Source organism: Streptomyces sp. NPDC088915, from assembly GCF_044749825.1.
In the GTDB taxonomy this organism is placed as follows: Bacteria; Actinomycetota; Actinomycetes; order Streptomycetales; family Streptomycetaceae; genus Streptomyces.
In genome coordinates this window covers 1-57,671 of the sequence record NZ_JBIVIR010000013.1, presented here as the reverse complement: position 1 = coordinate 57,671, position 57,671 = coordinate 1, and the positions used below count along the sequence as shown (strand labels likewise).

Sequence of the window (57,671 nt, the reverse complement as noted above, 5' to 3'; positions counted from 1 at the left end):
CCAGCCTGGCCCTGGACACCATGTGCTCCTCGTCCCTGACCGCGCTGCACCTCGCCTGCGAGAGCCTGCGGTCCGGGGACAGCGAGCTGGCTCTGGCGGGCGGGGTGAACCTGATCGTCCACCCGTACAAGTACCTGCACCTGAGCCAGGTCGGCTTCGTCTCCTCCGACGGCCGGTGCCGCGCCTTCGGCGCCGGCGGGGACGGTTACGTACCCGGCGAGGGCGTCGGCGTCGTCGTGCTCAAGCCGCTCGCCCGCGCGCTGGCGGACGGCGACCGGGTCCTCGCGGTGATCAAGGGCAGCGCCGTCAACCACGGGGGGCGCGCCGGGGGCTTCTTCGTACCGAACCCCGCGGCGCAGGCCGACGTGGTGCGCCGGGCCCTGGACAAGGCGGGCGTGGACCCCGCCTCCGTCGGCTACATCGAGGCGCACGGCACGGGCACCTCCCTCGGCGACCCCATCGAGATCACGGCCCTCTCCCAGGCTTACGGCGACGCGCGAAGCCGGCTCGGCTCGGTGAAGTCCGGCATCGGACACCTGGAGTCGGCCGCGGGCATCGCCGGGCTGACCAAGGTCCTCCTCCAGCTGCGCCACCGCACCCTGGTCCCCTCCCTGCACGCCGACCCGGCCAACACGAGCATCGACTGGGACTCCGCGGGCCTGCGCGTCCAGCGCGAGAGCGAGCCGTGGCCCGCCGGAGCCGCCGGTGGCCCGCGCCGCGCCGGGATCAGCGCGTTCGGCGCGGGCGGGTCCAACGCCCACGTCGTCGTCGAGGAGTTCCCGCAGCAGACACCGGCCACCGGGGGATCCTCCACCGCCGGACCGCAGGTGGTGCTGCTCTCCGCCCGCACCCCACAGGCGCTGCGCGAGCTCGCCGAGCGGTACGTGGAGCCCACCGCGGGCGACCCGCTCGACGCGGTGGCCGACGTGGCCGAAGCAGCCGGTCTCGCCGGCGCCGACCCGGAGGCCGAGCTCGACGAACTCGGCCTGGACGTGGCCGACCTGCGCAGGCTCGCGCGGGTCCTCGCCGACCGGTTCCCCGGCCGGGCCCCGCACGTCGACGCCCGTTCCACCCTCGCCGGTCTCGCCGAGGCCGTCTCGGCGGGCGCGGGACCGGAGGCCGCGCTGGTCGACATCGCGTACACGACGCAGATCGGCCGGGAACCGCTGGAGGAGCGGCTCGCCGTGGTCGCCTCCGACACGGCCGGACTCCGTACCGCCCTCCACGCCTTCCTCGCCGGCTCGCCGACGCCCGCCCTCCACCGGGGCACCGTCACCGGGCAGCGCCCCGCGGGCGACCCGCTCCCGGCGGGCCCTTTCCCGGCCGACCCGCACGCGTGGGCGCGCAGCTGGGCGGAGGGCGCCGCACCCGACTGGCGCGCCCTGCACCGCGACCGGCGGCCGCGCAAGGTGGAGCTGCCGCAGTACCCGTTCGCCCGCGTGCGGTGCTGGGTCGACGTACCGGCCCCGCGGCAGGCCGCCCTTCCGTCCGCCGGGGCCGCTGCCGAGCCCGGCGTCGAGACCCTCCCGCTGGACGTCCCCACCTGGGAGGCCGTCCCGACGCCCGGCGCTCAGCCGACTCCGGACGGTCCGGTCGTGGTGCTCCACGCCCCCGCCCACGCGGGCCTGGCCCGCGAGCTTGCCGCCCGTCACGAGGGCGCCGTCCCGGCCGAACTGGGCACACCGCTCCGGGTGACGCCCCGTCTGGTCTACGTCCTGACCGGGCCCACCGACACCACCGACCACACCGTGGACGAGGTGTCGCGTGTCGCGCGCGCCGAGGACGCGGGCGTCAAGGCCCTCGCCCCGTACGTCCGGGCCTGGTCCCGCGAGCACACCCTCGACTGGGTGATCGTCACCACCGGCGCCGCCGCCCCGCCCGGCCGTCCCGTCACCGACCCCTACGCCGCCGGGATCACCGGCTTCGCCCGGGTCATGGAGAACGAGCACCGCGGCTGGTCCGTCGCCTGCGTCGACCTCGACCCCGCCCACGCGTCCGCCGCCCTCCTGGCGCCCGCGCCCCGGGGAACGCGCGTCGCGTACAGCGGCACCGTCCGCCACGCCCAGGTCCTGCGGCCCGCTCCGGCCGCCGACGGGCCCGTCCCGCTGCGCCGGGGCGGCACCTACGTGATCGTCGGAGGCGCCCGGGGCATCGGCCTCGCCCTCGCCCGCCGCCTCGTCGAGGACTGGGACGCCCACGTGCTGCTCGTCGGCCGCAGCGAGCTCGCCGACCCCGACCTGGGGGACCGGATCCGCTACGTCCGCGCCGACGCCACCGACACCGGCCGGCTGGCGGCCGTCCTCGACGAGGCGGGCCCGGTGCACGGCGTCGTCCACGCGGCGCTGGTGCGGCGGGACAGGCTGGTACGCGACCTCACGGACACGGACCTCGCCCAGAGCCTGGCGGCCAAGTCCGGCGTCGCCGCGGCCCTCGTCGACGCCCTGCGCGGACGGAACCCGGACTTCCTGGTGTTCTTCTCCTCCGCCCAGTCCTTCCTCGGCGACCCCGGCCTGGCCAACTACGCCGCCGGCTCCACCTTCCTCGACGCCTACGCCCACGCGCTCGACGCGCGCCTGCCCTACCCGGTGCGCGCCGTCGACTGGGGATTCTGGGGCACCGTCGGGGCAGTGGCCGACGACGCCCAGCGGGACCGCCTGACCGCGGCCGGCTTCCGGTCCATCACACCCCGGGCGGGCTTCGCCGCGCTCGTCGAGACGCTCCGGCGGCCGGCGCCCCAGAGCGTCGTCGTGCCCGGCACCGAGGCCCTGCGCGAGCGCATGGCGGCGAACAGGACAACGGAGAGCACCGACGTGACGCCCACCGGCGGGCGGCCGAACGCCGCCGATCTGCGCGTGGTGGAGGACTTCCACGCGCTCGACCGACAGATGACGCGCCTCGCGGGCGGGGCACTGCTCGCCCTGCTCGACGACCTGGGAACCTGGCACGGACCCGACCCCGACGCGGACGAGGTCCTGCGCCGGGTGGGCGTCACCCCTCGGTACGAACGCCTGCTGCGCACCCTGCTCGACGCGCTCGTGGACGACGGCCTGCTCACGGCCACCGCCGGACGCCTGCGCCCGGTCCCGGAGGCTCTGGCCGGCGCCCGTGCGGGCGGGCACCTCGGGCAGCTCGCCGCCCTCGCCGACGCGCAGCCCGAATCCGCCGTCTTCGTACGGCTGCTGGCCCTGTGCCTGGAGCGCTACCCGGAGCTGCTCCGGGGCGAACTCCTCGCCACCGACCTGCTGTTCCCCTCGTCCGGTACCTCGCTCATGGAGCGCGTGTACCGCGGCAACCCCATCAGCGACCTCTACAACGACCTGCTCACCCGCCACCTCGTCGAGTACGTGGAGAAACGTTTGGCCGCCCTGCCCGCCGACGCCACCCTCCGCATCCTGGAAGTCGGATCGGGCACCGGTGGCACTTCCGCCGGACTCCTGCGCGCCCTCGCACCGTACGGCGGCCGACTGGAGTACTGGTACACCGACCTGTCGGCGACCTTCCTCGCCCACGGCAGGCAGGAGTTCGGCGCCCGGTACCCCTTCCTGCGGTTCAAGCGCCTCGACCTGGACACCGACCCCGTCGGCCAGGGTTTCGACGAGGGCGGCTTCGACCTCGTGGTCGGCGCCAACGTCCTGCACGCCACCTCGGACGTCGGCCGCGCCCTGAGCCACCTGCGACGGGTCCTGCGCACCGGAGGCGAACTGCTCCTCAACGAGCTGACGACGGTGACCCTGTCCGGCACGCTCACCTACGGGCTGTTCGACGGCTGGTGGGCCCACGGCGACACCGGCCTGCGCCTGCCCGGCTCCCCGCTGCTGGACGTTCCCGGCTGGACCGGGGTGCTCGGCGCGGCCGGGTACGAGGCGGTGACGGCCTCACCGGACTCCGCTCGGACCACCCGCAACTTCCAGCACGTCCTGGTGGCCCGCGCGGCGGCCGGCGCCACCACGCCCGCCGACGCGCGGACGACGGGGACCGCACAGGTCACGGGAACGACCCGGGCCACCGGGGCCGCCCCGGCCGCCTTCACCCACACGCTGCTGGACCTGACCTCGGACGCCTCCGGCATCCCCGTCGGCGAACTCGACCTCGACCGCCCGATCGGGGACTACGGCTTCGACTCGGTCAGTTACAACCTCCTCGCGAGCCGGCTCAACGAGGCCCTCGGCCTGGACGTGACGCCCGCGCTCTTCTACGAGACCCCCACCCTGCGGGCCCTCGCCGACCGCCTCGCACGCGACCACCGCGAGGCGCTGCCCACCCCCGCGCCGCCCACCGCCCCCGCCCCGGAGGACCGGCGCGCCACGACTTCCGCCGCGCGCCCCGCCGACCCGGAGGCGATCGCCGTCATCGGCATGAGCGGACGGATGCCCGGCAGCGCCGACCTCGGCGAGTTCTGGCACCACCTGGTGGCCGGGGACGACCTGGTCACCGACGTCCCCGAGGACCGCTGGGACCACCACGCGCTCCCGGAGGGCGTACACGCGAGCCGCGGCGGCTTCATCCACGACGTCGACCGCTTCGACCCCCTCTTCTTCGGTATCTCCCCGCACGAGGCCGAGGGCATGGACCCCCAGCAGCGGCTGGTGCTGGAAGGGGTCTGGACGGCGCTGGAGGACGCCGGCCTGGCGCCGGGCAGCCTCGCGGGAGCAGACGTCGGACTGTTCGTCGGGGCGGGATCGAGCGACTACGACGAGATCCGCGAGGCCGCCGGCCTGCCGGTCGACGCGCACGCCGCCACCGCCACCGCGCACTCCATCCTGGTCAACCGGGTCTCCTACCAGCTCGACCTGCACGGCCCGAGCGAACCGGTCAACACCGGCTGCTCCAGCTCCCTGGTCGCCCTCCACCGGGCCGCCGAGTCCATCCGCTCGGGCGAGTGCGACATCGCCGTGGCCGGTGGGATAAACCTGGTGCTCTCCCCGCACAACCACGTCCTCCTCAGCGGCACGGGCATGCTGAGCCCGACCGGACGCTGCCGGACCTTCGACGCCCGCGCGGACGGCTTCGTACGCGGCGAGGGCTACGGCTTCGTGGTGCTGGCCCGCGCCGAGAAGGCACGGGCCCGTCAAGTCAGGGCCTGGCTGCGCGGCAGCGCCGTCAACCACGGGGGCCGGGCCCGGTCCCTGACCGCGCCCAACCCGGCCGCCCAGGCGGCGATGATCGTACGGGCCCACGAGCGTGCCGGAACCGACCCGGCCACCCTGGGCTACCTGGAGACGCACGGCACCGGCACGGAGCTCGGCGACCCGGTGGAGATCAACGGCCTGCGGCTGGCCTTCGACGAACTGCTGAGCCGCCGGGGCACGCCCCCGCCGGCCGAGCCGTACTGCGCCATCGGAGCGGTCAAGGCCAACATCGGCCACCTGGAATCCGCCGCCGGCGCCGCCGGAGTGATCAAGGTGCTCCTCGCGATGGAGCACGGCGTGCAGCCGCCGCTGGCCGGTCTGCGGGAACAGAACCCGCACCTGCGCCTCGACGGGAGCCCCTTCCAGCTGCTCCGTTCGGCGCGGACCTGGCCGCTCCCGGCCGCCGGGCCGCGCCGCGCGGGCGTCAGTTCCTTCGGCTACGGAGGAGTCAACGCCCACGTCGTCCTGGAGGAGGCCGGAGCCGCGCCCGAGGTGCGGCGGCCGCACGGCCCCTGGGTCTTCCCGCTGTCCGCCCGCACCCCGCAGGCGCTGCGCCGTTACGCGACCGCGCTGCTCGCGGCCGTCGAACGGGAGGACCGGACATCGGAACTGGCCGACGTGGCGCACACCCTCCAGCACGGCCGCGACGCCATGGGCGAGCGGCTCGCCGTGACCGCCGCCGACCGGTCCACGCTCGTCGCCGCCCTGAAGGCCGCCGCCGACGGCGCCGACCATCCCGCGCTGGCCCGGCCCGCGGGCGGGACGGACGCCGACCGCTGGGTGGCCGGAGACACGGTCGACTGGCCGGAGGGCGGGGTCTCGATCCCGCTGCCCACCTACCCGTTCGAACGCCGGCGGTGCTGGGTCGCCTCCGCGGTGTCCCCCGGTGCCGAGGCGGCTGCCGTCCCGGCGAACGTCGCCCCGGCGCCCGCGTCCCCGGTCCGGGCCGGTGCCTACGTCCCGCGTCGGCACCCCGTCACCGACGTGGCTCCGCGCGGACCGGTCACCGGCCCGGTCTGGGTGCTCGGCCCCGCCGAGTTCCCGGGGGCCGAGGTCCACCGGATCGGCGCGGCGCCGCTGGAGTCCCTGCCGACCCCCGTCGCGGTCCACGCCGTGGTCGAGGGCGAGCGCGGGGTCCTCGACCTCTTCCGCATCGTCCACCACCTCCAGGCGCGCCCCGGAGCGGGCGGCGAACTCGCGCTGACGGTCGTGACCCGCGCCGCGACCGACCCCGCGTCGGCCGCGGCACTGGGCCTCGCCCGGTCGGTGCGGAGCGAGTGCGAGCGCTGGCGGGTGACCACCGTCGACACGGGCCCCGAGGACCCGACGGCGGTTTCCGTCGCCGCCCCGGGCGACTACGCCCTGCACGCCGGACGCTGGTACCGGGAGGTGCTCCGGCCCGTCGACGCGACGGCCGGGGCCGCGCCCGTCCTGCGGGAGGGCGGTACGTACGTGATCGTCGGCGGGACCGGCGACGTCGGCCTGGACATCGCCGAGCAGCTCGTACGGCGTCACCGCGCCCGGGTCGTCCTCGTCGGGCGCTCCGCGCCGGACGAGGACCGGGCGGCCCGGATCAAGGCCTTCGACCCCTCGGGCACCCGGGTGGAGGTCCACCGGGCGGACGCCTCGGAACCGGGCCGACTGCGCGCCGTGCTCGACCGCGTGGGCGTCGTCCACGGGGTCCTGCATGCGGTGACCGTGCCGAGCGACCGGTCGCTGGCGGCCATGGACGAGAAGTGGTTCCTGCGCGGCATGGCGGCCAAGAGCCGCACCACCGAGGCGCTCGCCGAGGCGCTGGGCGACCGGCGGCTGGACTTCCTGGCGCTGTTCTCCTCGGTGCAGTCCTTCCTCGGCAACCCCGGCCAGGCGGCCTACGCGGCCGGGTGCACCGCCCAGGACGCCATCGGCCGCGCGCTTTCCGCGCGGCTGCCCTACCCCGTCCGGGTCGTGAACTGGGGGGCCTGGGCCGGCTCCGCCCTCACCGAGCGGCACATCGGCCGACTGGCCGAGGCAGGGATCCACCCCCTCTCGCCGGAGGCGGGATTCGAAGCGCTGAGCCGGGTGCTCGGCCGACAGGAGGTTCAGGTGGCAGTGGTCTCGGGCACGGACGAGTTCCTCGGCCGGATCGGTGTCCGGGCGGCCGGTGCGGACGTACGGCAGCAGCCCGCGGGCGCGCCCGCGGCCGGGTCGTCCTGGCGCGCGGCCGCCGCCGACGAGATCCTTGCCGTCCTGCGCGAGGTGGCCGGCGTCCGGCCCGCGGAACTCGCGCCGGACGCCCCGCTCAGCCGGTTCGGCTTCGACTCGATCACGTACACGAGGCTGAGCTCCCGGATGAACGCGCGCTGGGACCTCGACCTGACCCCGGCCACGTTCTTCGGCGTGGCCACCGCCGACGACCTGATCGGCAAGGTCCTCCAGCACCACGGAGCCGCTCTCGCGGCGCACTGGAGCGCGGACGCACCGCCCGGTGCCGCGGCATCCGAAGGGACTCCGGCACCCGAGGGGCCTCCGGCATCCGAAGGGACTCCGGCACCCGAACCGGCTCCGGCACCCGAACCGGCCCGCGCGCAGGCCGTGGCCGCCGAGGCCGCCACGGCCGCACCCGCTCGGACCGCCGCCCCGGCGCCCGTCCCCGGCGAGCCCGTCGCCGTCGCCGTCGTCGGCATGGCCGGAATGCTTCCCGGATCGGACGACCTGGACGAGTTCTGGAAGCACCTGACGGCGGGCGACGACCTCGTCGACGAGATCCCGGCCGACCGCTGGGACTGGCGCCGCCTGCACGGGGAGCCGACGCCCGGCGAGTTCCGCACGACGGCGAAGTGGGGAGGGTTCCTGCGCCGGGTCGACCTTTTCGACCCGCAGTTCTTCGGCATCTCCCCCCACGAGGCCGTGGCGATGGACCCGCAGCACCGGCTCGTGCTGGAGGCCGCCTGGAGCGCGATCGAGAACGCCGGCATCCGGCCGTCCGCGCTCGCCGGCACCGACGCGGGCGTCTTCATCGGCAGCAGCACCTACGACTACTTCGAACTCCAGCACGCCCTCGGCGTCCCGCTCGACGGCTACAGCACGGTGGGCAGGGCCCACGCGATCATGTCCAACCGGGTCTCGTACCTGCTGGACCTGCACGGCCCCAGCGAGACCATCGACACCGCCTGCTCCTCCTCGCTCGTCGCCGTCCACCGGGCGGCCGAGGCGATCCGCGGCGGCGACTGCGAGGTCGCGCTGGCGGGCGGTGTGAACGTCATCGCCTCCCCGACGCTGTTCGTGGACATGAGCCAGGCCGACATGCTGAGCCCGGACGGCCGCTGCCGCACCTTCGACGCGCGCGCCAACGGCATCGTCCGCGCCGAGGGCGTCGGCGTGGTGGTGCTCAAGCGCCTCGACGCGGCGATCGCCGACGGCGACGTCATCCACGCCGTCCTGCGGGGCAGCGCCGTCAACCACGGCGGCCGCACCAACTCGCTGACCGCACCGAATCCGGACGCGCAGGCCGCCTGCATCGTCAAGGCCCACCGGCGCGCCGGCGTGGACCCGCGGACCGTCGGCTACGTCGAGACCCACGGCACCGGCACCGAACTCGGCGACCCCGTCGAGGTCGAGGGCCTCAAGTCGGCCTTCGCGGAGCTGTACGCCGACCACGGCGCGGCGCCCGGGCAGCCGCACGTGGTGCTGGGGGCGGTGAAGACCAACACCGGCCACCTGGAGGCGGCCGCCGGCGTCACGGGCCTGATCAAGTCGCTGCTCGCGATGCGCCACGGGTCGATCCCCGGCAACGTCCACCTGGAGGAGCTCAACCCGCACCTGCGTCTCGAGGGCGGTCCGCTGCGCCTGCCGTCGGGGAACGAGCCCTGGAACCGGGTCCGCACGGCCGACGGGGCCGAGGCGCCGCTGAGGGCGGGAGTCAGCTCCTTCGGCCTCGGCGGGGTCAACGCGCACCTGGTGGTGGAGGAGTACCGGGAGACACCGGCCCTCCCGACGGCGGGGGAGCGGCTGTTCGTCCTGTCGGCGAAGACCCCGGAGCGGCTGCGCGACTACGCGGCGCGCCTGGCCCGTTGGGCCGTGGACCACGAGGACGTGGACCCGGCCGCCCTGGCGCACACCCTGAGCACCGGCCGGGAGGCCTTCTCCGAGCGTCTCGCGGTCGTCGCCGACTCGCCGCGTGCGCTGGCGGCCGCGCTGGAGGCGTGGCAGGCCGGCGGACCGGTCCCGGGTGTCTTCGCGGGGGACGGCGGGGACGCCACCACCGCCCTGCTGCTGGACGGCCCCGAGGGCGGCCGGTACCTGCGGGCCGTGGTGGACGCGGGCCGCCTGGACAAGGTCGCCCGGCTGTGGGTCGGGGGCGCCCCGATCGACTGGGCGCAGCTGTGGCCGGGAACGGCGCCCCGGCGGGTGCCCGCACCGACCTACCCCTTCGCCCGGGAGAGCTACTGGCTCACGCCCGGAGCCCGCTTCGACGCCTTCCAGGCGGCCGAGTCGGGCCTGGTCGCCGACACCGCGGCCGAGCCGGACGCGGACACCCCGGCCGGGGCCCGGCCGCAGACCCGTGCCGGATCGCAGGCCGAGACCGACGTGGTGTCCGCGGCGCGAACTCCTGCCGCCGCGGAGGCGCCCGCCTCCGCGCAGCCGGCCGGGACCGGGGCTCCGGTCGCTGACGACGCCGAGGGCGCCGTCCGTACGCACGTGCGCGGGCTCCTCGCGGCCCACCTGGGCATGCGGCCCGAGCGCCTGCCCCTGGACCGGGCGCTGTCCGACGCGGGAGTGGACTCGCTGGGTCTGCGCCGGCTGAGCCGCCGCCTCGGCGCGGACTACCGGGTGGAGGTGCCGGCCCGGATGTTCGGGGTGGCCCAGACGGTACGGGCGGTGGCCCGAGCCGTGTTCGAGGCGTACGGGCCCCTGCCCGCACCCCAGGAGCAGGAGCAGGCGCAGACACAGACACAGAAGCGGGACCAGGAGTCGGCCCCCGCCGCCGCGCCGGTGGACCGGGTCGCCGCTCTGCTGGCCGGTCTGCGGGACGGGACCGTCCGCGTGGACGACGCGCTGGCCGTACTCGAGGGAGGGACGGGCCGATGAGCACCGACCTGCGTGAACTGCTGGCGGCGATCGCCGCCGGCAAGCTGTCCGACGAAGTGGCCGAGCCGCTGGTACGGGGCCTGGTCGACGCGTCCTCCCCGGCCGCCTCGTCCTCCCCGGCCGCCTCGTCCTCCCCGGCCGCCTCACCCGCCCCGGCCGCGCCGGCCGCCACCGCCCCGGCGGCGCCCACCGGGCCGTACCCGCTCAGCCGCGGGCAGGCCGCGCTGTGGGCCCTGCACGCCGACGACCCCCAGACCGTCTCCTACAACCTGCCGCTGGGCCTGTGGCTCGGGCACGACGTGGAGGAGGACCGGCTCGTCGACGCGCTGACCGCGATGGTCCGCAGGCACCCGGAACTGGACATCTCCGTACGCCTGGACGCGTCGGGGCCCGTCCAGGAGGTCACCGGCCGTGCCCCGGAGGTGACCCGCCTGGACCTCGGCCACGTGACCGACGGGGAGTTCTCGGCCCGCGTGCGCAACCTCGTGCGCCGCCCGTTCGACCTGGAGCAGGACCCGCTCCACCGGATGTGGCTCGTCACCGCCCCCGGCGGCGCCACCCTGCTGCTCCTGGTGTTCCACCACCTGATCACCGACGGGGTCTCCAGCCACCTCCTGCTGCGCGACGTCGTCGCCTGCCACGACGCGCTCGCCCGGGGCCGCGAGCTGCCGCCGGTCGAACCCGCCGCCCCCTACGCCGAGTTCGTGGAGTGGCAGCGGACCATGCTCGCCGCCCCGGAGACGGAGGAGCATCGGCGCTGGTGGCTCGACCGGCTGACCGGTGCCTCCACGGAGCCGGTCCTGGACGCGCTCGCCGACCGCCGGCGCACCGGATCCGCCTCGCGCACCCGCGGCGAGATGGTCCAGCTGCGGCTCCCCCGGGCCACCTGGGCGGCCGTCCAGGACACCGCCCGTGCCGACGGGCTGACGCCCTTCAGCGTGGTGCTCGGGGCCTTCCTCGCGCTGCTGCACCGCCACTCGGGACACCGCGACCTCAGCGTGATGGTGCCGACCGACGGCCGTCCCGCGCAGCGCTTCGACCGCACGGTCGGCTACCTGATCAACCCGGTGGTCCTGCGCGTGGACTGCGACCCGGAGCACAGCTTCGGCGAACTCACGGCGGCCGTCGGCGCCCGGATGGCGGAGGCCGAGGAGCACAGCGCGTACCCCTTCGCCTCCGTCGTCGACGACCTGCGCCGCACGACCGGCACCGAGGCCGGTTTCGACATCGGCTTCTACATGCAGCAGGGAGTCGGCGGCGACCAGGACATGGCGGCGGGGCAGACCGTCTTCCGCGACGCGCTCGACCTGACCCAGGAGGGCGAGAACGACCTCGTCGTCGAGGTGGTCGTGCGCGACACCGGCGTGCTCCTCTACCTCAAGTACGACCCGGAGCGCTTCGACCGCCCCACCGTCGAGCGGCTGGCCGAGCACTACCGGCTGCTGCTGGACACGGTGACGGCCGATCCCTCCGTACGCCTCGGCGACCTCGACCCCGCCACCCCCGCCGAACGGCGCACGGTCGAGCGGGCCAACGCCACCCGCGCCGAACGGCCGCGCGACGTCACCGCCGCCGACCTGGTGCTCGCCCGCGCCCGGCGCGACCCCGGTCGCACCGCCGTCGTCGACACGACGGGCCCGCTGACCTACGGCGAACTCGCAGGGCAGGTGCACGCCCTCACCCGCGTCCTCACCGAGCACGGCGTACGCCCGGGCGACGTCGTGGGCGTCCTCGTCGCCCGCAGGGCCGCCCTGATCGTGGCCCTCCTCGCCGTCCAGGGCGCGGGAGCCGCCTACGTCCCCCTCGACCCGGACTTCCCGGCGGCCCGGCTCGCCCACATCACCGCCGACGCGGCACCCACCGCCGTGATCGTCGATCCGCACCTGGCCGACCGGCTGCCCGCGGACGCACCCGGTGTGCGCGTCCCCCTGACCGGCCTGGAGTCCGAGGCGCGGACCGTCGCCCCGGTCGCCCGCCGCGACGACGACCTCGCGTACGTCCTCTACACCTCCGGATCCACGGGGGAGCCCAAGGGCGTCGAGGTCTGCCACGGCAACCTCGTCAACCTGCTGACCGCGACCGCCGAGCGGCCCGGCTGCTCCGAGGACGACACCCTGCTCGCGGTGACCACCGCCGGATTCGACATCTCGGGTCTGGAACTGCTGCTCCCGCTGACCCGGGGCGCCACCGTCCACATCGCGCCCGAGGACGTGGTCCGGGACGGGTTCGCGCTGGCCGACCTCATCGACGAGGCCGGCGCGACCGTCGTCCAGGCCACACCGGCCACCTGGGAGATGCTGCTCCACGCCGGCTGGACCGGACGCGTGCGCAGGCTGCTGTGCGGCGGCGAGGCCCTCACCGCCGAACTCGCGGACCGGCTGCTGGACCGGTGCGACGAGCTGTGGAACATGTACGGGCCGACCGAGACGACCATCTGGTCCTCCGCCCGGCGGATCCGGCGGGGCGGCCCCGTCACCGTGGGCACGCCCCTCGCCAACACCACCTTCCGCACCGCAGGCCCCGACGGCGTCGCCCCCGTGCCCTACGGCGCGGTCGGCGAACTGCTCATCGGCGGCGACGGCGTGGCCCGCGGCTACCGCGGCAAGCCGGAGCTGACCGCCGAGCGCTTCGTGCACGACCCGGCGACCGGGGAACGGCTCTACCGCACGGGCGATCTCGCCCGCTGGTCGGCCGACGGGGACATGGTGCTGCTCGGACGCGCCGACCGGCAGGTCAAGCTGCGCGGCCACCGCGTCGAACTCGGCGAGATCGAGGCCGCCGTCCGGCGCGCCGGAGCGGCGGGATCCGACGACGGCATCGGCGACGTCCGGGTGGCCGTTCGCGAGGACCTGCCCGGGCAGCCGCGTCTGGTGGCCTTCGTCCAGGCCGCCCCGGAGGCCGCGGAGGCCGCGGTCGGGCGGATCAGGGCCTGGCTGCCCGCGTACATGGTCCCCTCCCGTACGGTCGCGCTGGCGCGCTTCCCCCTGACCCCCAACGCCAAAGTGGACACCGGTCCGCTGACGCGCCTGCCCGTCGAGGAACTCGTACGCCGCTTCGGACACGAGGACCGCCCCGCCGCACCGCACGGGGAAGCCGGCCCCCGGCCCCGGCCGGCCGGCGACGCGGACCTGGCGGAGCGGCTGCGCCTGAGCGCGGCGGCCGTCGCCGGACGGCCCGTGGAGGAGATTCCCCTCGACCGGCCGCTCGGCGAGGTGGGCTTCGACTCGATCGGCTTCACCCGCCTCGCGGTGGCGCTGCGCGAGCGGTTCGGCGTCACGGTGCGCCCGACCGTCTTCTACGCCCGCCCGGACCTCACCTCGCTGGCCGCCCACCTGAGCGCGGCCCACCCCGGCGCGTTCGACGCCACGGACCGCCGGCCCGTGACCCGGACCGTCTCCGGGCCGGTGGCCGGGGCACCCGCCGCGCCGCGCGGATTCGCCCCGGTGGCGATCGTGGGCATCGGCGGACGGCTGCCCTCCTCCTCCGGCCTGGAGGAGTTCTGGCAGCACCTCGCCGCCGGACGCGACCTCACCCGGCCGTACCCCATGGAACGCGGCTTCTCCGCAAGGGTGTTCCCGCAGGGTCTGCGCGGCTCCTTCGTCGAGGACGTCGACGCCTTCGACGCGCCGCTCTTCCGCATCTCACCCCGGGAAGCGGCGCAGATGGACCCCCAGCAGCGCCTGCTGCTGCACGCCGCGCACGAGGCCGTGCTCGACTCCGGCCAGGTCCCGGGCGCGCTCGCCGGAAGCCGCACGGGGGTGTTCGTCGGACTCAGCGGCACGGACTACCTGAGCCTGCTCGGACCGGGCTCGCCGGACATGGGCGACCACTTCCTGATCGGCAACGTCCCCTCGATCGCGGCCAACCGCATCTCCTACGTGTTCGACCTGCACGGCCCCAGCGCCGTCTTCGACACGGCCTGCTCCAGCTCGCTCGTCGCCGTGCACCGCGCGACCCGTGCCCTCCAGCAGGGGGACTGCGACATGGCCCTGGCCGGCGGGGCCAACCTCCTGCTGTCCCCGCACGGGTTCACCGGCCTGCGGCGCGCCGGGATGCTCAGCCCCGACGGCCGCTGCAAGACCTTCGACGAGCGCGCCGACGGCTACGGCAGGGGCGAGGGCGTGGTGCTCCTCGCCCTCAAACTGCTCGACCGGGCCCTGGCCGACGGAGACCCGGTGCACGGCGTGCTGATCGGCTCGGCGGAGAACCACGGCGGGCACACCCACTCGCTCACGGTCCCCAACCCGCAGGCCCAGCGCGACGTCGTGCTCGCCGCACACCGGTCGGCCGGGGTCGCGCCCGACACGATCGACTACATCGAGGCGCACGGCACGGGGACCCCGCTCGGCGACCCGATCGAGATCGACGCCCTCAAGGAGGCGTTCGGCCGCCTGTACGCCGACTGGGGGATCCCGGTGGTCGCGGGACGCACCGGCCTCGGGTCGGTCAAGACGAACATCGGCCACCTGGAGGCCGCGGCGGGCGTCGCGGGCGTCGTGAAGGTCCTGCTGGCGATGCGTCACCGCACGCTCCCCGGCCTGGTGGACCTGCGGACGCCGAATCCGATGCTCGACCTGGACGGCAGTCCGTTCCGGATCCAGGCCGCGGCACAGACATGGGAAACACGCGAGGGGACGCCGGCCCGGGTCGGCGTCAGCTCGTTCGGCATGGGAGGCAGCAACGTGCACGTGGTAGTCGAAGAGGCGGGACAGCGTTGATGAGCGGCACCACCGAGGACAGGACCGCCCGACTGGTCCTCCTGTCCGCCGACGGCCCCGAACAGCTCGACCGCTACCGGGCCGAGCTGTGCACCTGGCTGGACGAGCACCCCTCCGCCTCCCTGGACGCCGTCGCGCACACCCTGCGCGTCGGCCGGGAGCCCCTGCGCGAGCGCGTCGCCCTGGTCGTCGGGAGCGTCGCCGAACTGGCCGCGCGCCTGCGCGACGGCGAAGGCGTCGTGACCGGCACCGCGACGGCCGACGCCGCCGCGGCCTCCGGCGGCGCCGGGCCCGTGGCCACCGACGATCCGGCCGAGGCCGCCCGCCTGTGGGTGACCGGCCGGGACGTCGTCCTGCCCGGGCCCGCCGGCGACCGGCCGGCCCGGCTCTCCCTGCCCCTGCCGCCCCGGCCGACCCGCCGCTACTGGATCAAGCCGCCGGCCGGCCTGGCCGACGGCCCCGGCGAGCGGCTGCTGACCGGCGAGGAGTTCTACCTGCGCGACCACGCGCTGGGCCGGATCCGGATCCTGCCCGCCGTGGCGGCCCTGGAGTTCGCGGTGGCCGCGGCCGACCAGGCGGGCCACGGCCGCGCCACCGGCATCGTCAACGTGCTGTGGGCCCGCCCCGTGCTCGTCGAGGACGAGCCCGCCCGCGTGCGCCTGCACCTCGCGCCCGTCGCCGACGGGGTCTCCTACGAGGTCCGGCTCACCGACGGCAGCGCCGAAGGCGCGCTCTGCTCCGCCGGAACCCTCCGCTTCGGCGCCCGTCCCGAGGCACCGCGTCTCGACCTGGACGCGATCCGCGCCCGGCTGCCCCGTACGGCCACGGCCGAGGAGTGCTACGAGGTCTTCACCGCGCTCGGCGGCGGCTACGGGCCCAGCCTCCGGGGGCTGCGCTCGCTGCGGTCCGCGCCCGGCGAGGTCCTCGCGCACGTCGCCGTGCCCGCGGCGGCGGACTTCCCCTTCTCCGACTTCGCCCTCCACCCCTCCCTGCTCGACGCGATGCTCCAGGCCTGCCTGTGGACCGACGAGGACCCCTCGGCCCCGCGCGCCCGGGAACTGCCCTTCTCCCTGGACGCGGTCGAGATCTTCGGACCCCTGCCCGAACAGGGCCACGTGCACGCCGTGCGGACCCCGGCCGGCCACGACATCGCCCTCGCCGACGACGAGGGCCGGGTCCGTGTGCGGCTGCGCGCCGTCGTCACCCGGCCCGTCGACGGCGCGGCCCGCCTGGACGGCACCGTCGGCGCCCACCTGCTCGTACAGCGCTGGCGGGACGCCCCCGCGCCCGCCGCCGGCCGGACCGTACGCACCCTCCTGCTCGGCGAGGAGGGCTTCACCGGAGCCGAACGCACCACCCGGGACGCCGTCTTCCCCCGCGACGAGGAACTCCTCCTCGTCCACACCGCGGACGGCGACCCGCTGCCCGCCCTCACCGGGCTGTACCGGTCCTGGGCGGCCCAGCCGACCCGCCACCCGGTGCGCGTCCTGCACGTCTTCCGCACGTCCGGCGGGGTCGAGGACGCGCGGGCCGAGGCCCTCGACGGCTTCGCCCGGGCCCTCGCCAACGAGGACCCGCAGTTCCTCGTCTCCGCGGTCGACGCGGGCACGGCGGGCCTCGCCGCCACCGTCGGGTCCGAGGCGCGCGCCGCCCACGCCTTCCGGGTCCGGTACACCGCCGCCGGCCGGCAGGTGCCGTGCTGGGAGCCCGTCACCCCCGACCCGGCACCGCTCGCCCCGCGCGGCACCGTGCTCGTCACCGGCGGCGCGGGCGCCCTCGGCCGCCGGCTCGTCGCCCACCTGGGAGGCGACGCCCGTTACGTCCTGACGGGCCGTTCGGCGCAGGCCGACCTCACGGAGCTGCGCTCCGCCGGTCTCGACGTCCACTACATGCCCGCCGACCTGGGGGCTCCCGGCGCCGCCGGGGACCTGGTCGAGCGGATCCACGGCTCCTTCGGGCCGCTCCACGGGGTCCTGCACCTCGCCGGAACCACCCGGGACGCCCTGCTGATCGGCAAGACCGACCAGCAGAGCGCGGCCGTGCTCGGCCCCAAGGTCCGCGGCACCGTGGAGCTCGACCGGGCCACGGCCGGGGACCCGCTGGACTTCTTCATCGCCTTCTCCTCCATGTCGGGGGCCGCGGGCAGTCCCGGCCAGACCGATTACGCCTACGCGAACCGCTTCCTGGACGCCTTCACGGCCTGGCGCCGGGGCAGCGGACGACCGGGCCGCAGCCTCTCCGTGCTGTGGTCGCTGTGGGCCGACGGGGGCATACGCGTCGACACCGACGAGGCCGCGGCGGCCCGGACGGCCCGCCGGGTCGGGCTGGTGGCCATGCCCACCGACGCCGGACTGGAGGCCTTCGACCGGGCCCTGGGCCACGACGGCGACCACGTCCTGGTCGCGCACGGCAACCTGGCGCGCCTGCGCGAGGTACTGGACGCGCCGGCGCCCTCGGCGGCCCCGGCCCCGGCGGCCCTCCCCGCCTCCGCCCCGGGGCCCGTTCCGTCCGCCGCGCCGATCCCTGCCGCGGAGCCGGCGGCCCCGGCCCCGGACGCGGCCGAGGAGTTCCTGCGCGGGGTGCTCGCCGAGGTCTTCGAGTTCCCGGCCGAGGAGATGGAGGCCGACGCGCCGTTCGAGCGGTTCGGCATCGACTCGCTGCTGATCATGGACCTGACCCGCCGCCTGGAGGACCACTTCGGATCCCTGCCGAAGACCCTGTTCTTCGAGTACCAGGACCTGCGCTCCCTCGCCGGCTGGTTCACCGAGCACCACGGCTCCCGCCTCGCCGAACTGGCGCCCGCGCCCGAACTGGCGCCCGCGCCCGAGCCGGTGGCCGAGTCCGAGCCGGCACCCCGGGCGACAGGGCCCGCAGAGCCGGTGGCCGCCATTCCGGCCGTGCTCCCGGCCCCCGCCGCGGCCCCCGCCCCCTCGGGTCCCATGCCCGTCGCCATCGTCGGCGTCGCCGCCCGCTTCGCCGAGTCGGACACCCTCGACCAGTTCTGGGACCACCTCCAGGCGGGCCGGGACCTGATCACCGAGATCCCGGCGGACCGTTGGGACTGGCGCGACTACGACCGGGCCACCCCCGCCGACCGGGCGGCCCGCTACAGCCGCTGGGGCAGCTTCCTGCGCGGCGTCGACATGTTCGACCCGCTCTTCTTCGGCGTCTCGCCCCGCGAGGCGGAGATCGTCGACCCCCAGGAACGGCTCTTCCTCCAGACCGCCTGGCACGCCATGGAGAACGCCGGACGCACCCGCGCGGACCTGCGCACCCACCGCGTCGGCGTGTACGTCGGCGCGATGTACGGGCTCTACCAGCTGCACGAGGCCGAGGACGGCCGGATCGGCGCCTCCTCGCACGCCTCCATCGCCAACCGCGTCTCCTACACCCTCGGCCTCACCGGCCCCAGCCTGGGCGTGGACACGATGTGCTCCTCCTCGCTGACGGCCCTCCACCTGGCCGTGCGCGACCTGCGCGCCGGGGACACCGACATGGCCGTCGCGGGCGGGGTCAACCTGCACGTCCACCCGTACAAGTACCGCTTCCTCGGCCAGGGCGGCTTCACCTCCAGCGACGGCCGCTGCCGCAGCTTCGGCGCGGACGGCGACGGCTACGTACCCGGCGAGGGCGTCGGCGCGGTGCTGCTCCGGCCGCTCGCGGACGCCGTCCGGGACGGCGACCACATCCACGGCGTCATCCTCGGGACCAGCGTCAACCACGGCGGCCGCACCAACGGCTTCACCGTGCCCAACCCCGTCGCCCAGGGCGACCTCGTCGCACAGGCGCTCGGCGAGGCGGGCGTGGACCCCGCCACCCTCGGCTACCTGGAGGCGCACGGCACCGGCACCGCCCTCGGCGACCCCGTCGAGATCCGCGGACTCGCCCGCGCCCTGGCCGAGGCCGGACTGCCCCCGCGCAGCCTTCCGATCGGCTCGGTCAAGTCCAACGTCGGCCACCTCGAATCGGCCTCCGGCATGGCCGGGCTGTGCAAGGTGCTGCTCCAGATGCGGCACGGCCGGCTCGTGCCCTCGCTGCACGCGGACCCCCTCAACCCGAACATCGACTTCGACTCGACCCCGCTGCACGTGCAGCGCGACCTCGCCCCGTGGCCCCGGCCCGACGGGACCCCCCGGCGCGCGGGCCTCAGCTCCTTCGGCGCGGGCGGGGCCAACGCCCACGTCGTCGTGGAGGAGTACGTCGCCCCGCCGGCCGCCGGGCAGGAGCCCGGCCCGTACCTGTTCCCGCTCTCCACCCGGGTGCCCGAACGGCTCCCCGTGCTCGCGGCCGAACTGGCGGACGCCCTGGAGCGCGGCCTGGCGGACGGATCGTCACCCCGCCTCGCGGACGTGGCGTTCACCCTCCAGCAGGGCCGCGAGGAATGGGCGGACCGCATGGTCGTCCTGGCCTCCGGCCTCACCGAGCTGGTGGCCCGGCTGCGCGGGGAGGACCCGACGGGAGTCTGGACCGGCAGCGCCCGAGGGCGCGCCGCCTCCCGCGCCGCCGCCCCCACGAGCAGCGACCCGGCGTCGATCGGCGCCGCCTGGGCCGCCGGAGCCCCGGTCACGTGGCCGACGGGGAACGGCAGCCGCGTGCCGCTGCCGGGCTACCCCTTCGAGGAACTCCGCTGCTGGCTCACCGACACCATCTGGTCGCCGCCCGTACCGGCCGCGCCGGCCGGCGAGCCGGCCGCGGCCGGGCCGGTGCACCCGCTGCTCGACGCGATCGACCCGGCCGAGAGCCTGGACGGCCTGACCTACCGGACCGCCTTCGACCCCGAACACCCGTACATCGGAGGCCACCGCCTCGGCGAGACCCGCCTGCTGCCCGCCGCCGCCGTCCTGGAGATGGCACGCGCCGCCGCCGCGGCGGCCGGGGCGGGGGAGCGGCTGCGGCTGTCGAACGTCCGCTGGCTGCGGCCCTTCGTCGTGGCCGGCGCCGAGCGCACGGCCAGGACACGGCTGCGCCGCGGCGGGACCGGCACGCGCTTCGACCTGCGCGACGACACCGGCGAACTCCTCGCCGAGGGCCGGGTGGAGCCCCTGCCCGCCTCCATCGGGGAGAGCCTGGACATCGACGCCGTACGGGCCCGCCTCGACAGCCACCACGAGGGCGACGCGCTCTACGCCGACCTCACGGCGGCGGGACTCTTCTACGGGCCCGCCCTGCGGGCCGTCGAATGGATCGCCGCGGGCGACGGCGAGGCGCTCGTGCGCCTGCGGATCCCCGCCGGAGCCGCCCGCTTCGCCGGCTCTGCCCTCCACCCCTCGGTGGTCGACGGCGCCCTGCACGCCTTCGCCGTCCTGCGGGACCGCGACGACGGCCCCGCGATGGTGCCGTACGCCCTCACCGCGGCGGAGGTCCACGCCCCGGTGACGGACCTCGGGTACGCCCACGTCCGCACCGTCGGCACCGACCGCTACGACCTCGCCCTGACCGACTCCGAGGGGAACATCCGCGTGCGACTGCGCGACCTGTCGCTGAGGCCCGCACCCGGCGTCGCCCGGGCCCGGCCGGCCGGCTCCCCCGCCGCGGCGGCCGTCCCCGCCGCGGCGGCGGCGGCCGCGGACGACCTGATGTTCGTACCGCGTTGGACCGAGCTGTCCGGCCCGGCCCCGGAACCGCTCCCCGGCGGGGCCACCACCTGGCTCGTGCACGGAGGAGACGCGGCACCGTCGGTGGCCGCCCTGCGCGCCCGCCTCGGCGGCGCCGTCGTCGAACTGGACCACGACCGCGTCGCCACCGCGACCGGCCGGCCCGACCACGTGATCCTCCTCGCCCCCCGCGCCGGGGGCGCGACCGACGACACCGCCGCGCTCGAAGCGGCCCAGGAACGCGGCGTCCTCGCCCTGTTCCGGCTCGCCAAGGTCCTCCAGCGCACCCGCTCGGCCGTCCGCCTCACCGTGGTCACCGAGGACGCCCTCACCATCGCGGGCGAACCCGTCACCAACCCGTACGCGGCCGGCCTGCACGGCCTCGCCCTGTCACTGGCCCAGGAACACCCCCGCTGGCGGGTCGCCGTCGTCGACCGCTCCTCCGCCGACGCGCCCTCCGCGGACGTGCTCGACGCCCCCGCCGGCGGCCCCTACGCGCTGCGCGGCGGCGTGCTCCACCACCGCCGGCTCGTCCCGGTCGCCGTCACGCCCCCGCAGGAGCGGATCCGCCGGGACGGCACCTACCTGATCCTCGGCGGGGCCGGTGGCATCGGCCTGGAACTCACCGAATGGCTGGTGCGCGGCTACCGGGCGAAGGTGGTCCTCCTCGGCCGCGGCGAACTCGGCGCCGAGCGCCGCGCACGGCTGCGCACCATCGACCCGGACGGCACCCTCGTCTCCTACCGCAGGGCCGACGCGACCGACCCCGCCGCGCTGCGGGAGGCCGTTGCGTGGACCCGGAGCACCCACGGCGCCCTGCACGGTGTCTTCCACGCCACGATCGTCCTGCGCGACCAGACCGTCGCCACGATGACGGAGGAGACCTTCCGCTCCGTCCTCGACGCCAAGGCCCACACCTCGGTCGCCCTGCACGCCGCCCTGCGCGACGTGGGCGGCCTGGACTTCGTCCTTTTCTTCTCCTCGGCGGTCGCCCTCTCCGGCAGCGCCGGCCAGGGCAACTACGCGGCGGGATCCACCTTCGAGGACTCCTTCGCCCACCACCTCGACCGGATGCTGGAAGCCCGGGTGGCCGTCATCAACTGGGGCTACTGGGGGACCGTCGGCATCGTCGCCGACGAGCGCTACCGCGAGCGGCTCGCCGCCACCGGCATCCACTCGATCACCCCGGAGGAGGGGATGGCCGCCGTGCACGCCGTGCTCGGGCGCGAGGACCGCCAGGTCGTCGTGGTCAAGGCCGACCCGGCGGCACTCGCCGCGGTCGGCGCCGAGCCGCGCCGGGCCGCCGGGCAACCGGCCCGCGCGGGGACGACGCCGTCCGACCCGGGGGCGCCCTCCGACGACGTGTCCCTGGTGCCGTCGCTGGCCCAGCTCCCCCCGGTCGCCCGACTGCTCACCGAGGCCGACGACGCCCGCCTGACCGAGGTCATGTGCGACTGGCTGTGGTCGCTCTTCCGTCGCGAAGGGGTGTTCCTCGACGACGCCGAGAGCTGGCGGCCCGCCGCCCTCGCGGAGCGGCTGGCCGTCGTCCCCGCGCAGCGCAGGCTCTTCGCCGAGCTCCTGCGCCAGCTGACCGAGGGCGGCTTCCTCGACGACCGGGACGGAGCCCTCGTCCCCGCCGGACGCCGGGCCGCCGAGGACCCCGAGGGAGACCTGGTCGAGCTGTGCGAGCGCAAGCCCGCGCTCAACCGCTTCGACCGGCTGCTGCGCCCCTGCATGCGGAACCTCTTCGGCGTGCTGCGCGGCACCGTCCGCGCCACCGACGTGATGTTCCCGGGCGGCTCCAGCGCCCTCGTCGAGGGCGCCTACCGGGGCAGCCCGGTCGTCGACCGCGCCAACGAACTCGTCGTCGGCGCCGTCCAGGACCTGCTGTCCCGCCACGAGGGTCCGCTCACCGTCATCGAGATCGGCGCGGGCACCGGCGGCACCACCGCGAGCGTCCTGCCCGCCCTCGCCGCCTCGGGCACGGAGGTGACGTACGTCTACACGGACATCTCCCGCGCCTTCCTGCGGCACGGGGAGCAGCGGTTCGCCGCGGAGCACCCGTACGTCCGCTTCCAGCGGCTCGACATCTCCGCGGACCCCGAGACCCAGGGCTTCGCCCCGGCCGGCGCCGACCTGGTCGTCGCGGCCAACGTGCTGCACGCGACCTCCGACCTGCTCGCCACCCTGCGCGCCGTCACCCGGCTGCTCAAGCCCGGCGGACGCCTGGTCCTCAACGAGGCCAGCAGCAACGTCCTCACCGCCACCCTCACCTTCGGCCTGCTCGACGGCTGGTGGCTGCACGAGGACGCCGAACTGCGCCTGCCCGGATCCCCGCTGCTCTCCGCGCCCGGATGGCGCAGGGCCCTCGCCCTCGCCGGCTTCACCCGCAGCCGGGCCGTGCCGGCCGACGAGGGGCTGAGCCAGCACGTGGTCGTCGCGGAGACGGCACCGGACGGCACGGCTCCCGCCGCCGCCACGGCGGTGGCCGCGCCGACGCGCGCCGCCGAGCCCGAGCTCCCCCCGGCCGGGTCGTCCGGCACGGAGGACGACGCCCTGCTGGAGGCCGCGCAGGAGTACGTGAAGGACGCCTTCGCGCAGATCCTCCAGGTGCCGCGGGAACGGCTCTGGCTGGACGAGACGTACGAGAACTTCGGCGTCGACTCACTGACGGTGCCCCTCATCGTGGACGTTCTCGCCGAGGGCATGGGCGAGCTGCCCGTGTCCCTGCTGTTCGAGTACCCGACCATCCGCGAGGTCGCCGACCACCTGGCCGAGCGGCACGCCGAGCGGGTGCGCGCGCTCCTTCCCGAGCCCGCCGCGGCGCCCGCCCCGGCGGCCGCCCCCGCCCCCGCACGGGACACCGTCCCGGCCGTCCACGAGCCCGCCGCCGGCGTACGTCCGGCCGCGCTCCCGGAGCGGTCCGCACCGGCGGCCGACCACCGCGTCGCGATCGTCGGCGTCGCGGGCCGCTACCCCCGGGCCGAGGACCTCGACGCCTTCTGGGAGAACCTGCGGTCCGGCCGTGACTGCGTGGGCCCGGTGCCCGCCGACCGCTGGGACCACCGGGCTCCCGCCGACGCGGACGGCCGGCCGGTGAGCCGCTGGGGCGGATTCCTGGACGGGATCGACGAGTTCGACCCGCGCTTCTTCCAGATGTCCCTGCGGGAAGCCGAACTGACCGACCCCCAGGAACGCCTCTTCCTCCAGACCTCCTGGCACGCCCTGGAGGACGCCGGCTACACCCGGGCCCGCCTCCGGGACAGCCGCGTGGGCGTGTACGTCGGCGTGATGTACGGCCACTACCAGCTCTTCGAGGACGAACGGGGCCTCGCCGGCGGCATGGGCTACGCGTCCATCGCCAACCGGGTCTCGTACTTCTTCGACTTCCACGGGCCGAGCCTGGCCGTCGACACCATGTGCTCCTCCTCCCTGACCGCCGTCCACCTCGCCTGCGAGGCCCTGGCGGCCGGCCGGGCGGACTACGCGCTCGCCGGCGGCGTCAACCTCGCCCCGCACCCGCGCAAGTACCGCCAGCTGGCGGCCGGCGGGTTCACCGGCGAGAGCGGGCGGTGCCGCAGCTTCGCGGCGGACGGCGACGGCATGGTGCCCGGCGAGGGCGTCGGCGCCGTCCTGCTGAAGCCGCTGGCGGCGGCCGAGCGCGACGGGGACCGCATCCTCGGCGTGATCCTCGGCAGCTCCGTCAACCACGGCGGGAAGACGGGCGGGTTCGCCGTGCCCAGCCCCGGCGCCCAGGGCGAGGTCATCACCCGGGCCCTGCACGCGGCCGGAGTGCCGGCCGACGGCATCTCGTACGTCGAGGCGCACGGCACCGGGACCCAGCTGGGCGATCCGGCCGAAGTCGCCGGACTCGTACGGGCCTTCGGCGACCTGCCGGCCGGCTCGGTCGCGCTCGGCTCGGTCAAGTCCTCCGTCGGCCACCTGGAGTCGGCCGCGGGCATCGCGGCCCTCACGAAGGTCCTGCTCCAGATGAAGGCCCGTGAACTGGCGCCCTCCCTGCACGCGGACGCCCTCAACCCGGCCGTCGACTGGAACGCCGTGCCCTTCCGGGTACAGCGCGAACTCGCCCCCTGGAAGGGCACCGGGCCCCTGCGCGCGGGCATCAGCGCCTTCGGCGCGGGCGGCTCCAACGCCCACCTCGTGGTCGAGGAGCACGGGACACCGGCTGTGCGGCCCGACGCCGCGACGGGACCGGACGTCTTCCCGTTCTCCGCGCGGGACGCGGAGGGACTGCACCGCGTCGTCGCGGGCATGCGGACCTGGCTGGGTTCGACGGGCACCGGCGCCGACCCCCGGGACATCGCGGCCGCGGCCGGCGTCCCCCTCACGGCGATCGACGAACCCCTCGACGAACTGGGCCTGGACCCGGCCACGATGGTGCGCGTGATCGGCCTCGGCGATTCGGTCGGGGCGGGCTCCGTGCACGGCGGCACGACCCTGCGCGAACTCGCGGGCCGCGCCGCGGGCGGCGCCGGCGTCGACCTCGTCCGGCTCGCCCGCACCCTGCAGACCGGCCGCGAGGCCATGGCCCACCGGTTCGCCGTCGTCGCACGGTCGGCGGGGGAGCTCGCCGAGGCACTCGACGCGTTCCTCGCCGGGCGGCCCGGCGGCCACACCGGCGTCGTGACGGCCGAGCCGGGCGTCGCGGTCGTGCCGTCCGCGACCGATCCGCACGACACGGCCCGCCGCTGGGCCGCGGGAGAGGTCTTCGACTGGGAGGCCGGCCGACCCGGTCCGGTACCGGCCCTGTCCCTGCCCGGATACCCCTTCGCGCGGACCCGCTGCTGGATCGACGCCGTCACCCCGGCCGCCCTCCCCGCACCGGCGGCCCCCGCGGCCCCGACGGCACCCGCGACCGCGGACGCCCCCGCCCGGGGCGCCCGGATCCGGGACGCCGTACTGGCCCTGCTGGGCACGGTCAGCGGATACGCCCCCGCCGACCTCGACCCGGCGGACTCCTTCCACGAGCACGGCCTGGACTCCCTCGGCCTCATCCGGCTCGCCGACGAGGTCTCCAACGCCTTCGGCGTGCCCGTCGGCCCCGACCAGCTGCTCGCCACCCCCACCCCCGCCGCGCTCGCCGCGTGGCTGGAGGACGAGCACCCGGACGCCGCCGCGCCCCTGCCGGCCGGCCCGGCGACGCCGGAACCGCCGGCCGGGGACGACCCCGTCGTGATCGTCGGGATGGCGGGCACCCTGCCCGGCGCACGGAACCTCGACGAGTTCTGGGCGGCCCTCCAGAAGGGCGGCGACCTCTTCTCCGAAGTGCCCGCCGACCGCTGGGACACCGGCGCCCACTACGGGGACCCGGCCCTGCACCCCGACCGGACCCGGATCACCCGCGGCGGCTTCGTGCCCGACATCGACCGCTTCGACCCGCTGTTCTTCGGCATCTCGCCCCGCGAAGCCCGCTGGATGGACCCCCGCCAGCGGCTGCTGCTGCGCACGGTGTGGTCGGCGCTGGAGGACGCGGGCATCGACCCGACCCGCCTCGCCGGCACCGACACCGGCCTGTTCGTCGGCGTCGGCTCGTCCGAGTACGCCGAGCTCGTGCAGCGCTCGGACACGGCCGCCGACGCCTACTCCTCGACGGGCCTGACGCCCTCCATGCTGGCCAACCGCATTTCGTACCACCTCGACCTGCGGGGCCCCAGCGAACCCGTGGACACCGCCTGCTCCAGCTCGCTCGTGGCCCTGCACCGTGCGGCGGAGGCACTGCGGCTCGGACACTGCGACACGGTCGTCGCAGGCGGCGTCAGCCTCATGCTGTCCCCGGTCACCTTCGCCTCTCTCGAACGGGCGGGCATGCTCAGCCCCGACGGGGTGGGCCGGGCCTTCGACAAGGACGCCGCGGGGTACGTGCGCGGCGAGGGCGTCGGAGCCGTCGTGCTCAAGCGGCTGAGCCGCGCACGCGCCGACGGCAACCCGGTGCTCGCCGTCCTGCGCGGCACCGCCGTCAACCACGGCGGCCGCTCCAACTCGCTGACCGCGCCCAACCCGCGCGGTCAGGCCGAGGTGATCGTGAAGGCCCACCGCGAGGCGGGCGTCGACCCGGCGACCATCGGGTACATCGAGACCCACGGCACCGGCACGGTCATCGGCGATCCCGCCGAGACCAACGGCCTGCGCCAGGCCTTCGCCGAGCTCTACCGCGACTGGGGCCACCCGGCTCCGGCCGCCCCGCACTGCGCTCTGGGGGCCCTGAAGAACACCATCGGCCACCTGGAGCCGGCGGCCGGCATCGCCGCCGTGCTGCGCGTCCTGCTGTCGATGCGGCACGGACGGATCACCGGGGACCCGCACGGCCCGGAACTCAACCCCCACCTGGCGCTGGAGGGCACGGCCTGCGAGATCGCGGTGGAGGCACGTGACTGGACGCCCGTGGCGCCCGGTGTCCCGCGCCGCGCCGGGATCAGCTCCTTCGGCTACGGCGGCGTCAACGCCCATGTCGTGCTGGAGGAGTACCCGGCCGACGCGCCGGCGCCGTCCGGCCACCCGGCCGTGTTCGTCCTCTCCGCCCGCGACCCGGAGCGGCTGCGGGCCACCGCCCGCTCCCTCGTCGACACCCGGGACGGCTGGCAGCACGACCTCGCCGGCACCGCCCGCACCCTCCAGTCCGGCCGCACCGAACACGCCGAACGCCTGGCGTTCGTCGCGGACTCGGGCGAGCACGCGGTGGACACCCTGCGCCGCTTCCTCGCCGGGGACTTCGCCGGCGTCCACCAGGGGCGCGTGGAACGGCACGCCGACCGTGCGCCGTTCGACGGGCGGAGCGACGAGGAGACCGCCGCCGCGTGGGTCCGCGGCGCGACCGTCGACTGGTCCGCCCGGTGGGAGCGGACGCCGAAGCTGCGTTCGCTGCCGCCGTACCCCTTCGCCTCCGAGCGGTACTGGTTCACCGACGGAGCCCCCGCGCCGGCTGCCGCGCCGGCGACCGTCCCGGCGACGGCCACCGCGACCGTCCCGGCGACCGAGCCGAGGGCCTCCGTCGGGTCCGTCGCCCGGACCGACGCCGGGGCCGCTTCCGAGTCCGGCTCCGGGGCGGCCGACGGCCCGGCCGGCCGGGCACCCGTCAGCCTCTTCACCGCCGAATGGATGGCCGAGCCCGTGCCGCCCGCCGCCCCGCACCCGGGCCGCACCCTGGTGTTCGGCGACCTTCCGGTCCCCGGTGCCGTCACCGTACGGGCCGGATCCACGTACGCCGACGAGGGCTCCACCGTCACGATCCGCCCCGGCGAGGCCGAGGACTACGCCCGGCTGCTCGCCGCCGGCGCGGACCGGATCGTGCAAGGGTGGCCGCTGCTCCACCCCGAGCGCCCGGACCTGGGCATCGAGTCGGTCTTCCTGCTCGTGCGCGCCATGACGGCCTCCCGGGCCGCCGCCGCGCGGATCCAGGTCCTGGTGCCGGAGGGCGCCACGGCGGAGGCCTGGGGAGGGTTCGACACCTCGCTGCGCGCCGCCCTGCCCGGCACCGCCTTCGGCGTCGTACGCCTCACCGGCCCGGTCGAACCGGCGGCCCTGCTCGCCGAGGTGGCCGCGGAGCGGCTCTCCTCGGCAGCCGTGCGCCTCTCCGCGACCGGCCGTACCGTGCGCGTGCTCACGGAGACCGACCCGAGCCCCGTCACGGAGTCCCCGCTGCGCCCGGGAACCGTCCACCTGGTGACCGGCGGCGCCGGCGGCCTCGGGCTCCTGCTCGCCCGCACCCTGCTGGCACGCGGCGCCCGCGTGGCCCTCACCGGCCGTTCCTCCGCGGCGGACCGGGCCGGGGAACTCTCCGGCCTGCGTGCCCTCGGTGACGTCGCCTACTTCCAGGCGTCCGTGGAGGACGAGGCCGCCATGGCCCGCGTCGTGGCGGACGTCAAGCAGAAGTGGGGCGCGCTGCACGGGGTCTTCCACCTGGCGGCGACCGCCTCGCGCACACCGCTGCCCGGCAAGGACCTCGCGGAGTTCCGCTCCCACCTGCGGGCCCGTTTCGAGGGCACCCGTGTCCTCGACGAGGTGACCCGTGACGAACCGCTGGACCTGTTCGTCCTGTACTCCTCGCTGGCCGGGCAGCTCGGCGACTACGGCCTGGTCGACTACGCCGTCGGCGCCCGCTACCTCGACGGTTTCGCCGAGGAGCGCGCGGCCCTGCGTGCAGCGGGCCGCCGCAGCGGGCACACGGTCTCGGTCGACTGGCCCATGTGGCGTGCCGGAGGCATGCACGTGGCGGCCGAGGACGAGCGCCGCTACCTCGCCGACACGGGCTTCCGCCACCTCGAGGCCGAGGAGGGCGAACGGCTGCTCGACCTCGTCCTGCGGCTGGGACGCCCTCAGGTCGCCGTACTGCCCGGAGCGCCCGGGCGGATGCGCGAGCAGGTCGAGGCGATGCGGATCCGGGAGCACGGGCACCGCGCCCGTCCGGCCGCCCCGGCGCCGGCCGCCGCCCCCGCCGCTCCCGCGCACGCGGGCGAGCTGACCGAACGGCTGCGGGAGCTCGTCGCCGAACTGCTGGGCCTGGCACCGAAGGCGCTCGACCCGGAGGCCGGCTTCGGGGAGTACGGACTGGACTCCTTCGGGCTCCAGTCCCTCTCCGTGGCACTGGAGGAGCGCTACGGCGTCTCGGTGCCGACGACGACCCTGTTCGGCGAGAACACCGTCGAGCGGCTCGCCCGGCACCTGCTCGCGGAGCACCCCTCCCTGGCGGAACGGAACCGGACGCCCGCCACCGCGAGCGCGGAACCGGCCGCCCCGCCCGCCACCGTCACCGCCCCCGCCGCCGCTCCTTCCGCCGTTCCGTCCACCGCGCCCGCCCGGGAGGACGCCGTCGCCGTCGTCGGCATGTCCGGAGCCTTCCCGGGCTCGGCGGATCTGGCGGAGTTCTGGCAGCACCTCAGGGCGGGTGAGGACCTGATCACCGAGACCCCCGCCGACCGCTGGGACTGGCGGGAGGTGTCCCGACGCTTCGGCGGCACCGCCCGCTGGGGCGGCTTCCTGAGCGACGTCGACCGGTTCGACGCGCGGTTCTTCAAGATCTCGCCCGCCGAGGCGGAGGTCATGGACCCGCAGCACCGGCTGTTCCTCGAACACACCTGGGCCGCCCTGGAGGACGCGGGCTGCCGGGCCGACCTGCTCGCCGGCCGCCGCGTCTCCGTCTTCGCCGGCGTCCAGTTCAACGACTACGAGTCGATGGTCCTGCGCGGCGAGCAGGTCAACCCCCACGCGGGCACCGGCCTCGCGCGGACCGTCCTGGCCAACCGCATCTCGTACCTGCTGGACCTCAGGGGCCAGAGCGAGAGCATCGACACCGCCTGCTCCAGCTCCCTGGTGGCGCTGCACCGCGCCGTCCGCGCCCTGCGCGCGGGGGAGAGCGAACTCGCCGTCGCCGGCGGCGTGAGCCTGGTGCTCTCGCCGCAGACCGTGGTGGCCGGCAACCAGCTCGGGGTGCTCTCCCCGGACGGCCGCTGCAAGGCCCTGGACGCCACGGCCGACGGCTACGTCAAGGGGGAGGGCGTGGGCGTACTCGTCCTCAAGCCGCTCTCCCGCGCCCTCGCCGACGGCGACCGCGTGCACGCGGTGATCCGCGGCAGTGCGGTCGGCCACGGCGGGCACGCCTCCTCGCTGACCGCCCCCAACCCGCTGGCCCAGGCCGCCCTGCTGGTCGAGGCCTACCGGGACGCGGGGGTGCCGGTCGGGACGGTGTCCTACACCGAACTCCACGGCACCGGCACCTCCCTCGGCGACCCGGTGGAGATCGACGGGCTCGTCCGGGCCCACCGGACCCTGGCCGACGGCCCCGCCACGCCCTGCGGCATCGGCACCGTGAAGAGCAACATCGGACACCTGGAGCCCGCCGCGGGCGTCGCCGGAGTCATCAAGGTGGTGCTGGCGATGCGGCACCGCACCCTGCCGAAGACGCTGCACCTCCAGACGCTCAACCCGCTGATCGACTTCACCGGCACGCCGTTCCGGCCCGTACGGGAGACGACCCCGTGGGCGCCCGCGGACGCCGACGGCGCGCCCGTGCCGCTGCGCGCGGGCGTCAGCTCCTTCGGCTTCGGCGGCGTCAACGCGCACGTCGTCCTGGAGGAGGCGCCCGCCGCGCCCCCGGCCCCGCCGCGGGACGACGCGGAAGAGGTGTTCCTGCTGTCGGCCAGGGACGAGGCCGCCCTGCGCCGGTACGCCGCCGCGATGGTGGAGTTCCTCGACGCGGACGCGGACGCGGACGCGGACCGCGGCATCGACGGCAGCGGTACGGACGTGCCCGCGGCGTCGCTCGCCTCCCTCGCGTACACCTCCCAGGTCGCCCGCGTCCCCATGGCCGCCCGGCTCGCCGTGGTCGCCCGCTCCACCCGCGAGCTGCGCGACCGGCTCGCCGGCCACCTCGCGGCCGGGCACGCTCCCGGCGGTACGGACGCCGACCACGCCTGGCTGTCCGAACCCGAGGGCGCCGAGTACCTCGCCCGGCTGGTCAGGGAGGGACGGCTCGACCGGCTCGCACGGCTCTGGGAGGACGGCGCCGACATCGACTGGGCCGCGCTGCGCACCGACCGGCCGCGGCCGGCGTCCATGCCGACCTATCCGTTCGCCCGTGAGCGGCACTGGCTCACGGCGCAGGACGCCACCGCGGGCGCGCCGGCCCCGCAGGACTCCGCACTGCTCCTGGTCAAGCGGTGGGAGCCGGCCCCGTCGGCCCCCGCCGAACTGCCCGCAGGAGTCCTGGTGCTGGCCCGCGCCGAGAACGAGTCCCTCGCCACGAAGGCCTTCGGACCCGCCGCCACGGTGGTCCGCACGGACGACGGCGACGAGGACGCCGCCCGGCGCATCGCGGAAGCGGCCCGGTCCGCGACGGCCGTCATCGACCTCGCCGACGTGTCGGACACGCCGCTCACCGCGCCGGAGCCCGACTGGGCGCGGATCGCGCTCCTGCGCGAACTGGTCACCGAGAACCGCACCCGTGGCTTCGCCTACCTCCACCTGACCCGGGGGCTCACCGCCTTCCGGACCGAGCGGCCCACCCTGCGCGGCGCCGCCTACGCGGGCCTCGTCCGGATGCTCACGGCCGAGTACCGCGGCCTGTCCGCACGCACCCTCGACGTCGACACCCTGGAGCCGGAAGCGCTGCGCGCGGCGGCCGCCGCCGAACTCGCGGCGACCGACCCGGTCACCGAGGCCTGCGTACGGGAGGGCGTACGGCACCGGCCGGTGCTGCGCCCCGCCGACGGGCCGCCCGCCTCCGCCGACTGGTCCGCGGACCTGGCCGGCCGGACCGTCGTGATCACCGGAGGGACCGGCGCGCTGGGCCGGCTGCTCGCGGCCCGGCTCGTCGAGCGGGGCGCCGACCGGCTCGTGCTCCTCGGCCGCACCCCGCTGCCCGCCCGGACCGAGTGGCCCGCGCTCCTCGCGGATCCCGGCACCGATCCGGCCCTCGCGGCGCGGCTGCGCGACCTCGCGGCCCTGGAACGCCCCGGAGTCCGGATCGAGGTCGAGACCGGCCCGCTGGACGGGATCGCCGAGGTGCTCGACCGCGCCCGGCGCGAGATGGGCCCGATCGTCGGCATCGTGCACTGCGCCGGACTCGGCGTCATGCGCGACCCGGCCTTCATCGGCAAGCGGACCGAGGACATGCGGCGGGTCCTGGAACCGAAGACCACGGGGCTCCGGGCCGTCCTGGACGGCTGCGCCGGCGACCCGCTGCGCTTCGTCGTGCTGTACTCGTCCGTCGCGGGCGGCGTGCCCGCGCTGGCCGCGGGCCTCAGCGACTACGCGCTGGCCAACTCCGTGCTGGACCGCGTCGCCGAGTACCGCACCGCCACCGGCGGTGACTCCGCCCCCGTCGTCCGGTCGCTGCAGTGGCCGAGCTGGCGAGCGGCCGGCATGCCCGAGGTCGACACCCCGGCCTACCGGGACCTCGGCCTGCGCACCCTCGCCCCGGAGGAGGGCCTGGACCTGCTGGACCGTGCCATGAGCGGCCCCGACCCGGTCGTGCTGCCCTGCGTCGTGGACGCCGGACGCTTCGACGCCGCCCGGCTGTCGGACGTGCCCGCGCCGGGTCGGCCGGACGGGACGGCGCCCGCGCCGGCTCCGTCGGCGGCCCCGCGCGGGGGACCGGCCGCGCACGGCCTCGTCCGCCGCGTGACCGGCGTCATCGCCTCGACGCTCCGGCTGGACCCCGATGCGATCGGAGGGGACGAGGACTTCGCCGACCTGGGCGTGGACTCGATCATGATCGCCCAGATCCTCGCCGCGCTGGAGCGGGAGCTCGGCGTCGTCGCGGAGCCCTCGACCATCCTGGAGAACCCGACCGTCGCCCTCCTCGCCGAGGCCCTGCGGGACCGGGTGCCGGACCTCGCGACCCCTTCGGAGGACGTCGCCCCGGCCGTCGCGCCCGCCGTCCCGCCGGCCCCGGCCGAGGCCACCGCTTCGGCCCCGGCCCCGGCCGAGGCCGTCGCGTCCGGCGCCCCCGTCGCCGGAGCGGCCGCGCGGCGCGAGGACATCGCCGTCATCGGCATCGCCGCCCACTTCCCCGGCGCCCCCGACCACGGGACGTTCTGGCGGAACCTGATGTCCGCGACGGACTCCGTCACGGAGGTGCCGCCCTCCCGCTGGGACAAGGACCGCTTCTGGCGGCCCGACCCGCGGCCCGGCACCACCGTCAGCAAGTGGGGCGGATTCCTCGACGCCATCGAGGACTTCGACCCGGAGCACTTCCGGATCGACCCGGCCGGGGCCGCACACGTCGACCCCCTGGTCCGGCAGGTCCTGGAGACCGGCGTGGAATGCCTGGCCGACGCCGGACTCACCCCCGAGGAGGTCGCGGGCCGCCGCGTGGGCGTCTTCGCGGGCGCCCGTGCGGCGAACTTCGGGGCGCACGTCGCCGCCGCCGGTCCGCACTCGATCAGCGGAATGGCGCAGAACTTCATCGCCGCGCAGCTGTCCCACCACCTCGACCTGCGAGGACCGTCCGTCGTCGTCGACACGGCCTGTTCCAGCGCGCTCGTCGCCGTCCACATGGCCGCCGCCGGCCTGCGGACCGGGGAGTGCGACCTGGCCTTCGCGACCGGGGTCGACATCCTCCTGGACGAGGTGCCCTTCGTCGGGATGAGCGGGGCGGGCGCCCTGTCGCCCACGGGGCGCTGCCACACGTTCGACGAGCGGGCCGACGGCATCGTCCTCGGCGAGGGCGCGGGCACGCTGCTGCTCAAGCGGCTGTCCGACGCCGTCCGCGACGGCGACCGGATCTACGCGGTGATCGAGGGCAGCGCCGTCAACAACGACGGCCGCACCATGGGGATCACGACGCCGAACCCGCGCGCCCAGCGCGAGGTGATCGAGGCGGCCCTGGCCGACGCCGGTGTCTCCCCGGCCCAGCTGGGCTACGTGGAGGCCCACGGCACCGGCACCATGATCGGCGACCCGATGGAACTGAAGGCGCTCACCGAGGCCTTCCGCGCCCGCACGGACGAGGTCGGCTTCTGCGGCGTGGGCAGCGTGAAGACCAACATCGGACACACCCTCAGCGCGGCCGGAATGGCCGGACTGATCAAGGTCCTGCTGTCGGTCCACCACGCCCAGCTGCCGCCGACGCTGCACTGCGCGACCCTCAACCGCCGTTTCCGCTTCGAGGAGTCGCCGCTGTTCCCCGTACGGGAGCCGCGCGGGTTCACGGGCCGCGACGGTACGCGCCGGGCCGCCGTCAGCTCCTTCGGGTTCGGAGGCACCAACGCCCACATGGTGGTGCGCCAGGCACCCGAAGCCCACGTCCCCGCGCGCGGACCGCTGGACCCGCCCCGCTACCGGCGGCGGCGCTTCTGGTTCGACCCGCCCGCGCACACCCCCGCACAACCGCCCGCGCGAACGCCCGCACCGGCCCCCGCGCCGTTCTTCGAGCTCGAGTTCTCCGCCGTGCCGGAAGGAAAGAAATGAACCCGTTGGACGGCCTGACCTGCTCCGTGGTGGTGCGCGGTACCGACCCGGTGCTGCGTGACCACCGCGTCCACGGCACGCGCATCCTGCCCGGAGTGTCGTTCCTCGACATGATCTACCGGATCCTGCGGGCCCGTGGCGTCGACACCTCCCGCGTGGAGCTGCGCCGCGTGCTGTTCCGCAACCCCGTGGCCGCCGGCCCGGACTTCGACACCGAGCTGCGGGTGGAGTTCACGGCGGACGCGGACGGCCACCGGGTCTCCGTCACCGGGACCCGCCGCCCCACGGGCGAGACCGAGCCGGTCCTCGACTGCCGGCTCCACCTGGACGTGCCCTTCCCGGCCGAGGCCGTCGACCTGTCCGCCCTGCGCGCGGGCACGCCCCGTACGGCCGACATGGCCGACCTCTACGCGCTCGTCCGCGGGACCGGCATCGAGCACGGGGATTTCATGCGTGCCCGGGGCACCCTGCACGTCGGCGACCGCGAGCTGCTCGCGGACCTGTCGCTGGGCCCGGAGGCCGCCGCGTACGCGGACTACTTCCACCTGCACCCGGCCGCGCTGGACTCCTCGACCCTGCTGCCGACGCAGTTCGCCACGACCGCGGTCGGCGGGGCGGCCCGGCCCTACATCCCGATGCTCATCGACTCCTTCCGGGCCCGGGGGCCGGTCGGGGCCCGCACCCTGGTGCACGCCACCCCGCCCCGCGCCACCGGCCCGGCCGGCGACCTGACCACCTGTGACCTGCGGTTCTTCGACCCGGACGGCGGCGTCCTGCTGTGGCTGCGGGGCCTGACCTCGAAGCGCGTCCGCGAGGAGGACGCCATCACCCGCCTGGACGGCTCCCCGCGCGCGGCGGAGCCGACCGGGACCGCACCGTCCGGGGCGGTGCCCGACGGGGAGACCACGGCGAGCCTGGTGCGCGGCCTGCTCGCCGAGCGGCTCGGCCGGGCCGGGTTCGACGAGGAGGCGGGCTTCTACGAGCTGGGCCTGGACTCGACGGCGCTGCTGGGCATCGCTGCCGACCTGGAGCGCGCGTACGGCACCGACTTCTCACCCACCCTGCTGTTCGAGCACAGCTCCTTCGACGCCCTGGTCGCGTACCTGGGCGCGTACGAACTGCCCGCGGCCGGGGCCCGCCGGCCCGTCGCGGCGCCGCAGGGGCAGGACGTGCGCGAGGACGTGCGCGAGGACGTGCCCGCCGAGGTGGTCTGGTTCGAGCCCCGCTGGCGCGACGCGCCGCTGCCTCCGCCTCCCGCTCCGGCACCGGCCTCCGTGCTGACCGTCGACGCGCGGACCGGGCGCGACTGGGCGGTGCTCCTCACCGGACACGACGCCTGCGACGTGCTCTGGACCCCGGCCGATCCGCAGGACGTCGAGGGCGAGGCCGTCGCCCTGACCGGCTTCGCCGCCGCCCTGCTGCGCCACCGGCGCGACCCCGTACGGATCGTCTGCCACCTGCCCCCGGGCGCGGCGGCCTCGGCGGTCGCGGGTCTGCTGCGCACGCTCCACCGGGAGCAGCCCGGCGTACGCGCCGCGGTGGTGTGCTCCCCGGAGCGTGCCGATGCCCTGGCCGAGCTCGCCGCGGGCGTGCCCGACGCGGAGGTGCGCTACGAAGCGGGCCGGCGTCTGGTGCGCGAGATCCTGCCCGCCCCGGCCCCGGACCACCCGGCCCGGCTGCGCGAACGGGGCGTGTACCTGATCACGGGCGGGCTCGGCGGCGTGGGCCTGTCCCTGGCCCGGCACCTGGCGCGGACCGTGCGGGCCCGGCTCGTGCTCTGCGGACGGACGGCCGCCGACTCCGCGGCGACCGCCGCGCTGAGCGCCGAACTGACCGCCCTCGGGGCCGAGGTGGAGACGGTCGGCGCGGACGTCTCCCGTGCCGAGGACGTGCGTCGCGTGGTCGACCGGGCGCTCTCCCGGTTCGGCGCGCTGGACGGGGTGGTGCACGCCGCCGGTGTGCTGCGCGACGGGCTGATCGCGGGCAAGAGCGCCGCGGACGTCCGCACCGTACTGGCGCCCAAGGTCACCGGTACCCGCCTGCTGTACGAGGCCACCCGGGGCCTGGGGCTGGACTTCCTCGTGCTCTGCTCGTCCACGGCCGCCGCCTGGGGGAACCAGGGCCAGGCCGACTACGCCTGCGCCAACGCCTTCCTCGACGGTTTCGCCGAGGGCAAGCCGGGGGTCGTGTCGATCGGGTGGCCCGGCTGGTCGGACGGAGGCATGCGGCTCGACGACCGCGCACTGCGCCGGATGGGCCTGAAGGCCATGGACACCCCGACCGCGGTGGACATCATGCTGCGGGCCGTCGGCAGCGGCCGGCCGCACCTGGTGGCCCTGGTGGGCTCGGCGGCCGAGATCACCGAACGGTTCGCCCCCGCCGTTCCGGCCGGGGCGGACATCGCCGGCACCGCCCCCGCGACCCCCCTGCCGGAGGCCCCCGACGGCACCGGTGACGAGGACGACGCGATCGCCGTCGTGGGGATCAGCGGCCGCTACCCGGGCGCCCGTACGCTCGACGAGTTCTGGGAGAACCTCAGGGCCGGACGCGACGGCATCACCGAGGTGCCCGCCGACCGCTGGGACCACCGTGCGATCCACAGCGACTCCAAGGGCGTGCCCGGACGCTCGTACGGCCGCTGGGGCGGATTCGTCGACGGCATCGACGAGTTCGACGCCGCCTTCTTCCACATCTCGCCCCATGAGGCCGCCGTCCTCGACCCGCAGGAGCGGCTGTTCCTCCAGGAGGCCTGGCACGCCTTCGAGGAGGCGGGACACGCCCCCTCCGCCTGGCGGGGCCGCGCCGTCGGCGTGTTCGCGGGCGTGATGTACAACCAGTACCAACTGTACGGCGTCCGTCGGGAACCGGGCCTCGTGCCCTCGTCGTTCAGCGCGTCGATCGCCAACCGCGTCTCCTACTTCCTCGACCTCAAGGGGCCGAGCGTCGCGCTCGACACCATGTGCTCCTCCTCGCTGACGGCGCTGCACCTGGCCGTCGGGGCGATCCGGCGGGGCGAGTGCGAGGCCGCCCTCGCGGGAGGCGTCAACCTGCACGTCCACCCCAACAAGTACCTGCTGCTCAGCCAGTCGTCCTTCCTCTCCACCGACGGCCGCTGCCGGGCCTTCGGCGAGGGCGGCGACGGCTACGTGCCCGGCGAGGGCGTCGGCGTGGTGCTGCTGAGGCCGCTGCGCGACGCGCTGCGCGACGGAGACCACGTACACGCCGTCATCCGCGGTACGTCCCTCAACCACGGCGGCCACACCGGTGGGTTCTCCGTGCCCGACCCGGCCTCCCAGGCCGCCCTCGTCCGCGACTCGCTCACCGCGGCGGGAGTGGACCCCGCCGGCCTCGGCTACCTGGAGGCCCACGGCACCGGCACCAGCCTGGGCGACCCGATCGAGGTCGCCGCCCTGGAGCGGGCCTTCGACGCCGTCGGCGCGGGCCCGGGACCCTGGCCCATCGGCTCCGTCAAGTCGAACATCGGCCACCTGGAGTCGGCGGCGGGCATCGCCGCCCTCACCAAGGTCGTCCTCCAGATGCGCCACCGCGAACTGGTGCCCTCCCTGCATGCCGAGCCGCTCAACCCGGCAGTGGACTGGGCCGGTTCGCGGTTCCGCGTGCAAGGGACCCTGGAACCCTGGAACCCGCCCGTGGACGCTCCGCTCACCGCGGCGATCAGCTCCTTCGGCGCGGGCGGCGCCAATGCCCACGTGGTGCTGGCCGAACACCCGCCCGCGCGGGGCCCGCGGGCCCCGGAGGCGGACCGCCCCCGGCTCTTCGTGCTCTCCGCGAAGGACGCCACCCGGCTCGACGAGACCGTGGCGCGACTGCTCGCGCACCTGGACCGGGCCGGCGGGGGCACGGACCCCGACGCCCTGGAACGCATCCTGACCGAGGCCGTGGGCTTCCCCGTCGATCCCGGTGAACCCTTCGCGGAACTCGGCCTCGACTACCCGCGCCTGGCCCGCCTCGCCCGGCGCGTCGAGGAGGAGTTCGGCGTCCGGCTCCACGTCGACGGCGGGACGACCCCGGCCGAGCTGACGCGCCGCCTCACCGGTACCGGCGGCGGCGTGGACCCGGCGGCGCTCGCCTTCACCCTCTGGTCCGGCCGCGACCACCTCGACGAGCGGCTCGCCGTCGTCGCCACGACGACGGCCGAGTTCGCCGACGCGCTCCGCACCGGTACGGGCTGCCACCGCGGACGCAGGCGCCGCTCCGCCGCCCCGGTCCACGGCGACGACCTGCGCGAGCTGGCTCCGGCCTGGGTCGAGGGCGCCGCGATCAGCCTGCCCGTGCCCGACCGGCCGCGGCGGCTCTCGCTGCCCGGCTACCCCTTCGCCCGCGAGCGCCACTGGGTCGACACCACCCCCGCCTCGACCAAGGGTTCGCCGGGCGCGGCCGAAGAGGTCGAACTGCCGGACGGACACGTGTTCGGCGAGCGGCTCTCCACGGCGGAGCAGCCCTGGCTGGCCGACCACACCGTGGACGGCGTCGTGCTGGTTCCCGGGACGTACTTCGTCGACCTGGCCCTACGGGCGGGAGCCCGGCTGCACTGCCCGCGGATCACCGAACTCGTCATCCACACGCCGCTGGCATCGGGCGAGGCCGACCTGCGCCTCGTGGCGGACCTCGCCCGGCCCGACGGCACGCGGGAGTTCCGGATCCACGCCCGCACCCGGGACGGCGGGTGGACGGGCCACGTCACCGGTGTCCTCGCCCCCGCACCCGAGGAGCCCCCGGCCGTCCCGGCCCTGCCCGGGGACGCCGAGGAGCTCGACGTCACCCGCCTCTACGAGACGCTCACGGGGTACGGGCCCGCCTTCCGGGGCCTGCGCCGCGCCTGGCGCACCGCCGACGCCGTCTTCGCGGAGGTCGCCGTACCCGACGGCGTCGCCGACGCCGGCCCCGGGGCGCCCGCGCTGCACCCCGTGCTCCTCGACGCCGCCCTGCACGCGGTGGCCCTCACCTCGGCCCTCGACGGGGACAGCCCCTACCTGCCGTTCGCCTGGTCGGGGGTACGCGTCCACGCCCCGGGGGCGACCGCCGCCCGGGTACGGGTGGTCCACCACCGGGCCGACGCGGTCGAGCTCCTCCTCACGGACCACACGGGCGCGCCCGTGGCCTCCGTCGACTCCGTGGTGCTGCGCCGGGCGGACGCCCCGGCCGAGCCGCTCCACCGGGTGGAGTGGCTGCCCGTCGAGACCCCCGAGCCGGTACCGGGGGCCCGCTACGCGGTCGTCGGCCCGGACCCGGAGGGGATCGGCGCCGCCCTGGAGGCCTCCGGGGCCCGGCTGGTGCGGGCCGCGGACCTCGACGCCCTGACGGACGTGCCGCCGGTGGTGGTCCTGCCCGTCCGGACCGCCCCGTCCGGCGTCGCCGACGGCGCCCCGGCCACCGCCCGCGCCCTCGCCACCGAGGTGCTCGGCCGGCTCCAGCAGTGGCTCGCCGACCGGCGGTTCGCGTCCGCGCGGCTGGTCCTCGTCACCACCGCCCCCGACCTGGCCTCGGCGACGGCCTGGGGACTGGTGCGCTCCGCCCAGTCCGAGCACCCCGGCCGCTTCGGCCTCGTGGACGCCGAGGACCTCGCGCCGCTGCACCGCGCGCTCGGCTCCGACGAGCCGCACCTGCGCCTGCTCGACGGCCGGGTGCTGGGAGCCCGGCTGGTCCGCGTACCCGCCACGGCGCAGGAGCCCGCACCGCGCCCGGTCGGTACCGTCCTGGTGACCGGTGCGAGCGGTGCCCTCGCCGGACCGGTGGTCCGTCACCTCGTGGAGCGGCACGGCGTACGCGACCTGCTGCTGGTCAGCCGTAGCGGCCGGGTCCCGGCCGGGCTGGCGGGGCTGGACGCCCGGGTCGAGGCGGCCGCCTGTGACGTGGCCGACCGCGCCGCCCTGGAGACCCTGCTGGCCGGCCGCCGGGTGACCATGGCCGTACACGCCGCAGGCGTACTCGACGACGGGGTGGTCACCGCCCTCGACGCGGAGCGCCTGGAGCGGGTGCTGCGGCCCAAGACCGAAGGCGCGGCCCACCTCGCCGAACTGCTGCCCGAGGCCGAACTGGTGCTGTTCTCCTCGGTGGCGGGCGTACTGGGCGGACCGGGCCAGGGCAACTACGCCGCCGCCAACGCCTTCCTCGACGCCCTCGCCCGGCAGCGCGCCGCCTCCGGCCGCCGGGCCGTTTCCGTGGCCTGGGGGCCGTGGGCGCTCGACGAGGGCATGGCCGCCGACCGGGACCGCCTGGCCCGCGGCGGCATCGAGCCGCTTCCCACCGAGGCGGCCCTCGGCCTGCTCGACGCGGCCCTCGCCGGCCCGCAGCCGGCGGTCACCGTCCTGCGGCTCGGGCGCGGTCCGGCCGCCGTCGTACCGCACGTGCTGCGCAGCCTGGTGCGCACCGCGGCGGCAGCTCCCGCCGCCGACCCGGGCCTGGCCGGCCTCGGTCCCGACGAGCGGCGCGCCAGGCTGTCGGCGCTGGTCCGGGGACAGGCCGCGGCCGTCCTCGGCTACGCGGACCCCACCATGATCGAATCCGACCGGTCCTTCCAGGAACTCGGCTTCGACTCGCTGAGCTCCATCGAGTTCCGCAACCGGCTGGGCACGGCTGTCGGCCTCTCGCTGGAGGCCACGCTCGTCTTCGACCACCCCACCCCGGCCGATCTGGTCACCCACCTCGACGAGCGGTTCGCCGGCGCGTCCGGGGCGACCGACCTGCCGACCCTGTTCGCGGCCTTCGACCGCCTGGCCGCCGCCCTCACGGCGGCGGCCACGGACGACGTGTCCCGCGACCGCACCGCGGAACGCGTCCGCGGCCTGCTCGACCACCTGACACCCCACACCGCGACGGAACCCGTCACCGCGTTCGCCTCGGCGACCGACGACGAGGTCTTCGCCCTGATCGACGCCGAGCTCGGCAGCCCGCTGCCGGGACTGGAGGAACGCTCCCGATGACCAACGAGGACAAGCTCCGCGACTACCTGCGCCGGGTGACCGCGGAACTGCAGTCGACGCGGCAGCGGCTGCGCGACGTGGAGGAGCGTTCCGCCGGACCGGTCGCCATCGTCGGCATGGCCTGCCACTACCCGGGCGGCGTCGAGTCCCCCGACGACCTGTGGTCACTCGTCGCCGAGGGCCGGGACGGGATCACGCCCTTCCCCGGCGACCGGGGCTGGGACCTGGACACGCTCCACCACCCCGACCCCGACCACCCGGGCACGACCACCGTCCGCGAGGGCGGATTCCTGCACGGCGCCGCCCGGTTCGACGCGGGATTCTTCGGGATCTCGCCCAAGGAGGCACTCCACACCGACCCCCAGCAGCGGCTGATCCTCCAGACCTCCTGGGAGGCCGTCGAACGCGCCGGCCTGGACCCGAGCTCGCTGCGCGACAGCCGCACCGGCGTGTTCACCGGCGTCATGCACCACGACTACCCGGGCGCCCAGGGCGCCGGCAGCGTCGTCTCCGGCCGCGTCGCCTACCAGCTGGGCCTGCGCGGCCCCGCCGTCACGGTGGACACCGCCTGCTCCTCGTCGCTCGTCGCCCTGCACCTGGCCGTCCGGTCCCTGCGCCGCGGCGAGTGCGACATGGCCCTCGTCGGAGGGGCCACGGTGATGGCCACCCCCGCCGCCTTCGTGGAGTTCAGCCGCCAGCGCGGCCTGGCCCCCGACGGCCGCTGCAAACCCTTCGCCGCCGGGGCGGACGGCACCGCATGGGCCGAAGGCGCCGGCGTCGTCGTCGTCGAACGCCTCGCGACCGCCCTGGCCGCCGGCCGCCGCGTACTCGCCGTGGTCCGGGGCACCGCCGTCAACTCCGACGGCGCCAGCAACGGCCTCACCGCACCCAACGGCCCCGCCCAGCAGCGCGTCATCCGCGAGGCCCTCGTCGACGCCGGCCTGACTCCCCAGCAGGTCGACGCGGTGGAGGCACACGGCACCGGCACCCCCCTCGGGGACCCGGTGGAGGCCCAGGCCGTGTTCGCCGCCTACGGCAGGGAGCGCACCCGGGCGCTGCGTCTGGGATCGGTCAAGTCCAACATCGGGCACACCCAGGCCGCCGCGGGCGTCGCAGGGATCGTCAAGATGGTCATGGCCATGCGGCACGGGGTACTGCCCCGGACCCTGCACCTCGACTCCCCGACCCCGTACGTGGACTGGTCGGCGGGCGGCGTGGAACTCCTCACCGAGGACGCGCCCTGGCCCGCCGGGACGGAACCCCGCCGGGCGGCCGTGTCCTCCTTCGGGGTCAGCGGCACCAACGCCCACGTGATCCTCGAGGAACCTCCCGCACCGGTGGACGACCGGGCCGCCCAACGGCCCGACGACCGGTGGGCGGACGCGGCGAGCGCCGAGGGCCCCGCGACGCCGCCCGCCGGGCCCGGCCCCCTGGCCTGGACCCTGTCCGCCCGCTCCGACGCCGCACTGCGCGCCCAGGCCGCCACCCTCACCGCCTTCCTGACCGGGCACCCGCGGGAACCGCGCCCCGAGGACGTGGCCCTCTCCCTGGCCACCACCCGCGCCTCTCACGAGCACCGCGCGGTCGTCCTCGGCGGTGACCGGACCGAACTCCTCGCCGCACTGGACGACCTGGCCGCCGGCCGGCTCTCGCCCACCGTCGTCGAAGGGACCACCGGGCCGAGCGGCGGCGTCGCCTTCCTCTTCCCCGGCCAGGGCTCGCAGTGGCGGGGCATGGCCGTACGCCTGCTGGACACCAACGCGGTGTTCCGGGAACGGATGGCCGAGTGCGAGCGCGCCCTGGCCCCCCACGTGGACTTCGAGCTGACCGCCGTCCTGCGCGGCGAACAGGAGCTGGACCGGGTCGACGTCGTCCAGCCCGCCCTGTTCGCCGTCATGGTCTCCCTCGCCGAGGTGTGGCGCTCCCTCGGCGTTCACCCGGCCGCCGTCGCCGGGCACAGCCAGGGCGAGATCGCCGCCGCCTGCGTGGCCGGCGCCCTCACCCTCCAGGACGCCGCCCGCGTCGTCGCCCTGCGCAGCCGCGCCCTGACCACCCTTTCGGGCCGCGGCGGCATGGTGTCCCTCGCGCTGCCCGCCGACGAGGCACGCGACCGGCTCCGCCGCTGGGACGGCAGGCTGTCGCTGGCCGCCGTCAACGGCGCGGCCTCCGTGGTCGTCTCCGGCGACACCGACGCCCTCGACGAACTCCTCGCCGCCTGCGACGAGGACGGCGTACGGGCCCGGCGCGTCGACGTGGACTACGCCTCGCACAGCGCGCACGTGGAAGGCGTCCGCGCACAGGTCCTGGAGGCCCTCGCCGCCGTCAGGCCGCTCGCCCCCGAAATCCCCTTCTTCTCCTCGGTGGAAGGCCGCTGGATCGAGGCCGCCGACGCCTTCGACGCCGACTACTGGTACCGGAACCTGCGCGAGACCGTCCGCTTCGACGAGGCGGTCACCGCCCTCGTCCGGCGCGACTGCACCATCCTGCTGGAGGTCAGCCCCCACCCGGTGATCACGACCGGCGCACAGGAGACCGTCGACGCGCTCGGCACCGACACCGCCCTCGCCCACACCCTGCGCCGCGACGAAGGCGGCCCCGAGCAACTGCTGCACGCCCTCGCCCGGCTGTACGTGAAGGGCGTGCGCCCCGACTGGTCCGTGCTCTGGCCCGAAGCCCGCCGGATCGACCTGCCCACCACCACCTTCCTCACCGAGCCGTACTGGCTGCGCCCCGGCCCCGGTGCCGGCGGCGCCGGCGCCCTGGGCCTCGACGAGGTCGACCACCCCGTCCTGCGCGCCGCCCTGCCCGCCGCCGAGGGCCTGGTGCTCACCGGCCGACTCGGCACGGCCGCCCAGCCCTGGCTCGCCGACCACACGGTCGAAGGACAGGTGGTCCTGCCGGGGGCGGCCCTTGCGGAGCTCGCCTCCCGGGCGGCGGACGAGGCCGGCTGCGCCGCCGTCGACCAGCTCACCCTGCTGACACCCGTCCTCCTCCCCGACGAGGGCGACATCCGGCTGCGCGTGGACGTCACGGCCCCGGCCGCGGACGGCTCGTGCGGACTGACCCTGCACACCCTCACCGGGGCGGGCCACTGGACCACGCACGCCACCGGCGTGCTCCGGCCCGACGCGGCCGAACCGGTCCCCGCCACCACCGAGTGGCCGCCGCCCGGAGCCGAACCCCAGGACGTCGAAGCCCTCTACGCGACCCTGGAGGACGCCGGGCTGAGCTACGGCCCGGCCTTCCGCGGCCTGCGGGCGCTGTGGCGGGGACGTGACGGAGACCTCCACGCCGAGGTCGCACTGCCCGACGCCGACCAAGCCGGCGCGTTCACCCTCCACCCGGCCCTGCTCGACGCGTGCCTGCACCCCGTCGCCCTCGGCGGGTTCCTCACCACGGGAGACGGTCGCCGCCCCGCGCTGCCCTTCGAATGGCAGGGCCTGCGCTTCCACGCCGCGGGTGCCGACACCGTGCGCGTGACCCTGTCCGCCGCGGGCCCCGACGCCGTCCGCCTCACCCTCACCGACACCACCGGGGCACCCGTCGCCTCGGTCGACACCCTCGTGCTCCGCGAGCTTCCGGCGGGCGCCCTCGGCCGCCCGGACCGGGGCGACCTGCTGCGCCCCGAACCGGTGACCCGGGCCCTGCCCGGCGGCGGGCACGAGGACTACGCCGTACGCGACCCGGAACTCTCCCGGCAGCTGGGGAAGCAGCCCACCCAGGACCCCGCGCGCCACGTCCTGGTGCCCGCTCCGGCCGGCGAGCCCGCAGAGGCCGTGCGCGCCGCGCTCACCCTCGTCCACGACTGGCTGGCGGACGAGAGCCGCACGGACTCCACGCTCGTCCTCGTCACCCGCCGGGTCCACCACGACGTGGCGGAGGCCGCCGTCGCGGGCCTCGTACGGTCCGCCCAGCTCGAACACCCCGGCAGCTTCCGGCTGCTGGACCTGGCCGACCTCGACGAGACCACCCTCGCCGCGATCCCCGCCGCCCTCGCCACGGACGAGCCCCAGCTCACCCTGACCTCCGGGACCGCGACCGCGCCCCGGCTGGTCCGCGCCCTCCCCGCACCGGCGAGGACCGGCGAGCTCGGCAGGACCCTGGTGACCGGTGCCTCCGGCACCCTGGGGCAGCTCGTCGCCCGGCACCTCGTCCACGCACACGGCGTACGCGACCTGGTGCTGGCCGGCCGACGAGGCTCCCGGGCACCCGGCATGGCCGCCCTCCTCGAGGAACTGACCGGGGCCGGAGCACAGGTCCGGGCCGTCGCCTGCGACGTCACCGACCGCGCCGCTCTCGCCGTACTGGCCGGCGGAGCCTCCTTCACGACCGTCGTCCACGCCGCCGGCGTCCTCGACGACGGCCTGGTGACCGGACTGACACCCGAACGCCTCGACCGCGTGCTCGGGGCGAAGCTCGACTCCGCGCTCCACCTCCACGAACTGCTGCCCCAGGCACGCCTGGTGCTGTTCTCCTCGGCCGTGGGCATCCTCGGCGGCCTCGGCCAGGCCAACTACGCCGCCGCCAACGCCGGCCTCGACGCCCTGGCCCGCCACCGCCATGCCGAGGGCCTGCCCGGGATCTCCCTGGCCTGGGGCCTGTGGGACGCCACCAGCGGCATGACGGACGGCGTCGACCGGGCCCGCCTGGGCCGTTCCGGCTTCCACCCGCTCCCGACCGCGGACGCCCTCGCCGCCCTCGACGCCGCCCTGGCCTCGGACGAGCCGGTGCTCGCCCCGATCAGGCTGGACCCCGGCGCCCTGCGGGCACAGGGAGAGGACGTCCCCGCGCCGCTGCGCGACCTGTCCGGGAAGCCGGCGCGCCGCAACGCCGCCCCCGGGGGCGCCGCCGCCGTCTCCGAACTGGCCGCCCGCCTCGCCGGTAAGACCGGCCCCGACCGCCTGCGCACGCTGCTCGACCTGGTCGTCGGGCACACCGCCACCGTCCTCGGACACGCCTCGCCGGAGGCGGTCGACCCCGGCCGGGCCTTCAAGGACGCCGGCTTCGGCTCGCTCGCCGCCGTCGAACTGCGCAACCGGCTCGCCGGAGCCACGGGCCTGCGCCTGCCGGCCACCCTGGTGTTCAGCCACCCCAACCCCGCGGCGGTCGCCCGCCACCTGGACGAACTCCTCGCGGGGGCCCCGGCGGCCGCTCCCGCGGTCCGCGCCCCGGCCGCCGACGCGGACGACCCCGTCGTCCTCGTCGGCCTCGGATGCCGGCTCCCCGGCGGCGTCCGCACACCCGACGACCTCTGGGAGATGCTGGTCTCCGAACGCGACGGCATCGGCCCGTTCCCCGACGACCGGGGCTGGCCCCTGGAGCGCCTCCACGACCCCGACCCGGCCGCCCCCGGCACCACCTACACCCGGCACGGCGGCTTCATGGCCGACGCGACCGACTTCGACGCCGCCTTCTTCGGGGTGGCGCCCCGCGAGGCCGTCGCGATGGACCCGCAGCAGCGGATCCTGCTGGAAACCGTCTGGGAGGCCTGCGAGGACGCCGGCATCGACCCGGCCTCGCTGCGCGGCACCCGGACCGGCGTGTTCGTGGGCGCCATGTACCAGGACTACGGCCGCCTCCTGGAGAACGCGGCCGCCGAGGGCTTCCTCGCCCCGGGCGTCGGCGGCGGCGTCCTGTCCGGACGGGTCGCCTACACCTACGGGCTGGAAGGCCCGACCGTCACCGTCGACACGGCCTGCTCCTCTTCGCTGACCGCCCTGCACCTCGCCGCCCAGGCGGTACGGGCGGGGGAGTGCGACCTCGCGCTCGCCGGCGGAGTGACCGTGCTGTCCACACCGGTGCCCTTCGTCGAGTTCAGCCGCCAGCGCGGACTGGCCGCCGACGGACGGTGCAAGCCCTTCGCCGCCGCGGCCGACGGCACCGCACTGGGCGAGGGCGCCGGAGTGGTGCTCGTCGAACGCCTCTCCAGGGCCCGCGCCCGGGGCCACGAGGTGCTGGCCGTACTGCGCGGCAGCGCCCTCAACTCCGACGGCGCCAGCAACGGCCTCACCGCCCCCAACGGCGCAGCCCAGGAGAAGGTCATGCGCGCGGCCCTCGCCGCGGCCGGCCTGCTCCCCGCCGACGTCGCCGCCGTGGAGGCGCACGGCACCGGCACGGCACTGGGCGACCCCATCGAGGCGCAGGCACTCCTCGCGGTCTACGGCCAGGACCGGCCGGCCCCACTGCTGCTCGGCTCGCTCAAGTCCAACGTGGGCCACGTCCAGGCGGCCGCCGGCATCGCGGGAGTGATCAAGGCGGTCCTGTCCATCCGCAACGGCCTGCTGCCCCGCAGCCTGCACATCGACGAGCCCTCCCCGCACGTCGACTGGACCGCCGGCGACATCGCCCTCCTGGACCGGGCGCGCCCATGGCCCGAGGAGACCGGGCCGCGCCGCATGGGAGTCTCCTCCTTCGGCATCAGCGGCACCAACGTGCACGTGCTGATCGAGCAGGCACCGAGCCCCGAGGACACCCCGGAGCCGCTGCCCGCCCTGAACGGCGTGCCCTGGCTGCTGTCGGCGCGCTCCGAGCAGGCCCTGCGCGGACAGGCCCGGCGACTGCTGGAATCGGACACCTCCGACCTCCCCGCCGTGGCGCGGGCCCTGTCCACCACCCGGGCCGCCCACCGCCACCGGGCCATGGTGACCGGCGCCGACGCACAGCAGCGGCGCGCCGCCCTCACGGCCCTGGCGTCCGACGGCACGGCCGACGGCCTGCGCCGGGCGCGCGCCACCGGGCAGCGGCTCACCCTGCTCTTCACCGGGCAGGGCAGCCAGCTCCCCGCGATGGGAAGGGGCTTGTACGAGACCTTCCCCGTCTACGCGCAGGCCTTCGACGAGGTGTCCGCCCACTTCCGGCTCGACACCCCCCTGCGCGAAGCGGTCTTCGAGCGGGAGGACCTGCTGGACCGCACCGTCTACACCCAGCCGGCCCTCTTCACCCTCCAAATGGCCCAGTTCCGGCTGCTGTCGAGCTGGGGCGTCACCCCCGACCTCCTGATCGGGCACTCCATCGGCGAGCTCTCGGCGGCCTGCGTCTCGGGCCTGCTGCCCCTCGCCGACGCCGCCGCCCTCGTCGCCGCCCGCGGCCGGGTCCTCGGCGAACTGCCCGCGGGCGGAGCCATGGTGGCCGTACGGGCGACAGAGGAGGAAGTCCTCGCCGTCCTGGAGGGCCGCACCGACCGCGTGGGCGTCGCCGCCGTCAACGGACCCCGTTCGGTCGTCCTGTCCGGGGACGAGGAGGAGGTCCTCGCCGCGGCCCGGGAACTCTCGGAGCGCGGCCACCGCACGCGGAGGCTGCGTGTGGACGTCGCCTTCCACTCGCCCCGCGTGGAACCGGCGCTCGCCGAGTTCCGGGCCGCCGCCGCCGGGATCCGCTTCGGACGGCCCGGGATCCCGGTCGTCTCCACCGTCCGCACCTCCCACGCCATGGACACCCCCGACTACTGGGTGGACCAACTACGCAGCCCCGTGCGCTTCTTCGACGCCGTCCGCGAGGCCCACGGGAACGGAGCCACGGCCTTCCTGGAACTGGGGCCCGACACCGTTCTCGCGCCGGCCGTCGAAGCGTGCCTGCCCGGCCACCCGGTGCGCCCCGTCTCGCTGCTGCGCCGCGACCGCGACGACGTGCGCACCGCCGTCGAGGCCCTGGGGGTCCTGCACACCCACGGAACGGAGGCCGACTGGGCGGCCGTCCACGCCGGGCGGCCGACGACCCCGGTGCGGCTCCCGAAGTACGCCTTCCAGGACCGCCGTTACTGGCCCGAGCCGGCCGCCGTGGCGCAGGCCGCGCCCGCGCCCGCACCCGTGACGGAGGCGGGGGAGCGGGCGCCCGCGCTCGGTCCCTTCTGGTCGGCCGTCGAGAGCTCCGACCTCGGCGCCGCCCTCGATCTGCTGGACCTGCGGGGCGACGAGACACCGGCCCAGGTGCTCGACGCCCTCGGCCGGCTGCGCTCCGGAGCGGCGGCGCCGGTCCTGGAGGGGGCGCGGTGGAAGCGGGTGCCGGACGGCCCCGCCCCCGAACTCGCGCACGACGTCCTGCTGCTCGCCCCCTCCGCGGGCGACGAGAACCTGGCCGATGCGGTCGCGGGCGCCCTGGTCCGGCACGGGGCCCGGGTCCGCTCGGGCGGCGCCCGGCGCCCGGACCTCGTGGTGGCCCTGCCCGGGACCGAACCGGTCGCCGAGCCGGGGGTGCCCCGGTGGGCACTCGTCGACGGCGGCGGTGCGGTGCCCGCCTGCGACCACGCCGTGACCCTCCCGAAGGAGTTCGACGCGCCCGCGCGCAGCCGCCTGTGCGCGGCCGTCGCCGGGGGTTACCGGGAGACCCGGATCGAGCCGGACGGCATGTTCGTGCGCGCCTACGAGCCGCTGGGCCGGACCGGCGCGTGGCGTCCCGAGGGGGACGTCCTGGTGGCCGGCCCGGCGGACGCGCTCACCGCGGCGACCGTCGACGCCGTGCTCGGGTCGGGGGCGCGCTGCCTGGTCGCCGGCGGTGCCGACCGCCCGCCTGGCGCCCTGGAGCTCGGAGACGCGGAGGGGACCGTACGGATCGCGGCGGCGATCGTCCGGGCCGGCAGCGGGTTCGAGGACGTGGCGGCGCCACTGGTGGCCGTCGTGTCCGTGGGGGAGACCGCGCGGGAAGCGGGAGCCTCGCTCGCCGTGGCGGTCCACCCCGACCTCGACCCGAGGGCCGCGGTGAGCGGGCTGTGGCGGGCCATGTCCACCGACGAGACGGCCGTACGCCTCCTGGACGCCGCACACGCGACGCGAACCGCGCCGGCCGCGGAGCCCGGGGAGCCCGGGGAGCCCACGGAAGAGGCGACGGACCTCACACCGGAGCCGGAGCCCCGGCCCGACGGTCCGCAGCCTCAGGACTCCGAACTCCGGACCACCCTTGCGGGACTCCCCCGCGCGGAGTGGGGGGAGGCCGTGCTCGGCGGTGTGCGGGGCCTCGCGGCCGCTGTGCTCGGGTACGGGTCCGCGTCCGAGATCGACGCCGAGAGCGAGTTCTTCGACATGGGTCTGACCTCGGTCACCGCGCTCGAACTGCGCGATCACCTCACCCGGTTGACCGGCTTGGAGTGGCCCGCGGACCTCCTCTACGAGTGCCCGACACCGCAGGTGCTGGCCGACCTCGTGGTCGAGCACCTGAGCGCGTCCCCTGCCTGAGCCGTCGGCGGCCGAGCCGACGGGGCGCCGTACTGATCCCCCGGTACGGCGCCCCGCGGATCACGACGTACAGGGCGGGCATGCGCCCCGGGGGCCGCCGCGCAAGGACGAGATCAGCGAGGCGGCTCACATCACCGAGCAGGCCGGTGGACGGAGTCGGGACTCTTGAACCTGTTCCGGTTGGATCCGCTCTCGATGACGCGCCATGTGGAGTGCGTGGCGATCCTGGAGCCGGTGAAACAGGGCGTCTGCGCTGGGGGTTTTCCTAGGCGTGGTGCATGTGGTCCCGGCCTTACGACACCCGGTCGTGGAGGTGCGACGCCCGTTCGCCGGGGCGGGTGGTGGGCCCCGCCGGTACGTGCTCCGTGTCGCGCGGGTGGGTGTGCGACCTCGGGGTCTTCCCGTGCGGAGGGGGCAGGCGCAGGGCCAGTAGCGTTCCCGTCAGCCAGGCCAGGGCGAGTGTGCTCGCCGCGGTCAGGGTGAGGGGGTCCGGATCGACGAGGGCCTGGCCCCGCAGGGCCTGCCAGGTCACCAGGGTGACGAGGCCCAGGTACCCGGCCGACGCGACGATCACCAGGCGCGTGCGCACGGCCGGGTCGGCGAGCCGGGTGTCCGGGTGCCGGCCGGCCGCCGCGGTCAGGGCGAGCGCCAGCAACGGCAGCACTTGGAGGGCGTGCATCCCCGTGAAGTGGGCGATGCGCAGGTCGCCCCCGGTGGCCGCCCAGCCGGTGAGCGGCAGATGCGGGCCGCCGTCCGGGACGCCGACGCTGTGGGCGCCCACCGTGCCCACCACGTGGCCCGACAGTTGTTCCGGCGTCGGCTGGCTCATCAGGAAGCCGAGCGCGAGCCCGACGACCCCGATGCCCGAACCGAACCGGATCGCCCAGGTGGTCGCCCGGTCGGGCAGCGGCTGCCGGAACATCAGGACGGCGACCACCACCCCGGCGAGCCACAGCACCGCCACGGTCACGCCCATCACGGCGTACAGGGCGGCGTCGAAAGCGGTTTCGTCGTTGAAGTGGCTCCGCTTGCCGCGCACGACCTGCACGACGATGAGGGCCACTTCCACGGACGAGGCGGCCGCGATCACCGTCCCGGCCCACCAGCTGATCCGCCGACCGCGGTCGAGGATCGAGAGCATCCAGGCCAGCGTCGCCGCGTAGACGCCCAGCGACAGGGCGAACTTGAGCGGCTTCTCCCAGATCGGCATGCCGACCAGCACGCGGTCGTCGACGGCGAGGCCGACGGTGCTGACGACGCCGACGACCGCCATCGCCACGACGAAGTACTTCAAGGGTCCGTGCAGTTCACGCACGGGCATGGATACCTCCCGGGGACGGCGCGTCAGGTGGGGCAGTCCGCGCGCCGGCCCACCGCCGCCGGTCGGCCGCGGAGCCGGCCGACGATGGCCGAGGCCACCTCCTCGCGGCGTGTCTGGAGGAAGAAGTGCCCGCCGGGGAAGGCCTGCACGTCGCAGGAGTCGGTGGTGTACGCCTCCCAGGCCGCGGCCTCTTCGGGGGAGACGTGGCCGTCCTCGGTCCCCGTGAACACGGAGATCGGGCAGGACAGCACACCGTCTCCGGGCGCGGGCGGCACGTAGCACTCGACCGCTTTGTAGTCGAAGCGCAGCGTCGGCAGCAGCATCCGGACCAACTCCTCGTCGGCCAGGACCTGTTCGGCCGTTCCGCTGATCCGGCGCAGCTCCGCGAGGAGCGTCTCGTCGTCCTGGCCGTGCAGGTCCGGACGGGTGCCGGGCAGGCCGGGCGCCCTGCGGCCGGAGACGATCAGACGGACCGGGCGGAGCCGTCCCGCCGCCTCCAGCCGACGCGTGACCTCATAGGCCAGCAGGGCTCCCATGCTGTGCCCGAACAGGGCCAGCGGCCGACCGGGATCGAGCGCGGCGAGCGACTCGGTGACCCGGTCGGCCAGTTCGGCCATGTCGTCGAGCGGCGGTTCCGAGCGACGGTCCTGCCTCCCGGGGTACTGCACCGCGCACACCCCGACCAGGGGGGCGAGGAGCTTGGACATCGGGAAGTAGGTGCTGGCGGCACCGCCCGCGTGGGGGAAGCACACCAGCGTCGTCCCGTCCCGGGCTTCGCTGGAGAACCGCCGTAACCAGCCGCTGCTGAGGGGGGAAACGGTCATGGCCGCTCAGGAACCGTTCTTCCCGCGCGGGACCACCACCTGGTCCACGATCCCGTACTCCAGGGCGTCCTGGGCGGTGAGGATCTTGTCGCGCTCCAGGTCCTCGCGGATCCGCTCCCGGTCGCGACCGGTGTGCTGGACCATGATCGTCTCGATCCGGTCCCGGATGCGCTCGATCTCCAGCCACTGGATCTCCAGGTCGGAGACCTGTCCCTGCTGGCCCGGGCTGGCCGGCTGGTGCATCAGTACGCGCGAGTTGGGAAGCGCGATGCGCTTGCCCTTGGTGCCGGCCGCCAGGACCACCGAGGCGGCCGAGGTCGCCTGGCCGATGCAGACCGTCTGGATGTCGGGCTTGACGAACTGCATCGTGTCGTAGATGGCGAGCAGCGAAGTGATCGATCCACCGGGCGAGTTGATGTAGATCGAGATGTCGCGGTCCGGGTCGGCCGACTCGAGGCAGAGGAGCTGGGCCATGACGTCGCTGGCGGACGTGTCGTCGATCTCGGAGCCGAGGAAGATGACCCGCTCCTCGAAGAGCTTCGCGTAGGGGTCGTACTCCCGCGCGCCCTGCGAGGTGCGTTCGATGAAGCGGGGAACGACGTAACGGGCTTGGGGCGCGTAGTCGTGCATGGACAAGGCGGCCTCCGTGCTGTCCGGATTCGATGGCGGGAGCGGGCGTGCTGGGGACACGTCGACGCGGCGCGCCCACGCGCCGGGTGACCTGTCGTCACCGGTCGCGTCGGCGCACCGGTGGTGAGTTGCCGTCGGATCAGCGCGCGGCGAGCCCGCCGCCGCCCGAGATGGCCGGGGTGGACTGGATCACGTCGTCGATGAGGCCGTACTCCTTGGCCTCCTGCGCGGAGAACCAGTAGTCGCGGTCGGAGTCCTTCGTGATGCGCTCCACGTCGTTGCCGGAGTGCCGCGCGATGAGTTCCGCCATCTCGCGCTTGGTCTTGAGGAGGTGCTGCACGTAGATGCGGATGTCGCTCGCCGAGCCGGAGAAGCCGGCCGACGGCTGGTGCATGAGGATCTTCGCGTGCGGCAGGGCGAAGCGCTTGCCGGGGGCGCCGGAGGTCAGCAGGAACTGTCCCATGGAGGCGCAGAAGCCCATGGCGATGGTGACGACGTCGTTCTTGATGATCTGCATCGTGTCGTACACCGCCATGCCGGCGGTCACCGAACCGCCCGGCGAGTTGATGTAGAGGTAGATGTCCTCCTCGGACTGGGCGGCGAGCATCAGGAGCTGCGCGGTAATGCGGTTGGCGATTTCGTCATCGACGGCCTGGCCGAGGAAGACAATGCGGTGCCGGAGCAGGCTGCTGAATACCTGGTCGCCCATTCCCCAGGGCGCCGGCGCGTCATTGTTCATTCGGGGCATCTCGTGGCCGAATTCCGTCGGCTGAAAGTCGTCCTGATGAGTCACTGAACCCCCAAGTGGATCCACTGGCGGCCACAGCCACCGTTCGATGTGTCACTGCCGTTCCGGTCCTGCCGATCCGACCGACACCACAACTGACGTGGCGCTTACCGATCTTCACTCTTCGGACCGTAGCACGATCACCACAGGCTCTCAGCTGACCTGTTGTTCGTTCGCTGAGAGCGCACGCCGGGCCGGTCGGCGGGCGACGACGGTTCACGGGGAAAGCGTGTTCGACGACTGTGATTAGATCCGAAGATCGGAAGCACCGTCCACACGGGGGTAGAGCGTGGCTGTAGCGGAGCACCGCAGGCTAGAACGAGCACATTTTCTGAGGAAAAGGCGAGAAAGCATCTTGCCTTGCGAAGTGGGACTGCCCCAAGGCCTACGTCGGCGCACTCCCGGACTGCGTCGTGAGGAAGTCGCCGTCCTCGCCGGCCTCAGCCCGACCTGGTACACGTACCTCGAACAGGGCCGGGACGTCTCGCCCTCGCCCGAGGTCCTGGACAACCTGGCCAGCGTGCTGGGCCTCTCCGTCTTCGAACGCGACTACCTGCTCGCCCTGTCCAGCGAGCGGTCCTCCGCGTCGCCGGCCGCCGCGGTCCCCGAGTCCTGGAAGTCGCTCGTCTCGGTGGCGGAGGGGATGTACCCCTTCCCCGCCTATGTCTGTTCCCTCTCGGGCGATCTACTTGGCTGGAATCGCGCGGTGCCGGGCTGGTTGGCGAACTTCGGCAGTCTGTCCGGTCGTGAGCGCAACCTCCTGGTATGGATGTTCACCTCCGAGGAGGCCCACCGCCTCTTCGTCGACTGGGAGGACGTCGCCCGCCACTTCGTCGCCTGCTTCCGGGCGGAGGTGACCGACTGGCGGACCTGTCCGCAGATCGGCCCGTTGGTGGAGGAACTCACCGCCCGCAGCCCCCGGTTCCGCACCTGCTGGGACGAACACCGGGTGGCGGGACCCCTCAGCAGGACCCACCGCATGCGCCATCCCCAACGCGGGATCATCGACGTGCGGATGGTCGAGCTGCTCCACAGGGACCTGGACGGGACGGTGCGGCTGATCGTCCACACACCGGTGAGGGAGATGCCGCGCAAGCTCGTCGCGGCCCAGGTGCGCTGATCCCCCGGCGCGAGTCCCCGGCGTGAGTCCCCGGCGCGAGCCCCCGGGGCCCGTCCCGGGGGCCGGGCGCCAGGTGCCGGCGGCGAGGGCGAGGACTCCGGCCGCCGGAAGGGCGGCCGGAGTCCTCGCGCACTGTCCGACGGACGCCCTTCGCCGCGGTCGCGGCCGGCGCGGGCGTCGGACTCCTTCACCTATGCGTCGGCACGCGGGGCCAGTTGCTCCGTGAGGTGGTCCGCCAGCTTGCGGACCGTCGGGAAGTCGAACACCAGCGAACTGGGCAGGACCAGCCCGGTCTCGGTGTGGAGCCGGTTGCGCAGGTCGATCGCCATCAGTGAGTCGAAGCCCAGGTCGAGCAGTTCCTCCTCGACCTCCACCTCTGCCGGATCGTCGTATCCGAGGACGTCGGCGACGACGCGCAGCACCAGCGCGTACGCCTGCTCGGCGTCCAGCACCACCGGTTCGGCGACGGCGTCCTCGGGCCGGTCCGGATCCGCGGTGCCCGCCGGGAGCGCGGAGAGGATCACCGGCAGCGTTCCCGTCGCCGCCCGCTCCGCCAGCGCGGCCCCGTCCAGGTCTACGGCGACCAGGACGGGCTCCGTCCTGGCCAGTGCCGCGTCGAGCAGGCCGAGGGCCGCCGCGACGGGCATCGCTCGTACGCCGGACCGGTCCATCCGCCTCTGCCCGCCGGCGGCGAGCGTGTCACCCATGCCGTCCCCCTCCCACAGGCCCCAGGCGAGGGAGGTTGCCGGTAGGTCGAGTGCGTGGCGGTGTTCGGCGAGGGCGTCGAGGTAGGTGTTGGCGGCGGCGTAGTTGGCCTGTCCTGCGTTGCCGATGATTCCGGCGTAGGAGGAGAAGAGGACGAAGGTGTCCAGGTCGAGGTGGCGGGTGAGTTCGTGGAGGTGTCGGGCTGCGTCGGCTTTGGGGGCGAGGACGGTGTCGAGGTGTTGTGGGGTCTGGGTTTCCAGGGTGGCGTCGTTCAGGACGCCGGCGGTGTGGATCACGCCGGTCAGGGGGTGGTCTGCGGGGATGTGGTTGAGGAGGTCGGTCAGTGCGGTTGGGTCGGTGATGTCGCAGGCGGCGATGTCGACTTGGGCGCCCAGTGCCTGGAGTTCGGCTGCCGTGTGCTGGGCTCCGGTGGCGGCGGGGCCGCGGCGTGAGACCAGGAGCAGGTTGCGTACGCCGTGTTCGGTGACCAGGTGTTTGGCGACCAGTGTGCCCAGTGCTCCGGTGCCGCCGGTGATCAGCACCGTGCCCCCGGCACGGAACACCCGACGCCCGACGGGGTCGACGGGACCGGCCTGGACCAGGCGGGGCACGTACACCGTTCCGGCCCGCAGCACGAGCTCCGGTTCCCCGGTCGCCAGCGCCGCGGGTACGGCCGCCGCCGAGGCGTCGCTGCCGTCGGTGTCCAACAGGACGAACCGGCCCGGCCGTTCGGACTCCGCGGTGCGGACCAGTCCACGGGCCGCGGCAGCGCCCGGCTCCTCGGTGAGGGGCTCTCCGCCCACCGCGACCGCACGGGAGGTGACCACGACGAGACGCCGCGCGGACGGGCCCTCCTCGGCCGCCAGCCGCTGGACGCGTGCCAGCGTCTCCTCGGCCGCTTCCCGCGCTCCGGTTCCGGAGGCCACGGTGAACAGGAGGTCCTCCGCGCCGGCCGGGACCGGTTCCCGCGCCGCCTCTCCGGTCGGCAGGGGAATCCAGTCGACCCTGTACAACGCGGCGTCGGGCGCGCAGCCGGCCACGGCCGGGAGCACCGCTTCGGCGTGGCGCCGCCACGGCCCGGACCGCGTGCCCGCCGCCGCCACCGGGCGGGAGTGCAGGACGGCCGCGCGGTGCCCGTGCGCGTCGGGGTGCGCAAGGGCGAGCTGTACGTCCAGGGCGTCCTCGGCGGGCAGGCGCAGCGGGGCGTGCCGGGTGAGCACCAGGGGAGTGCCGTCCAGCAGCGCGCCGCCCGCGGCCAGCTCCCGGTCCGCCAGCTCCGCGTGGGTGGCGGCGGACAGCCGGGCCGTGTGGACCGTGCTGCCGTCCGCCAGCTCCAGGCCGGCGCCCAGCACCGGGTGTTCCCCGGCTCCGGGCGACAGCGGAGCCGTCCGCTCCTCGGGCGACGGGGAGAGCCAGTAGCGCTGCCGCTGGAAGGCGTACGTGGGCACCGGCGCCGGCCGTGTTCCCGGCGGGAACAGCGCCGCCCAGTCGGGCTCGGCGGCTCCGGTCACGTACAGCCGGCCCACGGTCGCGGCCACCGCGGCGGGGTCCGGAACGGCGACGACCACGGCGGGACGGTCCTCCGCCACCTCGTCGAGGACCCGTTCCACGGCGGGCGACAGCACGGGCACCGGTGACACCTCCAGGAAGGTGGTGGTGTGGTGGGTGCGGAGGGTGTGGATGGTGTCGGCGAATCGGACTGTTTCGCGGATGTGGCGTGTCCAGTAGGCGGGGTC

At 75.5% G+C, this 57,671-nt stretch carries 11 protein-coding genes (1 of these 11 running past the window's edge); 6 read left to right on the top strand and 5 right to left on the bottom strand.

The features are described 5' to 3' along the window. The 5 genes in view from ACIP5O_RS23275 to ACIP5O_RS23255 are tightly spaced (each overlapping or abutting the next) and all read left to right on the top strand, a layout consistent with a single transcriptional unit that may run on beyond the window. Positions 1-10,199: the 3' portion of an SDR family NAD(P)-dependent oxidoreductase gene (locus ACIP5O_RS23275; protein ID WP_401296307.1), read on the top strand. The gene continues 3,022 nt to the left of window position 1, outside the view; the window shows 10,199 of its 13,221 coding nt (coding positions 3,023-13,221); its start codon lies off the left edge, out of view; it ends in the stop codon at positions 10,197-10,199. Further along, entirely contained in the window at positions 10,196-14,917 is a 4,722-nt protein-coding gene (locus tag ACIP5O_RS23270) for an amino acid adenylation domain-containing protein (protein ID WP_401296305.1), read from the top strand. The genes ACIP5O_RS23275 and ACIP5O_RS23270 overlap by 4 nt, the downstream gene beginning before the upstream one ends. Then, positions 14,917-34,437: an SDR family NAD(P)-dependent oxidoreductase gene (locus tag ACIP5O_RS23265; RefSeq protein WP_401296303.1), complete on the top strand. Its 19,521-nt coding sequence runs from the start codon at positions 14,917-14,919 to the stop codon at positions 34,435-34,437. The genes ACIP5O_RS23270 and ACIP5O_RS23265 overlap by 1 nt, the downstream gene beginning before the upstream one ends. Continuing rightward, positions 34,434-41,381 carry an SDR family NAD(P)-dependent oxidoreductase gene (locus tag ACIP5O_RS23260; protein WP_401296301.1) on the top strand — a complete coding sequence of 2,316 codons (6,948 nt, stop codon included), beginning with the start codon at positions 34,434-34,436 and terminating at the stop codon, positions 41,379-41,381. The genes ACIP5O_RS23265 and ACIP5O_RS23260 overlap by 4 nt, the downstream gene beginning before the upstream one ends. Further along, entirely contained in the window at positions 41,378-50,548 is a 9,171-nt protein-coding gene (locus ACIP5O_RS23255; protein ID WP_401296299.1) for a type I polyketide synthase, read from the top strand. The genes ACIP5O_RS23260 and ACIP5O_RS23255 overlap by 4 nt, the downstream gene beginning before the upstream one ends. Positions 50,549-50,840: 292 nt before the next feature. Here ACIP5O_RS23255 and ACIP5O_RS23250 read toward each other — a convergent pair whose 3' ends face one another. The 4 genes from ACIP5O_RS23250 to ACIP5O_RS23235 form a co-directional block, all read right to left on the bottom strand. Further along, a complete protein-coding gene (locus tag ACIP5O_RS23250) occupies positions 50,841-51,869 on the bottom strand; it encodes a hypothetical protein (protein WP_401296297.1) in 1,029 nt (342 codons plus the stop codon). Positions 51,870-51,892: 23 nt separating this feature from the next. Next, on the bottom strand, positions 51,893-52,693 hold the full coding sequence (locus ACIP5O_RS23245; RefSeq protein WP_401296295.1) for a thioesterase II family protein: 801 nt from the start codon (positions 52,691-52,693) through the stop codon (positions 51,893-51,895). 6 nt (positions 52,694-52,699) lie between these two features. Beyond that, positions 52,700-53,323 carry an ATP-dependent Clp protease proteolytic subunit gene (locus tag ACIP5O_RS23240; protein WP_401296550.1) on the bottom strand — a complete coding sequence of 208 codons (624 nt, stop codon included), beginning with the start codon at positions 53,321-53,323 and terminating at the stop codon, positions 52,700-52,702. 139 nt (positions 53,324-53,462) lie between these two features. Continuing rightward, positions 53,463-54,071, bottom strand: coding sequence for an ATP-dependent Clp protease proteolytic subunit (locus tag ACIP5O_RS23235; protein WP_401296293.1), 609 nt, complete (start codon positions 54,069-54,071; stop codon positions 53,463-53,465). 406 nt (positions 54,072-54,477) lie between these two features. On the opposite strand from ACIP5O_RS23235, the gene ACIP5O_RS23230 reads away from it, so the two are divergent. After that, positions 54,478-55,230 (top strand): helix-turn-helix domain-containing protein, encoded by a 753-nt coding sequence (locus ACIP5O_RS23230; RefSeq protein WP_401296291.1) that lies wholly within the window; start codon positions 54,478-54,480, stop codon positions 55,228-55,230. 191 nt (positions 55,231-55,421) lie between these two features. Here ACIP5O_RS23230 and ACIP5O_RS23225 read toward each other — a convergent pair. Continuing rightward, the coding region (locus ACIP5O_RS23225; RefSeq protein ID WP_401296289.1) for an SDR family NAD(P)-dependent oxidoreductase at positions 55,422-57,671 on the bottom strand (2,250 nt) is incomplete at its 5' end.

Excerpts from the sequence above, each read along its gene's own strand:
- ACIP5O_RS23260 (WP_401296301.1), top strand. The coding sequence starts at position 34,434 with ATGAACCCGTTGGACGGCCTGACCTGCTCCGTGGTGGTGCGCGGTACC.
- ACIP5O_RS23245 (WP_401296295.1), bottom strand. The coding sequence starts at position 52,693 with ATGACCGTTTCCCCCCTCAGCAGCGGCTGGTTACGGCGGTTCTCCAGC.
- ACIP5O_RS23265 (WP_401296303.1), top strand. The coding sequence starts at position 14,917 with ATGAGCGGCACCACCGAGGACAGGACCGCCCGACTGGTCCTCCTGTCC.
- ACIP5O_RS23250 (WP_401296297.1), bottom strand. The coding sequence starts at position 51,869 with ATGCCCGTGCGTGAACTGCACGGACCCTTGAAGTACTTCGTCGTGGCG.
- ACIP5O_RS23235 (WP_401296293.1), bottom strand. The coding sequence starts at position 54,071 with ATGCCCCGAATGAACAATGACGCGCCGGCGCCCTGGGGAATGGGCGAC.
- ACIP5O_RS23255 (WP_401296299.1), top strand. The coding sequence starts at position 41,378 with ATGACCAACGAGGACAAGCTCCGCGACTACCTGCGCCGGGTGACCGCG.
- ACIP5O_RS23240 (WP_401296550.1), bottom strand. The coding sequence starts at position 53,323 with ATGCACGACTACGCGCCCCAAGCCCGTTACGTCGTTCCCCGCTTCATC.
- ACIP5O_RS23270 (WP_401296305.1), top strand. The coding sequence starts at position 10,196 with ATGAGCACCGACCTGCGTGAACTGCTGGCGGCGATCGCCGCCGGCAAG.